Origin of the sequence: Mesorhizobium sp. M7A.F.Ca.MR.176.00.0.0 (assembly GCF_004023165.1) — a bacterium.
In the GTDB taxonomy this organism is placed as follows: domain Bacteria; phylum Pseudomonadota; class Alphaproteobacteria; order Rhizobiales; family Rhizobiaceae; genus Mesorhizobium.
On record NZ_RZTC01000015.1, the window covers coordinates 4321 to 52659 of the forward strand.

42 protein-coding genes and 3 pseudogenes (1 of these 45 only partly in view) are annotated in these 48339 nt (G+C 62.2%); 27 read left to right on the top strand and 18 right to left on the bottom strand.

Features of this window, described 5'->3' with window-relative positions; all coding sequences use genetic code 11:
- Positions 1 to 605, top strand: a pseudogene (locus EOB59_RS07605) (DnaJ domain-containing protein) (it extends 113 nt beyond the left edge of the window).
- A 46-nt stretch (positions 606 to 651) separates the two neighbouring features.
- Here the strand turns inward: EOB59_RS07605 and EOB59_RS07610 are convergent.
- Positions 652 to 2061, bottom strand: coding sequence for a D-alanyl-D-alanine carboxypeptidase (locus tag EOB59_RS07610; protein WP_127810470.1), 1410 nt, complete (start codon positions 2059 to 2061; stop codon positions 652 to 654).
- A gap of 285 nt (positions 2062 to 2346) precedes the next feature.
- Between EOB59_RS07610 and EOB59_RS07615 the strand changes: the two genes are divergently transcribed.
- The 4 genes from EOB59_RS07615 (at position 2347) to EOB59_RS07630 (ending at position 6478) form a co-directional block, all read left to right on the top strand.
- The gene (locus tag EOB59_RS07615; protein WP_013531776.1) at positions 2347 to 2676 is read left to right on the top strand and encodes a phasin family protein; all 330 of its coding nucleotides are present in this window, start codon (positions 2347 to 2349) and stop codon (positions 2674 to 2676) included.
- Positions 2677 to 2973: 297 nt separating this feature from the next.
- Positions 2974 to 3303 carry an ATP-dependent Clp protease adapter ClpS gene (clpS, locus tag EOB59_RS07620; RefSeq protein ID WP_023812950.1) on the top strand — a complete coding sequence of 110 codons (330 nt, stop codon included), beginning with the start codon at positions 2974 to 2976 and terminating at the stop codon, positions 3301 to 3303.
- Between the two features lie 6 nt (positions 3304 to 3309).
- Complete coding sequence (gene clpA / locus EOB59_RS07625) at positions 3310 to 5778, top strand: ATP-dependent Clp protease ATP-binding subunit ClpA (protein ID WP_127258970.1); 2469 nt, start codon at positions 3310 to 3312, stop codon at positions 5776 to 5778.
- 61 nt (positions 5779 to 5839) lie between these two features.
- The gene (locus EOB59_RS07630; protein WP_127396923.1) at positions 5840 to 6478 is read left to right on the top strand and encodes a chloramphenicol phosphotransferase; all 639 of its coding nucleotides are present in this window, start codon (positions 5840 to 5842) and stop codon (positions 6476 to 6478) included.
- A gap of 42 nt (positions 6479 to 6520) precedes the next feature.
- Here the strand turns inward: EOB59_RS07630 and EOB59_RS07635 are convergent, their stop codons facing one another.
- From EOB59_RS07635 to EOB59_RS07655, 5 genes are all read right to left on the bottom strand, one after another.
- Entirely contained in the window at positions 6521 to 7501 is a 981-nt protein-coding gene (locus EOB59_RS07635; protein WP_127811399.1) for a phosphatase PAP2 family protein, read from the bottom strand.
- Between the two features lie 362 nt (positions 7502 to 7863).
- On the bottom strand, positions 7864 to 8292 hold the full coding sequence (locus EOB59_RS07640) for an HIT family protein (protein ID WP_206622035.1): 429 nt from the start codon (positions 8290 to 8292) through the stop codon (positions 7864 to 7866).
- Between the two features lie 93 nt (positions 8293 to 8385).
- The gene (locus tag EOB59_RS07645; RefSeq protein ID WP_128288090.1) at positions 8386 to 9600 is read right to left on the bottom strand and encodes a GNAT family N-acetyltransferase; all 1215 of its coding nucleotides are present in this window, start codon (positions 9598 to 9600) and stop codon (positions 8386 to 8388) included.
- A 50-nt stretch (positions 9601 to 9650) separates the two neighbouring features.
- Positions 9651 to 10379 (bottom strand): glycerophosphodiester phosphodiesterase, encoded by a 729-nt coding sequence (locus EOB59_RS07650; protein WP_127269017.1) that lies wholly within the window; start codon positions 10377 to 10379, stop codon positions 9651 to 9653.
- A 14-nt stretch (positions 10380 to 10393) separates the two neighbouring features.
- Complete coding sequence (locus EOB59_RS07655; protein ID WP_027036670.1) at positions 10394 to 10858, bottom strand: RidA family protein; 465 nt, start codon at positions 10856 to 10858, stop codon at positions 10394 to 10396.
- Positions 10859 to 10996: 138 nt separating this feature from the next.
- Here EOB59_RS07655 and EOB59_RS07660 point away from each other — a divergent pair, with 138 nt between their 5' ends.
- The 5 genes from EOB59_RS07660 to tsf all read left to right on the top strand — a co-directional run bounded on the left by EOB59_RS07660 (position 10997) and on the right by tsf (position 15597).
- Positions 10997 to 11824 carry a cell envelope integrity EipB family protein gene (locus EOB59_RS07660; protein ID WP_127269019.1) on the top strand — a complete coding sequence of 276 codons (828 nt, stop codon included), beginning with the start codon at positions 10997 to 10999 and terminating at the stop codon, positions 11822 to 11824.
- Between the two features lie 114 nt (positions 11825 to 11938).
- A complete protein-coding gene (locus tag EOB59_RS07665) occupies positions 11939 to 13237 on the top strand; it encodes a hypothetical protein (protein WP_128288091.1) in 1299 nt (432 codons plus the stop codon).
- Between the two features lie 59 nt (positions 13238 to 13296).
- On the top strand, positions 13297 to 13575 hold the full coding sequence (locus EOB59_RS07670) for a DUF4031 domain-containing protein (RefSeq protein WP_027036667.1): 279 nt from the start codon (positions 13297 to 13299) through the stop codon (positions 13573 to 13575).
- Between the two features lie 203 nt (positions 13576 to 13778).
- Complete coding sequence (gene rpsB / locus EOB59_RS07675) at positions 13779 to 14567, top strand: 30S ribosomal protein S2 (protein ID WP_023812937.1); 789 nt, start codon at positions 13779 to 13781, stop codon at positions 14565 to 14567.
- Between the two features lie 109 nt (positions 14568 to 14676).
- Entirely contained in the window at positions 14677 to 15597 is a 921-nt protein-coding gene (tsf, locus tag EOB59_RS07680) for a translation elongation factor Ts (RefSeq protein ID WP_127321483.1), read from the top strand.
- Between the two features lie 34 nt (positions 15598 to 15631).
- On the opposite strand, the gene EOB59_RS07685 is transcribed toward tsf, so the two are convergent.
- A complete protein-coding gene (locus EOB59_RS07685) occupies positions 15632 to 16558 on the bottom strand; it encodes a LysR family transcriptional regulator (protein WP_127810467.1) in 927 nt (308 codons plus the stop codon).
- A gap of 116 nt (positions 16559 to 16674) precedes the next feature.
- Between EOB59_RS07685 and EOB59_RS07690 the strand changes: the two genes are divergently transcribed.
- The 13 genes and pseudogenes from EOB59_RS07690 (at position 16675) to lpxB (ending at position 29793) form a co-directional block, all read left to right on the top strand.
- Positions 16675 to 17202, top strand: a complete 528-nt coding sequence (locus EOB59_RS07690; RefSeq protein ID WP_127810466.1) for a nuclear transport factor 2 family protein — start codon at positions 16675 to 16677, stop codon at positions 17200 to 17202.
- Between the two features lie 38 nt (positions 17203 to 17240).
- Positions 17241 to 18350 (top strand): aldo/keto reductase, encoded by a 1110-nt coding sequence (locus EOB59_RS07695; RefSeq protein WP_127810465.1) that lies wholly within the window; start codon positions 17241 to 17243, stop codon positions 18348 to 18350.
- 149 nt (positions 18351 to 18499) lie between these two features.
- Positions 18500 to 19222, top strand: coding sequence for a UMP kinase (gene pyrH / locus EOB59_RS07700; RefSeq protein ID WP_013531760.1), 723 nt, complete (start codon positions 18500 to 18502; stop codon positions 19220 to 19222).
- Between the two features lie 99 nt (positions 19223 to 19321).
- The gene (gene frr / locus EOB59_RS07705; RefSeq protein WP_013531759.1) at positions 19322 to 19876 is read left to right on the top strand and encodes a ribosome recycling factor; all 555 of its coding nucleotides are present in this window, start codon (positions 19322 to 19324) and stop codon (positions 19874 to 19876) included.
- A gap of 34 nt (positions 19877 to 19910) precedes the next feature.
- Positions 19911 to 20645: an isoprenyl transferase gene (locus EOB59_RS07710; RefSeq protein WP_127327351.1), complete on the top strand. Its 735-nt coding sequence runs from the start codon at positions 19911 to 19913 to the stop codon at positions 20643 to 20645.
- Entirely contained in the window at positions 20642 to 21457 is an 816-nt protein-coding gene (locus EOB59_RS07715) for a phosphatidate cytidylyltransferase (protein WP_127327352.1), read from the top strand. The genes EOB59_RS07710 and EOB59_RS07715 overlap by 4 nt, the downstream gene beginning before the upstream one ends.
- Positions 21458 to 21561: 104 nt before the next feature.
- The gene (rseP, locus tag EOB59_RS07720; RefSeq protein ID WP_127273216.1) at positions 21562 to 22704 is read left to right on the top strand and encodes an RIP metalloprotease RseP; all 1143 of its coding nucleotides are present in this window, start codon (positions 21562 to 21564) and stop codon (positions 22702 to 22704) included.
- A gap of 217 nt (positions 22705 to 22921) precedes the next feature.
- Positions 22922 to 25291 (top strand): outer membrane protein assembly factor BamA, encoded by a 2370-nt coding sequence (gene bamA / locus EOB59_RS07725; protein WP_128288092.1) that lies wholly within the window; start codon positions 22922 to 22924, stop codon positions 25289 to 25291.
- A gap of 75 nt (positions 25292 to 25366) precedes the next feature.
- Entirely contained in the window at positions 25367 to 26425 is a 1059-nt protein-coding gene (gene lpxD, locus EOB59_RS07730; RefSeq protein ID WP_027036658.1) for a UDP-3-O-(3-hydroxymyristoyl)glucosamine N-acyltransferase, read from the top strand.
- Positions 26418 to 26885: a 3-hydroxyacyl-ACP dehydratase FabZ gene (gene fabZ / locus EOB59_RS07735; RefSeq protein ID WP_127327354.1), complete on the top strand. Its 468-nt coding sequence runs from the start codon at positions 26418 to 26420 to the stop codon at positions 26883 to 26885. Before lpxD ends, fabZ begins: the two co-directional genes overlap by 8 nt.
- Before the next feature lie 13 nt (positions 26886 to 26898).
- Positions 26899 to 27732 (top strand): acyl-ACP--UDP-N-acetylglucosamine O-acyltransferase, encoded by an 834-nt coding sequence (lpxA, locus tag EOB59_RS07740; RefSeq protein ID WP_127810460.1) that lies wholly within the window; start codon positions 26899 to 26901, stop codon positions 27730 to 27732.
- On the top strand, positions 27719 to 28621 hold the full coding sequence (locus EOB59_RS07745) for an LpxI family protein (protein ID WP_245486561.1): 903 nt from the start codon (positions 27719 to 27721) through the stop codon (positions 28619 to 28621). Before lpxA ends, EOB59_RS07745 begins: the two co-directional genes overlap by 14 nt.
- A pseudogene (gene lpxB, locus EOB59_RS07750) lies at positions 28614 to 29793 on the top strand (lipid-A-disaccharide synthase). The gene EOB59_RS07745 and the pseudogene lpxB overlap by 8 nt, the downstream one beginning before the upstream one ends.
- Before the next feature lie 68 nt (positions 29794 to 29861).
- On the opposite strand, the gene gltA reads toward lpxB, so the two are convergent.
- A complete protein-coding gene (gene gltA / locus EOB59_RS07755) occupies positions 29862 to 31190 on the bottom strand; it encodes a citrate synthase (RefSeq protein WP_127270290.1) in 1329 nt (442 codons plus the stop codon).
- A 185-nt stretch (positions 31191 to 31375) separates the two neighbouring features.
- Positions 31376 to 32800, bottom strand: coding sequence for a glutamate--tRNA ligase (gene gltX, locus EOB59_RS07760; RefSeq protein WP_128288094.1), 1425 nt, complete (start codon positions 32798 to 32800; stop codon positions 31376 to 31378).
- A 102-nt stretch (positions 32801 to 32902) separates the two neighbouring features.
- Here gltX and EOB59_RS07765 point away from each other — a divergent pair, with 102 nt between their 5' ends.
- A complete protein-coding gene (locus EOB59_RS07765; RefSeq protein WP_127810455.1) occupies positions 32903 to 35365 on the top strand; it encodes a ComEC/Rec2 family competence protein in 2463 nt (820 codons plus the stop codon).
- Here the strand turns inward: EOB59_RS07765 and lexA are convergent.
- From lexA to EOB59_RS07785, 4 genes and pseudogenes are all read right to left on the bottom strand, one after another.
- Positions 35359 to 36099 (bottom strand): transcriptional repressor LexA, encoded by a 741-nt coding sequence (gene lexA / locus EOB59_RS07770; RefSeq protein ID WP_127272195.1) that lies wholly within the window; start codon positions 36097 to 36099, stop codon positions 35359 to 35361. The genes EOB59_RS07765 and lexA overlap by 7 nt on opposite strands.
- 409 nt (positions 36100 to 36508) lie before the next feature.
- A complete protein-coding gene (gene kynU, locus EOB59_RS07775) occupies positions 36509 to 37756 on the bottom strand; it encodes a kynureninase (RefSeq protein WP_127810454.1) in 1248 nt (415 codons plus the stop codon).
- 71 nt (positions 37757 to 37827) lie between these two features.
- The gene (gene kynA, locus EOB59_RS07780) at positions 37828 to 38664 is read right to left on the bottom strand and encodes a tryptophan 2,3-dioxygenase (RefSeq protein WP_127397045.1); all 837 of its coding nucleotides are present in this window, start codon (positions 38662 to 38664) and stop codon (positions 37828 to 37830) included.
- A pseudogene (locus tag EOB59_RS07785) lies at positions 38661 to 40287 on the bottom strand (AMP-binding protein). The gene kynA and the pseudogene EOB59_RS07785 overlap by 4 nt, the downstream one beginning before the upstream one ends.
- Before the next feature lie 310 nt (positions 40288 to 40597).
- Between EOB59_RS07785 and EOB59_RS07790 the strand changes: the two are divergent.
- Positions 40598 to 41428, top strand: a complete 831-nt coding sequence (locus tag EOB59_RS07790; protein ID WP_128288095.1) for an alpha/beta hydrolase — start codon at positions 40598 to 40600, stop codon at positions 41426 to 41428.
- A 49-nt stretch (positions 41429 to 41477) separates the two neighbouring features.
- Here EOB59_RS07790 and glp read toward each other — a convergent pair whose 3' ends face one another.
- The 5 genes from glp to EOB59_RS07815 are packed head-to-tail and all read right to left on the bottom strand — an operon-like array spanning position 41478 to position 46890.
- A complete protein-coding gene (glp, locus tag EOB59_RS07795) occupies positions 41478 to 42683 on the bottom strand; it encodes a gephyrin-like molybdotransferase Glp (protein ID WP_127810451.1) in 1206 nt (401 codons plus the stop codon).
- Entirely contained in the window at positions 42683 to 43165 is a 483-nt protein-coding gene (gene moaC, locus EOB59_RS07800) for a cyclic pyranopterin monophosphate synthase MoaC (RefSeq protein ID WP_128288096.1), read from the bottom strand. The genes glp and moaC overlap by 1 nt, the downstream gene beginning before the upstream one ends.
- A 2-nt stretch (positions 43166 to 43167) precedes the next feature.
- The gene (gene trpC, locus EOB59_RS07805) at positions 43168 to 43980 is read right to left on the bottom strand and encodes an indole-3-glycerol phosphate synthase TrpC (RefSeq protein ID WP_128288097.1); all 813 of its coding nucleotides are present in this window, start codon (positions 43978 to 43980) and stop codon (positions 43168 to 43170) included.
- Between the two features lie 10 nt (positions 43981 to 43990).
- Complete coding sequence (trpD, locus tag EOB59_RS07810; protein WP_127397779.1) at positions 43991 to 45001, bottom strand: anthranilate phosphoribosyltransferase; 1011 nt, start codon at positions 44999 to 45001, stop codon at positions 43991 to 43993.
- Positions 44998 to 46890 (bottom strand): SurA N-terminal domain-containing protein, encoded by a 1893-nt coding sequence (locus tag EOB59_RS07815; protein ID WP_128288098.1) that lies wholly within the window; start codon positions 46888 to 46890, stop codon positions 44998 to 45000. The genes trpD and EOB59_RS07815 overlap by 4 nt, the downstream gene beginning before the upstream one ends.
- A 145-nt stretch (positions 46891 to 47035) precedes the next feature.
- Between EOB59_RS07815 and tpiA the strand changes: the two genes are divergently transcribed.
- Positions 47036 to 47803, top strand: coding sequence for a triose-phosphate isomerase (gene tpiA, locus EOB59_RS07820; protein ID WP_128288099.1), 768 nt, complete (start codon positions 47036 to 47038; stop codon positions 47801 to 47803).
- Positions 47804 to 47974: 171 nt separating this feature from the next.
- Positions 47975 to 48339: preprotein translocase subunit SecG (gene secG / locus EOB59_RS07825; RefSeq protein WP_128288105.1), on the top strand; the 365-nt coding region annotated here is incomplete at its 3' end.

Sequence of the window (48339 nt, forward strand, 5' to 3'; positions counted from 1 at the left end):
CGCTGCGAACGCTCGGGCCGGCCCTTCTGGCAGTTGTCGGCGTCGCCGTGCTTGTGGTCGGCCGTGAGGGCATCGGCGGCATGATTCTCACCGGGGCAATTGCCTGGTATGGTTCCATGCGAATGAAAGGCCGGCCGGCCGGCCTTGCCCCGGGCAAACGCTCGACGGTGCGCACGGCGGCATTGGAAATGGAGCTCGATCACGATACCGGCGGCCTCGAAGGACTGGTCCTGGCTGGCCGCCACGAAGGCAAGATGCTTGGCGCGATGGGGCTGGCGGAATTGCAACACCTCTACCGCGAACTCTCCAGCGATCCAGAGAGCCGACAGCTGCTAGAGACGTATCTTGACGGCAGATTTCCCGTCTGGCGCAAAAACGCTGAGACGAACGGTGGCGAAGGGCTGGGTGTTCCGCCAAGTCCGGGCGCCATGACTAAGGAGGAGGCCTACAAGGTCCTTGGTCTTGAAGCGGGGGCCGCCGCGGCGGATGTCCGCAAGGCGCACCGCCGCCTGATGCAGCGCCTGCACCCCGATGTCGGCGGCACGTCTTTCCTGGCGGCGCGGATTAACGAAGCCAAGGACGTCTTGCTCTCCAATCACAACTAGTCTCCTTCGACGCAGAATTTTTCCGGGAGATGGCTTGCACGCCGTCCTACTGCTGGACGGCGTAGCACTCGATGTTCTTCTTCTTCAAAGCGGTACAGGCCTTCCAGGCGGCGGTCTTCGAACCGAAGCCACCGAAGCGGGCGCGGTAGTAGGTGACGCCATCCTTGTCGAAGGCGACAGTGAAACCGGAAGCGTCCGCCAGCACCTTGGGCGCCTGCTTGGTGGTCTTGTCGAGAAAGGCCTGGGCCTCGGACTGCTTGGGCGACGAGGCGACCTGAATGGCCCAGCCCGACGGCACCGACGCGGTGTTGACCGGGTCGACAGCCGCGGGCGTCGGCTCGGCATAGGCCGCTACCACCTGGGCCGTCGCGACCTGGGGGGCTGAAACGATGACGGTCTTGACCTTTCTGGTCTTGACGACGGGAGCTGCTTCCTCGGCCTGCGCGGTATCGTCTTCGGCGACCGTGGCGTCCTCGGCAACGATTGCATCGTCCTGCGCTATGACAGGCCTGTCGTCCGGTGTCGGAGCGTCATGCTTGGGCAGAAGAACCTTGGCGAGGGCGGTGATCGGGTTGTTGCCACCGGCCTTGGCGACCAGATCGCCACCGCCGCGAGTCGATGCCCTCGGCAGATAGGTGTTGATCAGGTTGGCCATCTGATTGTCACGGCTGCCGCCCGAGGTGCCGCCCATGACCACGCCGACGATGCGGCGATTGCCATCGGAAACCGACGAGACGAGGTTGAAGCCGGAGGCGCGGGTGTAGCCCGTCTTGATGCCGTCGACACCCTTGATACGTCCGAGCAGGCGGTTGTGGCCGTTGATGCGCTGGCGTCCGTAGAGAAAGGAGCGCTGCGAGAAATAGCCGTAATACTGCGGAAAATGCTCGCGCAACGCGATGCCGAGCGTCGCCATGTCGCGCGCGGTGGTGAACTGGCCGGGGTCGGGCAGGCCATTGGCGTTTCTAAATACGGTGCCGTTCATGCCCAGCGCACGCGCCTTGGCGGTCATCATGCGGGCAAAAGTGGTTTCATTGCCGCCGAGCATTTCCCCGAGCGCGGTCGCCGAGTCATTCGCCGATTTGGTGACGATCGACAGGATCGCGGTCTCGACCGTGACGGAACCGCCCGGCTTCACGCCAAGTTTCGTCGGCGCCTCGGCGGAAGCCTTGGCGGAAAACACCACTGGCGTGTTCCTGCTGATCTTGCCCTTCGCCATAGCTTCGAAGGTCAGGTACAGCGTCATCATCTTGGTCAGCGAAGCCGGGTAGCGCCTGCCGTTGGCATCTGCGGAGTAAAGCACCTTACCGGTCTTGGCATCCACGACGATGGCCGCCTGCCTGGCCGCCAGCGACGAGGCAACGTCGCCAAAAACGAATGTCATCGCCAAGGCGACGATCATCATCGTTTTGAGAGGGGAGGTGGATTTGGAAACGATGCCCAACAACGCCTTACGCACTGGTACTTCCCTTGGATTTCTTCGTTGCGTTGGAGGCGGCAAAGGGTCCTGCCTCGCTTCCGGTCAAGCTACCGGCGCAGCGTTACCAATCCGTTTATGGTAACCGCCGCGTTCACCATTTTCTTCGGGCTTGAGGTTCTCTTTATTCGATTTTTAGCCATTGGCTGCGCAGGCGGGTCCGCAAGCCCGCGAAATCTTGACTTTTGTGCGGCGCACAATATATTATCTTGCATTGCACAAGGGCGCCCCGAAGAAGGACGCCTCAACCGTCAAGGGAATCGTGAAATGACCCAGACCTATGAGGACTTCAGCAAATACGGCAAAGAGTTCGCCGACACCGGATTGAAGAGCTTCGCGTCGCTGTCCAAGGGCGCGCAGGCGATTGCCACCGAGGCTGGTGAATACACCAAGAAGAGTTTTGAAACCGGCAGCGCCACTGTGGAGAAGCTGTTTTCAGCCAAGTCGCTGGAAAAGGCGATCGAGATCCAGTCGGACTACGCCAAGCAGTCCTATGAGGCGTTCGTCGCCGAGGCCACCAAGATCGGCGATCTCTATGCCGAACTCGCCAAGGAAGCTTACAAGCCATTCGAATCGATCGTTGCCAAGGCAAAGTAATTTTGCCCGGGCGAACTGATTTCGCCTGACGTGACCCCAGATTCAGCCTTTGAACCTGAGAAAAAGCCCGGCCACGGAAACGCGGCCGGGCTTTTTTCGTGTCAATTTCCGTTCCAGAGCCCCGCGCCCCTTCACGATTGCGAAAATCGTCCAAGTTGGTGACCTAGCCATATTGTCAGCTAACCAGAAGGGCTTAAAATCGTACATCGAACACCTACATGTCGAACTCGCATGGGGAATCGAAAGAGGCAGGAATACGTGACTTCAGGTTTGACTGCCACGAGACGAGTGGTGCGAATGCAAGACGGCGACGGTAACGGCAATGGGGCCGGCCGTGGGACGGCCGTCATCACGCGCACCAAAACCAAGACCAAGAAGCCCAGCCTTTATCGGGTCCTCATCCTCAACGACGACTACACTCCGATGGAGTTCGTGGTTCACGTGCTGGAGCGTTTTTTCCAGAAGGATCGCGAAGCCGCCACACGCATCATGCTTCATGTTCACAATCATGGAGTGGGCGAGTGCGGGGTCTATACATTCGAGGTGGCCGAGACCAAAGTGTCCCAGGTCATGGATTTCGCCCGACAGAATCAGCATCCGCTGCAATGCGTGATGGAGAAGAAGTGAGGTAACATGCCGGCTTTCTCCCAAGGCCTGGAAAAGGCGCTTCACCAGGCGCTGACGCTCGCCAATGAGCGGCACCATGAATATGCAACCCTAGAACATCTGCTGCTCGCGCTCATCGATGACACCGAGGCGGCCGCCGTCATGCGCGCCTGCAATGTCGATCTCGATGAGCTCAAGCACACGGTTCTCACCTATATCGACACCGAGCTGGACAACCTCGTCACCGGTTACGACGAGGACTCCAAGCCGACCGCCGGTTTCCAGCGCGTCATCCAGCGCGCGGTGATCCATGTGCAGTCGTCCGGCCGCGAGGAAGTGTCGGGCGCCAACGTGCTCGTCGCCATTTTCGCCGAGCGCGAGAGCCATGCCGCCTATTTCCTGCAGGAACAGCAGATGACCCGCTACGACGCGGTCAACTACATCTCGCACGGCATTGCCAAGCGTCCGGGCGCGTCGGAGACACGCTCGCCGCGCGGTGCCGATGACGAGCAGGGCGGCCAGAACGGCGCCGAGCCGCAAGAGGAAGGCGGCAAGAAGAAGCAGCAGCAGGACGCGCTGACGGCTTATTGCGTCAATCTCAACAACAAGGCCAAGGCCGGCAAGATCGATCCGCTGATCGGCCGCGAATCCGAGATCAACCGCACCATCCAGGTGCTGTGCCGCCGCTCCAAGAACAACCCGCTCTATGTCGGCGACCCCGGCGTCGGCAAGACGGCGATCGCCGAGGGTCTGGCCAAGCGCATCGTCGAGGGCGACGTTCCCGAAGTGCTGCACAACGCCACCATCTTCGCGCTCGACATGGGCACGCTGCTCGCCGGCACGCGCTATCGCGGCGATTTCGAGGAACGGCTGAAGCAGGTCGTCAAGGAGCTCGAGGACTATCCTGGCGCCGTGCTGTTCATCGACGAGATCCACACGGTCATCGGGGCAGGGGCTACTTCAGGCGGCGCCATGGATGCGTCCAACCTGTTGAAGCCGGCGCTGTCGTCAGGTGCGATCCGCTGCATCGGCTCGACCACCTACAAGGAATTCCGCCAGTTCTTCGAGAAGGACCGTGCCCTGGTGCGGCGCTTCCAGAAGATCGACGTCAACGAGCCGACCATCGAGGACGCCATCGAGATCATGAAGGGCCTCAAGCCCTATTATGAGGAGTTCCACAAGGTGAAGTTCACCAACGAGGCGATCAAGGCCTCGGTGGAGCTGTCGGCACGCTACATCAACGACCGCAAGCTGCCGGATAAAGCGATCGACGTGATCGACGAGACCGGCGCCTCGCAGATGCTGGTGCCGGAAGCCAAGCGCAAGAAGACCATCGGCATCAAGGAGATCGAGGCGACGATCGCCACCATGGCCCGCATCCCGCCGAAGACGGTTTCGGCCGATGACGAGAAGGTGCTGCAGGGCCTCGATATCGAGCTGAAGCGCGTCGTCTATGGCCAGGACACTGCGATCACCGCGCTGACCTCGGCGATCAAGCTGGCACGTGCCGGCCTGCGCGAACCGGAGAAGCCGATCGGCTCCTACCTGTTCTCCGGCCCGACCGGCGTCGGCAAGACCGAAGTGGCCAAGCAGTTGGCCGCCTCGCTCGGCGTCGAGCTGATCCGCTTCGACATGTCGGAATATATGGAACGCCACACCGTCTCGCGGCTGATCGGCGCGCCTCCGGGCTATGTCGGCTTCGACCAGGGCGGTCTTCTGACGGACGGCGTCGACCAGCATCCGCATTGCGTGCTGTTGCTCGACGAGGTCGAGAAGGCGCATCCGGACCTGTTCAACATCCTGTTGCAGGTGATGGACCACGGCAAGCTGACCGACCATAACGGCAAGCAGATCGACTTCCGCAATGTGATCCTGATCATGACCACCAATGCGGGCGCGTCGGATGCGCAGCGCGCGGCGATCGGCTTCGGCTCGACCAAGCGCGAAGGCGACGATGTGGAGGCGATCAACCGGTTGTTCACGCCGGAGTTCCGCAACCGGCTCGACGCGATCATCCCGTTCGGCTCGCTGCCGGTGCCGGTCATCCATCAGGTGGTGCAGAAGTTCGTCATGCAGCTCGAGGCCCAGCTTTCCGAGCGTGGCGTCACCTTCGACCTGTCGGCGGATGCGATCGCCTGGCTCGCCGACAAGGGTTATGATGAGCGCATGGGAGCGCGGCCGCTCGGCCGTGTGATCCAGGAGCATATCAAGAAGCCGTTGGCCGACGAGGTGCTGTTCGGAAAGCTCAAGAAGGGCGGCACGGTGCGCGTCACCGTCGAGAAGAAGGAAACCGGCGAGACCGGCCTGAAGCTCGAATCGCTGGCCGACGAGGCGCCGGTGAAGCCGAAGAAGGAAGAGCCGGAAGAAACGCCGAAGCCCAGAAAGGCCGTAGCGAAGAAGCCGGCGGCCAAGAAGCTGGTGGCGCAGAAGCCCGAAGCCAAGGGCAAGGACGGCGGCAAGCGCAGTCTCGTCCCGCAACTGCCCAGAAAGAACTGACCTTGAGGAAAGTCGAAAAGCCCCGGAAACGGGGCTTTTTTCGTTTGCAAGGAGGAGGGGCATGAGCGGCCAGATCATCATCCTGAACGGTGCGCCGCGATCGGGAAAAACAAGCATCGCCAGAGCTGTTCAGGAGCGCTTCGATGGCGTCTGGATCAATCTCGGCGTCGACGTTTACGAGCAGGCTACGCCGGCACGCTATCGGCCTGGGATAGGATTGCGGCTCGGCGGCGAGCGTCCCGACCTTGAGGCCCTCGTGCCCGGATTTCACGCCGGGCTCTACGAATCGATCGCCGCCCACAGCCGGCTGGGGCTGAATGTCGTGGCGGATGTCGGCCATCACGATGCCTATTCGAAGCCACTTCACATTGTGGCCGATTGCGCGCGCCGGCTTGTAGGTCTGCCGGTGCTGTTTGTCGGTGTTCGCTGCCCGCTGGAAATCATCATGGAAAGGCGTGCAGCCAGCGCGGCAGACAAGGAATATGTAACCGGCTCATCAGATGTTCCCGTGCCGCTGCCCGTGCGTCTGTGGCAAGAAGAGGTCCACCGGCCCGGCGTGTACGATCTGGAGATCGATACCTCGCTCCTCAGCCCTGGGCAATGCGCGGATACGATCGCAGAGAAGCTTCGGCAAGCACCGTATCCAACAGCGTTTCAGAAACTATCCAACCCATCCAGCGCGGCCCTTGAGCCGTTTTGACCGGCATGGCCGCCGCAGGCGGGTTCGCCCAGATCGGCGAATTTACAGCCCGCAAACCGCCGGCGATTGCATGGTGGAGCTCTCGATTTCAGCGGCCATGCGGTCCGGCGAGAAACGGGCCACCAAATATCCGCACACCTTCCAGATCGCGATCATCAGGAATGCACCCGCATAGCCATCCAAGGCATAGTGCCAGCCAAGCACGACGGAACCGACCATAATGACGCCGGCGAATAACCACATCACAAGACCGGCCAGCCGGGACCGCCGTGTTGCATAGAGGGCAAACAGCACCGCCATCGCAACGTGCAGGGATGGGAAGGCGGATATGCCGACGCTGCCGGTAGTTGCGCCGGTATAGCCACTCCACAGCATATCCTGCGTGCTGAGCGCCCAGATCGGATAGACGCGATCGGCAACGGCAAGTGCTTGCATGAGGGGGTGAAAGTCGTTGCCGAACCCCAATTGCTCGTAAAAGCAAGGGCCAGCCGACGACAGGCCCATCGCGAGGAAAAAGCCGCCCAGTGTCCACACCGTCATGAAGCTCATCAGGAACTGATGACGCAGCTTCGTATCCTTTCGTGTGATGCACACGGTGAAAACCGCGATGATGAGCACGACGAACCAGAAATTGTACGCGATGTTGATGATTTTCAATGCAAGCGGCGACTGGACGACAAACCACAACCATTCGTGCGGGGCTCGACCGAAATGCAGGATGCGATCGGCGTGAGCCAATGCTTTGTCCCATGCAAACGGAGAGAGGATTGCAATGGCTCCCTTCAACACACCGATCGCGGATATGAAGGCAAGACCGGCACCCAAGCCATTCAGGCTGTTGGCAATGCGTTCGGCATCGCCAAAGAATCTACCCAGTGACTTGAGGAAGGTGTGCAGCGGTTCGGTTTCCCGCTGGACCAGCGCAAGGTGGAAAAGCGTCCCAAGTGCAAGGGCTGAGCCGCAAATCCAGAAGGCGATGAAAAGATACTCGGCGTATTCCGCCAGAACGCCGAAATCCGGCATGTTTCCAGTGTGCCACCCGACTGCGCTTGCCAGAAGCAGCGCAGCGGTAGCCATAGCGTGCAGCAGCCGGTGTCGCCAAAAGGCATCCGCCAAGATGCCAGGAAAAGCACGTCCGACAATGGCCCCCGTCAGTGGGGCCGATGCCGCAACCGAATGTTCCATGGTTTTGAAGCCCAGCTCGCCACGCCGTTACCATTTTACCGTCAGACGGTTCAATATTTCCTAATCAGACGATTAGAGTTGCAAACGGTTGAGTCCCGGCGCCGGCACGCCCGGGCACTAGAATCGTCTTCTCGGCTGAACGGCGCTTGTCAGTTCGATATTCTCGACCCGGTCCGCCACATCGGCTGACCTCGCGTTTCTCAATTTTCGAGCGCAGTCCGGATCTTTTCGGCATTTTCGGTCAGCACCTCCGGCTTCTCCATTCCTCCCGTGTGCGGCTTCAGCGGGATGCCGTCGAAGCGCGGAATGACATGTACGTGCAGATGATAGACGGTCTGCCCCGATGCCGGCTCATTGAACTGCATGATGGTGACGCCGTCGGCGCCAAAGGCCTTTTTCACCGCCAGCGCCACTTTCTGAACGACGCTTAAGAGATGGCCGAAAATTGACGGGTCGGCGTCGAGCAGATTGCGCGACGGCGCTTTCGGCACCACCAGCGTATGGCCCGGCCCCTGCGGCATCACATCCATGAAGGCGATGACCGCTTCATCCTCATAGACACGGTGCGAAGGAATTTCGCCGCGCAGGATCTTGGCGAAAATGTTGTCGGTGTCGTAGGTGGCCTCGATCATGGCGAACGCTCCAGATTGTGCCTTTCGTGTAGCGAAGCCGCCGAAAATCGGCAAGACGATTGGAAAATCGATCATCGGGCGACGCGGCCGCTACTCCTCGAGATCCTTGCGGAACGGGGTGTGCTCTTCCAGATATTCGCTCATCCGCTCCACCTCGTGGCGTTCGCGCCTGAGGTAGTCGGCCACGGCGTTGCGCAGGCCGGGGTGCGCAATGTAGTGCGCGGAATGCATGGTCACCGGCCGGTAGCCGCGCGCCAGCTTGTGCTCGCCCTGCGCGCCCGCCTCGACCACCTTCAGCTTGCGCTCTATGGCGAAGTCGATCGCCTGATGGTAGCAGACCTCGAAATGCAGGAAGGGATGGTCCTCGATGCAGCCCCAGTTGCGGCCATAGAGTGCGTCCGAGCCGATGAAATTGATGGCGCCGGCAATATAGCGCCCATTGCGCCTGGCCATCACCAGCAGGATGTCGTCGGCCATGCGTTCGCCGATCAGCGAGAAGAATTGACGGTTGAGATAGGGCCGACCCCATTTGCGGCTGCCGGTGTCCATGTAGAAGGCGAAGAAATCGTCCCAGGCCTTCTCCGTGAGGTCCTTGCCGGTCAGCCGATCGATCCAAATGCCTGGGGCAAGCGCTTCACGCCTTTCCTTCTTCATCGCCTTTCGCTTGCGCGAGGCAAGGGTGGCGAGGAAGTCGTCATAGGTCGAAAAACCTTCGTTGAAGAAATGGAATTGCTGGTCGGTGCGGTGCAGGAAGCCTGCCGCTTCCAGCACCTCCACATCGCTCTCTTGCGCGAAGGTGACATGCGCGGAAGAGACACCGAGCTTTTGCGTCACCGCCTTCAGGCCCGCCGCGAGACCGGCCTTCACTTTGGCGCTGTCCTCGCCTTTGCTGACCAGCAGGCGAGGGCCGGTGACCGGGGAGAACGGCACGGCACTTTGCAGTTTGGGATAGTAACGGCCGCCGGCGCGCTCGAAGGCATCCGACCAGCCATGATCGAACACATATTCGCCCTGGCTGTGCGATTTGAGATAACAGGGCACCGCGCCCAGCAATCTGCCTTGCCCGTCCTCCAGCCTGAGGTGATGGCCCTGCCAGCCGGTGCGCCGCACGGCGCATCCAGAATCTTCGAGCGCACTTAGAAAAGCGAAGGAAACCAAAGGATTGTAACTGGTTCCTGAATCTCCGCGCGCAGTTCCGGCAAAGCCGTTCCATTCATCACAGGTGAAGGCGCCGATGCCGGCGGCGACGCGGATCGAATAGTCCGCATTGGCCGTTTGTCCGTCACCCTCGTCGCCCTGATCCATGAGGCTTATTTAAGCTCCGTCCGGCCTGGTACAAGTCACGTTTCAGACACTCAGGCGACTTTGACCAGATCGGGCTCGAACCCCTCGAACGTCATCTGGTCGGCATATCTGAAGGTCAGGTCGACCGCCGGCTGGTCGTGCACCGTCCAGGTGATAACAGGCATTTTCAGCCTTTCGCGCACGAAGCTGACGAATGGGTTCGGCAGGTCGCCGGCGGCGTAGGAGGTGAAGGCGATGTCGTGCGCCAGCATGGCGAAATGCGCCTCGATCAGCCCGACGTCCTTGCCGTAGGCGGTGAGACCCCCGGGGATACCCGGCGCGTCTTTCGGAAAATCGCGGACCAGCCAGTGGTCGAACGACATGATCGCCGCCTTGCCCTTGTAGCGCTTGAGCATCTTGCCGACGCTTGCCACCAGGCCTTCGTCATAGCCGGGCGTGCCTTTCAACTCGACCACCAATGGCACGCGGCCGTCGACCAGGTGGAGCATTTCCTGCAGCGTCGGCACATGGTCCGCCGTGCCACCGACCCTGAGCGCCGCGAGTTCTGCTGCAGTGCGCTGCCAGACGAAACCATCCTGGCCGGTCAGGCGCTTGAGATCTCCGTCATGGATGATGACAGGAACGCGGTCGGACGACAGGTGGACGTCGCATTCGATGGCATAGCCGCGTTCGGCGGCCGCAGCGAAGGCCGACAGCGTGTTTTCCCAGCGCGTCTTGTTCATGTCGTGGAAGCCGCGATGGGCGACGGGCCGGGCGGTCAGCCAGGATAGGTCGGTCATATCTGTCCCCTGGCTCATTCGATTTCGAAGACGGCTTCGATTTCCACTGCGGCATTAAGCGGCAGGCAGGCGGTGCCGACGGCGGAGCGCGCATGCTTGCCACGCTCGCCAAGGGCCGCCACCAGAAAATCGGAGGCGCCGTTGGCAACCAGATGCTGCTCGACGAACTCAGGTGTCGAGGCGACGAAAACGGTGATCTTCACCAGACGGCTAATCTTCTCGAGGTCGCCGAGTGCTGCCTTGGCCTGCGCCAGGATGTTGATCGCGCAGTATTTTGCCGCATCCTTGCCACCTGCGGTATCGAGATCGCGACCTAACAGCCCGCTCGCCTGCAGCTTGCCGTCCTTGAGCGGCAATTGCCCGGCGGTGAACAGCAGATTGCCGGTCCGGCAATAGGGCACGTAGTTGGCGGCGGGCGCGGCGGCGACGGGAAGCGTCACACCCAGATCGCTTAGCCGCTTTTCGATTGTTTCACTCATGGTATTTCCCTATTGCTTGGTGACGCCGCGCCGGCCGGGCCGAAATTGCTATTTTTGCCTCGCTTCCGCCACGACTTTTTTTAAGCTGGACCATCTTTCCCTGCGGCCTGCCATCAGTCGCGACGATCGGAGTACCTCATGCGCGCAACGCGCCTCGCATTCCATGCCGTCCTGTTGTCGGGGGTCTTCTCGATAGGCCCTGCCTTCGCAGCGCCGGCGTTGCAAGCCCACCGCGCCGTCTACGATCTTACCCTGAAGAAAGCGTCCGATCAGTCCGGCATCACAGGCATATCCGGCCGCATGGTCTATGAGTTCAATGGCTCGGCCTGCGAAGGCTATACGGTGAAATTCCGCTTCGTCACCCAGATCGTCACCGCCGACAACACCAGGCTGACCGACCAGCAGACGACCACTTTCGAGGACGCCGAAGGCAAGACATTTTCGTTCGTGACAAAATCCTTCGTCGACCAGAATCTCGACAAAGAGGTCAAGGGCATCGCCACCAAAGAGACCAAGGGCCTGAAGGTCGACATCGACAAGCCTGAAAAGAACAGCGTCGAGCTGGCGACAACCCAATTCCCTACCCAGCATCTGGTCGAGCTGATCGGCAAGGCCGAAAAGGGCGAGAATTTTTACGAAACCAACCTGTTCGACGGTTCCGAAGACGCCAACAAGGTGATGACCACCACCGTCGTGGTCGGCAAGAAAACCGATGCCGACAAGGCCGACCCGGAAGCTTCGGCACTGGCAAAGCTCGCCACCGACAAATACTGGCCGGTCGATATCGCCTATTTCGACGACACCAACAAGACGGGCGAAGAGGTGCCGGAATACCGTATCAGCTTCAAGCTGCATGAGAACGGCATCACCCGCGATCTCGTCATGGACTATGGCGACTTCTCGATGACCGGCAAGCTGGTCAACCTGTCGCTGTTCGACCAGACGAAACCCTGTCCCGCCAAATAGTGCCGCTCTAGGCAGTTGATTTACCACGACACGGCGTGGTCGTAACGATCGACTTGAACGTGCCGCAATCGTCTCTCAACCTCTCCCCGGCGTCCAGGCGCGAGGGGGATCAGCTTGAGCAGGATCGATACATTCGTGGCGCCGCGGCCCAACCCGGCACTGATCAGGGCCATGACATCCGTCAACCGGATCGTCATGCTCCGCGGCATTCCCGGATTTCGGGATATCTTGCCGTTCAATCGCCTGGCCGGTCTGCGCGGCGTCTCAAATGTCCGCCATATCGACTTTCCCCACGCCGACCTTGAGCGGCTGAAGGCCAGTTGCGGGGCAGGGAAGGCGACCTTCATCACGCCCAATCATCCCGAGTTCTTCACCGACTGGATGATCGACAAGGAAGTCGTTTCGCAGGTCAGCCCGCTCACGGCCTCATGGGCAACCAATGGTGTCGTCAACGGCCTTGGCCGGCTGATGCAGAAGTTCTGGCTGGCCAACAATTTGATCGCTCAGATTCCCGGCAATAGCGGGGCAGCCAAGGAACACTCGATCGCCTGGGCCTTGAAAGGCCATGGCGTGCTGCTGCATCCCGAAGGCGGCGTCGGCTGGCATGCCAATGTCGTTGCGCCTTTGCTGCCGGGTGCCGTCGAGATGGGGCTCGAGGCCCTCAAGCGCGGCCGGGCCACGGATCCCGATTTCAAGGTCTGGATCGCGCCAGTCGTCTGGAAGCTCGCCTTCACCGGGAATGTCGAAGCGGCGCTGGCGAAGGAATGCGCTTATGTCGAGAAAAGCCTGAAAATAGAACGCCTTGCGACCGACACGCTCCCGCAGCGCATCCACCATGTCTATTCGGCGCTGCTGGCCCGCGATGAAGCAGCATCGGGCATGCCATCCGGCGAAGGCGCAACCTATGCCGAGCGCCAGCAGGCGTTGGTTGCTGAACTCGGCCGCCGACTCGGCGAAAGCATCTCATGCGACGCTGCCATAACCGACACCGCAGAGCTTCTGCGGCGTGCGCGTCGCTGGCTGCGCGAAAACACCGACGATGCGGAACGGCAAAGGCAGGTCCGCGCGCTCGCCGATAGGGTTCAGAGGCTGCAACGCGTCGGACCCTGGGCCTGCGCCAATCCGCGCATCACGCAGGAGGATATCGCCGAACATCTGAAGAGGATCCGCAACGACTATTGCCGGGGCGGGCTGCGCGACACGATAAACCGGTTCGTTCCGCAGCCGGCCGGGCCGCGTTGCGCCCACATCCGGGTGCCGGAGGCACTGGGCTTGCATGAGCATACGGACTCTATCGACGATGCGGTTGCCGAGCTGCACCGTCGCATGCAGGATACAGTCACCAACATTGTGGCCGAGCTTGCAGCCAAGGGCGGCTTCATTTTCTATCCGAATCCATTCTATCGTCCCTGACATCCTGACGGGCCACGTGGCCCGCTGTGGTGGAGGATGGAAGGCAAACAGCAAGCTTCATGGCGGTCTATGTCGACGCAGCGATCTGGAACTGGGCCGGCCATCGCTGGTGCCATCTGTTGGCCGACGACACCGACGAGTTGCATCGCTTTGCCGCCCGGCTCGGCGTCAAGCGCTCATCCTACCAGGGACCGCCCAAGACATCGGCGCCGCATTATGACATAACCGGCTTCGAGCGCGACCGTGCGGTGCGGCTCGGCGCCATCGAATGCAGCCGCGAGGAGATCGTCGCGGTCTTCCGGCGAGTGCGAGTGCCGAACGGGAAGATAAAGCGCTGACGGCAGGGCGCGGATCGTCGCACGCCGCATCACAGATCCCGCGGCGCTTGCGTTTATCGCGCATCCCCTCTATATGCGCGCTCATTCCACACACGGACTTTGGTGTCTGCCCGGGAGAAATCCGGCTGAAACCTCCGGTGGCGTTCGAGGACAAAGTCCAAAAATGCCTGTGTCCGTGGAGGCTAACCGGAAAGGAACTTTGAATGGCACTGCCTGATTTCAGCATGCGCCAGCTTTTGGAAGCTGGCATTCACTTCGGCCACCAGACCCACCGCTGGAACCCGAAGATGGCGCCCTACATCTATGGCGCCCGCAACAATATCCATATCATCGACCTGTCGCAGACGGTGCCTTTGCTGCACCAGGCGCTTAAGCAGGTTTCCGACACCGTCGCCAAGGGTGGCCGCGTGCTGTTCGTCGGCACCAAGCGCCAGGCGTCCGACATTGTCGCCGATGCTGCACAGCGTTCGGCTCAGTATTATGTCAACTCGCGTTGGCTCGGTGGCATGCTGACCAACTGGAAGACGATCTCGAATTCGATCCAGCGCCTGCGCAAGCTCGACGAGATGCTGGCCGGCGAGGCGCAAGGGTTGACCAAGAAGGAACGCCTGAACCTCGACCGCGAGCGCGAGAAGCTCGACAAGGCGCTGGGCGGCATCAAGGACATGGGCTCGACGCCCGACCTGATGTTCGTGATCGACACCAACAAGGAAGCGATCGCGATCCTCGAGGCCAAGCGCCTCGGCATCCCGGTCGTCGCCATCATCGATTCGAACTGCGATCCGGACAAGATCGACTTCCCGATCCCCGGCAATGACGACGCGGCCCGCGCCATCCAGCTCTATTGCGATCTGATCGCCAAGGCTGCGATCGACGGCATCGCCCGCCAGCAGGGTGCGCTCGGCGTCGACATCGGCGCTTCGGTCGAAGCTCCGGTCGAACCCGCGCTCGACCCGGCTCCGGCTCCGGCGTCGGAAGCTCCCGAAGCTTGATAATCGAAGGCCGGTTGCGGCCTTCATCTTTCTCATATTCTGGCACGCTAAACAGACGCACCATCGAATACCGATGGTGCGTCGGTGCATTTAAAACAAAGAGGCGACAATGAGCATTTCGGCTGCACAGGTCAAAGAACTCCGCGACTTGACCGGCGCGGGCATGATGGATTGCAAGGCCGCGTTGACCGAGACCAACGGCAACATGGAAGAGGCCGTCGACTGGCTGCGCAAGAAGGGTATCTCCAAGGCCGACAAGAAGGCTGGCCGCACCGCGGCTGAAGGTCTGATCGGCGTCGACAATGGCGTGCGCGAAGCCGCCGTCGTGGAAGTCAATTCCGAGACCGACTTCGTGGCCCGCAACGCCGCGTTTCAGGAAATCGTCGGCAACGTTGCCAAGGTTGCGCTGGCCTATGGCACGACGGAGGCTGTGGCCGCCGCAAAGTATCCAGGTTCCGACAAGTCGGTTGCCGACACCATCAAGGACGCTGTCGGCACCATCGGCGAAAACATGGGCTTCCGCCGCTCGGCCAAGCTCACCGTCCCCCACGGCGCTGTCGCTACCTACGTCCACAACGCGGTTGCCGACGGCCTTGGCAAGCTCGGCGTGCTGGTCGCGATCGAGACCACGGGCAATGAGCATGCAGCCAACGCCTTTGGCCGCCAGGTGGCCATGCATGTTGCCGCCACCAACCCTCTGGCGCTGACCGCAGAGCAGATCGATCCGGCCGCGGTCGAACGCGAGAAGGCGATCTTCTCCGACCAGGCGCGCCAGTCCGGCAAGCCGGAAGCGATCATCGAGAAGATGGTCGAGGGCCGTCTGCGCAAGTTCTACGAGGAAGTCGTGCTCCTGAAGCAGGCCTTCGTGCTCAATCCCGACATCACTGTCGAGAAGGCGCTGAAGGATGCCGAGAAGGACATCGGCGCCCCGGCCAAGATCACCGCCTACCTGCGCTTTGCGCTGGGCGAGGGCATCGAGAAGGAAGAGACCGATTTCGCCGCGGAAGTCGCTGCAGCTGTGAAGAAATAATCCTTACAAATAGCCCCTGAAGGGGCTTCTCAGCTCAGGCAACTCGGCCGGGTGTCCGCAAGGATGCCCGGCCGATTTCTTGTGCGGTGTCGATAAAGGCCCTGAGCTTCGGCGCCATCGACGCCCGGCGCGGGAAATAGAGGAATAGCCCCGGTTCCTCGATCGACGTCTGCGGCAGCACCTGGACGAGGCGGCCCGCGGCAAGATCGGCGCGCGCCAGCGGCTCGAACATATAGGCGAGCCCGACGCCTGCAAGCGCAAGATCGATTGCCGCGAGCGAATCCGTCACGACAACGCTGCCCCGCGTCTCCATGGCGATGTCCTTGCCATCCTCGATCAGATCCCAGCGATAGAGCGCACCGGAGCGGACGAGCCGGTAGCCAATACAATTGTGGTTCGCCAAATCGGCAACGCTGCCGGGACGGCCGTGCCTTCCGATGTAAGCGGGCGAGGCGACGACGACGACGGAGAATGGCGGCGTCAGCCGGACCGCGACCATGTCCTGGGCGATCATCTCGCCAAGCCGGATGCCGGCATCGAAGCCTTCGCCGACGATATCGACCAGGCCTTGGTCAGCGAAGACCTCGACCGTAACCTCCGGATAGCGCTCGGCCATCGCGGCGACCACCGGCGTCACCGCCAATGGCATCGCGATGTTGGAGGCGTTGATCCTGAGCAGGCCAGACGGCCTGCCTTTGACGCTGCGGATGCGGTCCATCCGCTCGGCAATATCCTGGAGGGCCGGAGCCGCCGTTTCTACCAGCGCCTTGCCGGCCTCGGTGAGCGAAACGCTGCGCGTCGTCCGTGCGAACAAAGGCTGGCCAATCCGCTCTTCGACAATGCGCACCGCATGGCTGACTGCCGAAGGGCTCATGCCGAGTTCGGCGGCGGCAAGCGCGAAGCCGCCGCGCCGGGCAACGGCGACCACAACAGGGAGATGGCTGAGCAGATCGCGATCCATTCATGAATGATATCGCATGGTCTTTGCGAACAATGCAATCTTATCGATGCCAAGGTCGCGGTCCACATTGTCGTCAACACATCGGCGATCGGCCGATGGCATCGAGGAGACGAGACATGAATGCGTTAAGACAGGTAACTTTCGCGGCAGGCATGGCGTTGGCGCCGATGGACGCCGGCGGGGCGGAGCCATCAGACTGGCGGGCCCTCGCAGACGAACGCGCGGTCATTCGCATTGCCGATACCATCGACCGGGCCGTCGACGCCCAGGACTGGAAGCTTGCACGCGGCTATTTTGCGGATCGGGTCACCGCCGATTTCAGCAGTCTCTCCGGACAGCCAGCGGCTAACATCGCTTCCGACGACCTGATTGGCGCTTGGGCGGCCAACCTCAAGGGCAGCAAGACAAGCCTGCATCTGCGCACCAATCACCAGGTCGTTCTCAAGGCGGACACGGCGACTGTCCTGTCGAACGGCTATGCCTGGAACCGGATGGAAGGCAATGGCGACCCGCTTTGGGAGGTCTGGGGCACCTATGAGCATCACCTGACGCGTTTCGCAGATGGCTGGAAGGTCGATGGCTTTGCGTTCCGCATGACACACGAGCGCGGCAATCCCTGGGTCAAGACCACTCCGGGCCAGTGACGCGCGGGGTATCTGTCACCAAGCATTGGAAGACGATTATGACCATGACCTACTACACCCTTGGCAACAGTGGCCTCAGGGTCGGCCGGCTGGCGCTGGGCACGATGACTTTCGGCAAGGAATGGGGCTGGGGAGCCGACAGGGATACGGCGCGGGCGATGTTCGACGCCTATGTCGAGGCGGGCGGCAATTTCTTCGACACGGCGGATCTCTACACAGACGGCACGGCCGAAGCCTGGCTTGGCGAATTCATCGCCGAGCGCGGCTTGCGCGACATGGCGGTGATCGCCAGCAAGTTCACCATGAACATGCAGCCCGGCAATCCGAATGCCGGCGGCAATGGCCGCAAGAACATCATGCGGGCCGTCGATGCTTCGCTGAAACGGTTGGGGACCGACTATATCGATCTCTATCTCATGCATGTCTGGGACAGGCTCACCCCGGCCGAGGAGGTCATGCGCACGCTGGACGACCTGGTTCGGATGGGCAAGGTGCGCCATGTCGGCCTTTCCGACGTGCCCGCCTGGTATGCGGGCCGCGCACAGGCGATCGCCGAATTGCGCGGATATGAGCCGGTTTCGGCGTTGCAGCTCGAATATTCATTGGCCGAACGCGCGATCGAGAATGAGTTCGTGCCATTCGGCACGCGCCATGGCGCCGGCATCATGGTGTGGAGCCCGCTGGCTAGCGGACTGCTGAGCGGCAAGTATCGGCCGGCTCAGGCCGGAACCGCGGGCCGCCTCGACGGATTTCGCAACTCGACGCATCCGGGGTTCCAAAAGTTCACGCAACGCAACTGGGCTATCGTGGCCGAACTCGAGAAGGTCGCATCCGAGATCGGCCGCAGCATGCCTCAGGTCGCGCTCAACTGGGTGGCGACGCAGCCGGGGATCGCAACCGTCATCCTCGGTGCGACGACGCTCAGCCAAATGCATGACAATCTTGGCGCGCTGGATTTCGAGATTCCGAAAGCGCATCGCGACCGGCTGGAGAGAGCCAGCAGAACTACAGCGCCGTTTCCCTATTCCTATTTCGGTTCGCAGATACAGGCGCGCGTTACCGGCGGCGCGACAACCGGCGACAAGCCCTCCAACTACGCGTCACCGGTGCTCATCGAAGGAGAGTCGGCCAGCGTGTCCACCAATTGATTGATAGGACAGGAAACCGGCGAATTTGCCGTTTGGGCGCCGCGTGACATCGCGGCGCCCTTCGTGTATCGGAACGCCATTGTTTCGGATGGCGCGCCTGCGCGAGAGCAGCCACCCGGAACGCGCCACATGCAAATGAAGAGGCCCAGATGACGGTGAAGCCCCTCTACCGACGTGTCTTGCTGAAAGCGTCGGGCGAAGCGTTGATGGGCGAGCAGCATTTCGGCATAGACGTGTCAGTGGTGGATCGCATCGCCGGCGACATCGCCGAGGCGCGTGCATTGGGCATCGAGGTCGGCGTCGTCATCGGCGGCGGCAACATCTTTCGCGGCGTGGCCGTTGCCTCCAAGGGCGGCGACCGTGTCACCGGCGACCACATGGGCATGCTTGCCACGGTGATCAACTCGCTGGCGCTGCGCACGTCGTTGAACAAGATCGGCGTCGACGCCGTGGTGCTTTCGGCGATCGCCATGCCCGAACTTTGCGAGAGCTTTTCGCAGCGCCAGGCGACCGCCTACATGAACCAGGGCAAGGTGGTGATCTTTGCCGGCGGCACCGGCAATCCATTCTTCACCACTGATTCGGCCGCGGCCCTTCGCGCCGCTGAAATCGGCGCCGACGCGCTGTTCAAGGGCACTCAGGTCGACGGCGTCTACTCGGCGGACCCGAAGAAGGATCCGAATGCGACGCGTTTCGAGCGCATCAGCCATGGCGAAGTCATAAATCGCGGCCTTTCCATCATGGATACTGCTGCGATTGCACTTGCGCGCGAAAACAACATTCCGATAATCGTCTATTCGATCCACGAAAAAGGTGGTTTCGGCGATATTCTGAGGGGCGGCGGCCGCTGCACCGTCGTCGCGGACGATTGATCGGCGGCCTGACCCGAAAAGGGAAGCCGGTTTTCGAAAGTCCGATTCGAAGACGGCCCGAAGCAGTGAGCCCGCATTAGACGGGTCGAGGAGATAAAGATGAGTGGTGAGTACGACGATCTCAAGCGGCGCATGGATGGGGCTATTGCCGCGTTCAAGCATGATCTGGCCTCGCTGCGGACCGGTCGCGCCTCCAGCAATCTGCTCGATGCGATCCAGGTGCAGGCCTACGGCACCACCATGCCGATCAATCAGGTCGCCAACGTCTCGGTGCCGGAGCCGCGCATGATCTCGGTATCGGTATGGGACAAGTCGATGGTTGGCGCGGTCGACCGCGCGATCCGCGAATCCAATTTGGGGTTCAACCCGATCGTAGACGGCACCAACCTCAGGATTCCACTTCCCGAACTTAACGAACAGCGCCGCAAGGAACTGGTCAAGATCTCGCACACCTACGCCGAGAACGCCCGTGTCGCCGCGCGCCATGTGCGCCGCGACGGCATGGACTTCCTGAAGAAGGCGGAGAAAGACGGCGACATCAGCGAAGACGATCAGCGCAAGCGCTCGGACCAGGTCCAGAAACTTACCGACGAGACGATCAGCACCATCGACCACCTGCTTTCCGATAAGGAAGCTGAAATCATGCAGGTTTAGGGTCATGGCCGCCGGCTGACCCGAAAGCGAGAACATGGCAACGCCCGCGCATGTCGCGATCATCATGGACGGAAACGGACGCTGGGCCAAGGCGCGCGGCATGCCCCGTCTTGCGGGCCACCGTGCCGGTGTCGAGGCGCTGCGCAAGACGGTGCGCGCGGCACCTGGGCTCGGCATTTCCTACCTGACCGTCTATGCTTTCTCGTCGGAGAACTGGTCGCGGCCGAAGTCCGAGGTCAGCGACCTGATGGGCCTCTTGAAAATGTTCATTCGCCGTGACCTTGCTGAACTGCACCAGAGCGGTGTGCGGGTTAGAATCATCGGTGACCGGGCAGGGTTGCAGTCTGATATCAGGGGACTGCTCGACGAGGCCGAAACGCTGACGGCCGCAAACGAATCGCTGACGCTGGTGATCGCCTTCAACTATGGCGGACGAGACGAAATCGTTCGTACGGCACAAAAGCTTGCGGCGGCCGTGGCGCGTGGCGAACTCGACGCCGAGGCGATATCAGCCGAAAGCTTTGCCGGCGCGCTCGATACGCAAGGCATTCCCGACCCGGAACTGGTCATCCGCACCAGCGGCGAGCTCCGGCTGTCGAACTTCCTTCTGTGGCAAGCCGCCTATAGCGAACTCGTCTTCCTGCCTTGCTACTGGCCCGACTTCAGCCGCGAGCACCTTGCGGAAGCTTTGCGTGAGTTTGCTGGCCGCGAACGCCGTTTCGGCGGACTTGGGGGCCATGACGTCGCTTCGCGACCGGCCGCGGGATGAGCAATCTTCAACTGCGTATCGTTTCGGCGATCGTGCTCGCCATCATCACTCTCGGCTTGACCTGGATCGGCGGTTTGCCGTTCCGGCTGCTGTGTGCCGTGATCGTAGCGGCGATCTTCTATGAATGGACCCGCATGTCGCGGCCAACCGGGGCAACGGGCCTTGGTTTCCTGCCGGAAGCACTGCTGGTTGTCTTCATTGGCGCCTTGATTGGCGGTCTGGCCGCCTCCTGGCTGCTGCCGCTTGTGGCGGCCATCGTTGCCGCAACGGCGATAGCCGCCTCGGTTCGCAAGACCGGACAATGGGATGCGAGCGGCCTTGCCTATGCCGCGGTTTCAGGCCTGTCGCTCGCCTTGCTGCGCGATGGCGATCGTTCAGGCCTCATTGCCATCCTGTTCCTGTTCGCTGTCGTCTGGGCCACCGATATCCTTGCCTATTTCGTTGGCCGAGCCGTTGGGGGGCCGAAACTGGCGCCCTCTATCTCGCCCGGCAAGACGCGCAGCGGCGCACTCGGCGGCGCTGTCGGCGGCGTCGTCGCCGGGCTGGTCCTCGCCGCAGCTGCCGGTGTCGGCAATCTGGTATTGCTCGGCCTGATCGCGCTCGTGCTGTCGATTGTCTCGCAGGCAGGCGACCTGTTTGAATCCTGGATCAAGCGCCGCCATGGCCGCAAGGATTCGGGGGCGCTCATCCCGGGCCATGGCGGCGTCATGGATCGTGTCGACGGGCTTGTCGCAGCGGCATTCGCCCTATACGTCATCGGCTGGATTTCGGCGAACGCCGATCATCCGGCACAGGGTCTGTTTCCCGTTTGAGCGATGTCATTTCAGGGTCCTTTGCGCGGTGCGCCTTGGATTCGCCCGGATTGGTGTCACAGTCACGGCGCAGTCTGCGCCGTGGAAGAATTTGAGGGTTTGTCTTGAACGAGATTCTTCACGCGCTTTTCAGCACAGAAGGCTTTGTCCTCGGCACGCTGGTGCCATTCCTCTTCGTGCTGACAGTGGTCGTGTTCGTCCACGAAATGGGCCATTACCTTGTCGGGCGCTGGTGCGGCATCGGCGTCAGGGCCTTCTCGATCGGCTTCGGCCCGGAACTCTTCGGCTTCAACGACAGCCACGGCACGCGCTGGAAACTGTGTGCGATACCGCTTGGCGGCTATGTAAAATTCGTCGGCGACATGAACGCCACATCGAGCCAGCCCACGTCGGAAGAAATTGAAACGCTGACCGAGGACGAGCGCAAGGTCGCCTTTCACACTCAGCCGATCTGGAAGCGCGCGGCAACGGTGGTGGCCGGACCATTGTTCAATTTCCTGCTGACGATCGTCGTCTTTTCCGTGCTGTTCACCGCCTATGGCCGCTATGTCGCCGAGCCCATGGTGGCCGAGGTGACCGCCGACAGCCCGGCGGCGAAGGCCGGCATCCTTCCCGGCGACCGATTCGTCAGTGTCGACGGCAACAAGGTCGAAACCTTTGGCGACGTCCAGCGCCTGGTCTCGGGCCGTGCCGACGACGCAATCACCTTCGTCATGTTGCGCGACGGCCAGGAGGTCACTGTGACCGCGGCGCCGCGGCTGATGGAACAGGAAGACGCGCTCGGCAACAAGGTCAAGGTCGCCGTGATCGGTGTCGTCAACAACAAGGAACTCGGCCAGCCGAGGCTCATCACCTACACGCCGGTCGGAGCGGTCGCGGCGGCGGTTGAGGAAACCGGTCACGTCATCCAGCGCACCGGCCAATTCCTGCAGCGCTTTGTTGTCGGACGCGAAGACAAATGTCAGCTGGGCGGTCCGGTGAAGATCGCCGACATGGCGGGCAGGGCTGCGAAACTGGGATTCGAATGGCTCGTGCAGCTGGTTGCACTGCTATCCGTTGGCATCGGAATTCTGAACCTTTTGCCGATTCCCCCCCTCGACGGCGGTCACCTCTTGTTCTACGGGGTGGAGGCTGTCATTCGCCGTCCGGTGTCGGAACGGATGATGGAAATGGCCTATCGGGCCGGGTTGCTTCTTGTGCTGTGCTTCATGGGGTTCGTTTTTTGGAACGATCTGTTTGGGTGCTGAAATCATGAAGAAATTTGGCTTCTGCATGGACGATGTTGAGACGCCGTTTACCATGCAAGGGGATATGAGTGACGCGAAAGCCACGCCGCAGGGTTAAGTAAATACAAATTAACCAGAAGCCTTGCGTGTAGGGAAAATCCGGTTAATACGGTAGGGGAAATTACCGCACGTCCGGTTTTCTCGCCGTGGGGACTACGAGAAAAGGTTATTAAGCCCGATGAAGGCAGCATCCAAGTTTCTAAGCGCCGCGTCCGCGGTGACCCTGTCCGCGGCCATGGTCGTGCCAGGCGCGCTCGCAGTGCAGTTCGTTGCCACATCGGCGGCTGAAGCCGCTGTCGTCAGCAGAGTGGAAGTGAGCGGCAACCAGCGTATCGACGCTGAGACCATCCGCAATTACATCACCATCAAGCCGGGCAAGGCTTTCTCCAGTTCCGATATCGACGGTGCGGTCAAGGCACTGTTCGGCACTGGCCTGTTTTCGGACGTGCAGATCAACCAGGTCGGCTCGACGCTGGTGGTCAAGGTCGCCGAGTACCAGGTGGTCAACCAGGTGCTGTTCCAGAACAACAAGAAGCTCAAGGACAATGCGCTTGCGGCGGCGGTGCAGCTGAAGCCGCGCGGAACGTTCTCACAGGCGACGCTCGATGCCGACGTGGAATCGGTCAAGGCTGCATACAGGCGCATTGGTCGTGACGATGTGACCGTGACCACGCAGGTCATGCAGCTTGGCGACAATCGCGTAAACGTTGTCTTCAACATCGTTGAAGGCGATCGCACGCAGATCGCGGCGGTCAATTTCGTCGGCAACAGTGCCTATTCCAGCCGCCGCCTGGCGGATATCATCAATACCAAGCGCTCGTCCTGGCTTTCCTTCGTCCTGCGCGACGACGTCTATGACGATGACAAGCTGCGCGCGGACGAGGAGCTGCTGCGCCGCTTCTACTACAATCACGGCTATGCCGACTTCCAGGTCGTGTCTGCTGTCGGCGAGCTCGACAGCGCGACGAACAAGTACACGGTCACCATCACCGTCCAGGAAGGCGACCGCTACACGTTCGGTGACGTCAGCGTCGAGAGCTCAATCCCTGAAGTCGACGGCAAGTCGCTGGAATCGGTGATCGAGACCCATAAGGGTGACGTCTACAACGCCAAGAACGTCGAGGATTCCATCATCGCGCTGACCGAGAAGGTGGCCGGTTCCGGCTATGCCTTCGCGCAGGTAACGCCGCGCGGCGACCGGAATTTCGAGAACCACACCATTTCGGTCGTCTACACGATCGACCAGGGCACCAAGGCCTATATCGAGCGCATCGAGATCCGCGGCAATGATCGCACGCGTGACTATGTCATTCGCCGCGAGTTCGACGTCAGCGAAGGCGACGCCTTCAACCAGGTGCTCATCCAGCGCGCGAAAAAGCGCCTGGAAAACTTGAATTATTTTGAGAAAGTCGACATCTCGACCGTGCCGGGCTCGCAGCCTGACCAGGTCGTTCTGGTGGTCGATGTGGTCGAGAAATCGACCGGCGAGTTCTCGGTGGGCGCTGGTTATTCGACCGGTGGCGACACGGCCGGTCCGTCGGTCGAAGGATCGGTGACCGAGCGCAACTTCCTCGGTCGTGGCCAGTTCATCAAGCTGTCGGCGGGCGGCGGCAAGAATTCACGCGACTACAGCCTGTCCTTCACCGAGCCTTATTTCCTCGGACGGCGCATCGCCGCCGGCTTCGACATCTTCAAGTCGACCAGGGAATACGACAACTACGACAGCGATACCACGGGTGCGACGGTGCGCTTCGGTCTGCCGATCACCGACAGCATCTCGACCCAGTTGGCGTACAACATCTCGCAAGAGAAATATGAGCTGGATGACAGCTGCGATGCAAATGGCGACGGGGTTCCTGATCCCGGTTGCAGTGTTTCCACGGCTATCCTGGACGGCATCGAACAAAGCCCTTGGATCAAGTCGTCGGTCAGCCTCGGGCTGGTCTACAACACCATCGACGATATGAAGAGCCCGCACGAGGGTATCTATGCCACCACGACCGTGGAAGTCGCAGGCCTCGGTGGTGATGCCAAGTTCGTGAAAGTCACGGGCCGCGGCAGCATCTACCAGTCGCTGTCGGAGCAGTACGACCTGGTCGGGCTCATTTCAGGTGGCGCTGGCCATGTTGAAGGATACGGCAGCGATGGTCTGCGGATTTTCGATCAGTTCCAGAGCACCGATCGCATGATCCGTGGCTTCGCCTATGGCGGCATCGGTCCTGTCGATACTGCTACGGGCGACCATCTCGGCGGCACGACCTATTTCAATGCGTCGGCAGAGGCCCAGTTCCCGCTCCCGGTCATTCCGGAGAGCTTTGGCTTGCGTGGCGCGGTCTTCGCGGACGCGGCAACGCTCTATGGAAGCAAGGTCGACACCGCTGGCGTCACTCAGGACTCGGTCGGCATGAAGTTGCGTGCCTCGGTCGGCCTCGGCCTGATGTGGGCATCGCCATTCGGTCCGATCCGTATCGACTATGCGATCCCGGTCAAGAAGGAAGCGCGCGACGACGTGCAGGAATTCAACTTCGGCATATCGACCCGCTTCTGATCGGCGGCCAACGATGCTCCCGGGTCCTCAGGGTCCGGGAGAAATGTTCCGACCTAGCTGGATATAGCTTCTGGAATGACCGATCCGGTGTTCTTCGCGCCATCACGCCGGTATACGGCGGGCGAAGTCGCGAATCTGACCGGCTCGGTGCTCGTCGATTCCGGCCACTCCGATATTTCGATCGAAGCACTCGCGCCTGCCAGCGAGGGCGGCGAGAATGCGCTCGTCTTTGTCGATGGCAAGCGTAATTCCGCGCTGATGCCGTCGTTGCGGGCAGCCGCGGTCCTGTGCCCGGCGGAATTTGCCGGCAAGGCGCCGGCAAGCGTTGCCGTTCTCATTCATCCGCGTCCGCAACAGGCCTTCGCGCTGATCGGGCGTCTGCTGTTTCCGAGGGCGGCGACACCAGGGCCAATGACCAGCGAAACCGGCGTCTCGCCGCACGCTCACGTCGATGCGACCGCGCATGTCGAAGCCGGTGCCGTCATCGAGGCCGGCGCGGTGATCGGGCCAGGTGCTTCGATCGGCAGCGGCACCGTCATCGCCCCAAATGCGGTTATTGGACAATCCTGCCAGATCGGCCGCGACGGCTATGTCGGTCCAGGAGCCAGCATCCAGTATGCCTTGATCGGCAATCGCGTCATCATTCATGGCGGCGCGAGGATAGGCCAGGATGGTTTTGGGTTCGTCGGCGGGGCCAAGGGGCCTGAGCGCGTGCCGCAGATCGGCCGTGTCGTTATCCAGGACGACGTCGAGATCGGCTCCAACACCACCGTCGATCGCGGCGCCATGTCCGATACGATCATCGGCCAGGGCACCAAGATCGACAATCTCGTGCAGATCGCCCATAACGTCCGCATCGGCCGCAATTGCATAATAGCGGGGCTTTCGGGTATTTCGGGATCCGTGGTGGTGGGTGACAATGTCACCATGGGCGGCGGCGTCGGGCTTGCGGATCACCTGACCATTGGGACAGGGGCCAAGCTTGCCGCCAGAAGTGGATTTATGAGCAATGTCCCTGCAGGCGAGATCTGGGGCGGCTATCCGGCACAGCCGATGGCGGAAGCCATGCGGGAGATAGCCATGCTGCGCAAGCTCGCCAGGACCCGCAAACAGGGCGAGGGAGGCAATGGCTGACATGATCGCGTCGACGACGCTGGAGGCGGTCGACATTATGGGGCTGATGAAGCTCCTGCCGCACCGCTATCCGTTCCTGATGATCGATCGTATCGTCGACATCGATGGCGACGAATCCGCCATCGGCATCAAGAACGTGACCATAAACGAGCCGCATTTTCAGGGCCATTTCCCTGAGCAGCCGGTCATGCCGGGTGTGCTCATCGTCGAGGCGATGGCGCAGACGGCCGGCGCCATCTGTATCCGCAGCCTGGGTACCGAAAAGCCGTCGCTGGTCTATTTCCTGACCATCGACAACGCCAAATTCCGCAAACCGGTGGTTCCCGGCGACCAGTTGAAGATCCATGTCAAGAAAATCAAGAAACGCGGCAACCTGCTCAAATTCGCTTGTGAAGCCATGGTCGACGGCGCCAAGGCGGCCGAGGCCGAGATTTCAGCCATGATGGTCACCAGCGACTGACGATCGAGTGCTTATGAAAATCAAGACATCCATTCATGCTTCCTCCATTGTCGAGGAAGGCGCCCAAATCGGCCAAGGTGCACGCATCGGGCCGTTCTGCCATGTCGGTGCCGATGTGGTGATCGGCGACGACGTCGAACTGGTCAGTCATGTCTCGGTGATGGGCGCGACGTCGATCGGCGCCTCGACCAAGGTCTATCCGATGGCGACATTGGGCGCACCGCCGCAGAACACCAAGCACAAGGGCGGTCGCACCACCTTGGTCATCGGCAGGAACTGCACGATCCGCGAAGGCGTGACCATGCATCTCGGCACCGATTCCAGCCGCGGCGAGACGACGGTCGGCGACAATGGCAATTTCCTTGCCTACGCCCATATCGCCCATGATTGCGTCGTCGGCAACAATGCGACGTTCGCCAATGGCGCAACGCTGGGCGGCCACTGCGAGGTCGGCAACAATGTCTATATCGGCGGCCTGACCGCAGTGCATCAGTTTGTCCGCATCGGCGACAACGCCTTTCTCGGCGGCTGCTCCGCGATCGTCGGCGATGTCATCCCCTTTGCCATAGCGGTCGGCAACCGCGCCAGCCTACGCGGCCTCAACATCATCGGCCTCAAGCGCTCCGGCCTGCCAAGGTCCGAAATCCTTGTGCTGCGCAAGGCTTACAGGATGATCTTCGATCGTTCCCGCACCGTTGGCGAGAACATCGAGTTCGCCAAGGCGGAGTTCGCGTCGTCGCCGACCGCCATGAAGATCATCGATTTCATCACCAGTCGCGGCAAGCGGCACTATGCTGTGCCGTCGCTCAAGGGCGGCGATGGCGACGATGTCGATGACGAAGACTGAGACAGCGGCTGCGCGTCTTGATCTTCCGCCGGGCTCCAGGGTCGGCATCATTGCCGGCGGCGGCAGTCTGCCGGTCGAAGTCGCGGCCGGTTCGGCTGAACAAGGTTATCCGCCCTTCGTCATCCTGATGGAAGGCGAGGTGGACCGCATCGCGGAACTCTCCCGATACGATCACGAAAGCCTCGCTCTGGAAGGTATAGGCTCGCTCGTCCCTTTGCTGCGGCGGCACCGGATCACCCATCTGGTGCTTGCAGGCGAGATCAAGCGCCGGCCGCGATTGCTTGCGCTGCGCCCCAGTCTCAGCCTGCTCGCGGTGATTCCTTTGGTCGTCATGGCGCTCGCGCGTGGCGACGATGGTCTTCTGAAGGTCTTGGCACGAGGCCTCGAAGCGCGCGGAGTAAAGGTCGTTGGCGCCCACGAAGTAGTGCCGAATCTTGTCGCCGCCGAAGGCGTGCTGACCAAGGCCGAACCGCGAAAATTGGACTGGCGCGATATTGAGGCAGGCCTTGCGGCAGCAAAGGCCATCGGGGCGCTGGATGTCGGCCAGGCGGCGATCGCGGTTGGCGGCCGGGCAATCGCGCTGGAAGGCATCGAAGGAACAGCCGGCCTGCTTGATCGTGCGAAGCTGCTGCGCGGCCACGGCCGTATTGCGGGCAAGACCCGCGGCGTCCTCGTCAAGTGCGCCAAGCCCGGTCAGGAACTGCGCGCCGATCTTCCATCCATCGGTCCGCAGACGATCGAGGCAGCGCACGCGGCCGGACTCGCCGGCATTGCCGTCGAGGCGGGACGCTCGCTGATCCTCGAAGGTCCTGAAACCATCGCGCGCGCCAATGCACTCGGCCTGTTCGTCCTTGGCCTGCGTGCCGCCACGGAGCCGCGCAATGGCTGACAGGGCATTGAAGATCGCAATCGTTGCCGGAGAGGAGTCCGGCGACCTGCTCGGTGCCGACATAGTGCGCTCGCTCAGCCAGGCTGTGGGGCGCGAGGTGCAACTCGTCGGCCTCGGCGGCCGTCATTTGCAGGCGCTGGGACTGGTCTCGCCATTCGATGCCGGCGAGATCGCCCTCATGGGGTTCAGCGCCGTTCTGCGCGACCTGCCGCGCCTGATGCGGCGGATCAGCCAACTGGCCAAGACCGTTGCCGACGAAAAGCCGGACTGCATGGTCACCATCGACAGTCCGGACTTTTCGTTGCGCGTCGCCAAAAAGGTGCGTGCGGCCAACCCGTCGATTCCGATCATCCACTATGTCTGCCCGAGCGTGTGGGCGTGGCGGCCGGGCAGGGCGGTGGCGATGAAGCCCTATGTCGACCACATCCTCTGCATCCTGCCTTTCGAGGTCAAGGAGCTCGAGCGGCTCGGCGGGCCACCGGGCACCTATGTTGGGCATCGCCTGACCCACGATGCGGGTTTGCTGGCCGCAGCCAAGGCGCAGGAACTACCGCGCGACCTTTCTCCTGATCGCGTCAAGACCCTGCTCGTCCTGCCCGGTTCGCGGCGTGGCGAGGTACGGCGGCTGCTCGAGCCCGTTCGGCGAGACGGTGTCGATTCTGCATGCGCGTGGCCACCGCCTGCGGCTGCTGCTGCCGACCGTTCCGCATGTCGCCGAGCTCGTCAAATCCTCGGTCAACCGCTGGGATGAAAAGCCTGAGATCATCGTCGATTCCCAGCGCAAATGGCAGGCTTTCGGCAAAGCCGATGCGGCGCTGATCGCGTCCGGGACGGTATCGCTGGAACTGGCGCTGGCCGGCGTGCCGATGATTTCCTGCTACAGGCTCGACCCGGTCGCGCGGGTCTTGGCGCCGTACCTCGTTTCCGTCTGGTCGGCGCTGCTGCCCAATCTGATATCGGATCGAGCGCTTATTCCGGAATTCTACGACGGCTACATCAAGCCGAACAATCTGGCCCGGCAATTGGAAGCCCTGTTCGCCGACAGCGGCATGCGCGCCTGGCAGAAGAATGGATTTGCAGAGATCACGCGGCGCATGGCGACGGATAGACCGTCCGGCGAGATCGCCGCGCAGGTGGTGATGCGGTATGTCAAGAGAGGGAATAGTCAGTAGGGAGTAGGGAAGTTGACCGTGCCTACTGCCTACTGCCTACTGCCTACTGCCCGATCCCTACTCCCAATTCACCGCTTGGCGATCGGCACGTAGTCACGCTCGGGTGCGCCGGTATAGAGCTGACGAGGGCGGCCGATCTTCTGGCGCGGATCCTCGATCATCTCTTTCCACTGCGCGATCCAGCCGACGGTGCGGGCGACCGCGAACAGCACGGTGAACATGGTGGTGGGGAAGCCCAGCGCCTTCAGCGTGATGCCGGAATAGAAGTCGACATTCGGGTAGAGCTTCTTCTCGATGAAATAGGGATCGGTCAGCGCGATCTTTTCCAGTTCCATGGCGATGTCGAGCAGCGGATCGTCCTTGATGCCGAGCTCGCCCAGAACCTCATGCGCCGTCTTCTGCATGATCTTGGCGCGCGGATCGTAGTTCTTGTAGACGCGGTGGCCGAAGCCCATCAGCCGGAACGGATCGTTCTTGTCCTTGGCGCGGGCGATGAATTCGGGGATGTGATCGACATGGCCGATCTCACCAAGCATGTTGAGCGCCGCTTCATTGGCGCCGCCATGCGCAGGCCCCCACAGGCAGGCGATGCCGGCGGCGATGCACGCAAACGGATTGGCGCCCGACGAGCCGGCGAGACGCACGGTCGAGGTCGAGGCGTTCTGCTCGTGGTCGGCGTGCAGGATGAAGATGCGCTCCATGGCGCGCGCCAGCACCGGGTTGATCTTGTATTCCTCGCACGGCACGGCAAAGCACATGTGCAGGAAGTTGGCGGCGAAGTTCAGTTCGTTCTTCGGGTAAATGAACGGCTGGCCGATGTGGTATTTGTAGGCCATCGCCGCGATCGTTGGCATCTTGGCGATCAGCCGCATGGAGGCAACCATGCGCTGGTAGGGGTCGGAGATGTCGGTGGAGTCGTGGTAGAAGGCCGACAGCGCGCCGACCACGCCGCACATCACCGCCATCGGGTGCGCGTCGCGGCGGAAGCCGGTGAAAAAGCGCGACATCTGCTCATGCACCATGGTGTGGCGCGTCACGCGATAGTCGAAGTCGTCCTTCTGCGCCTTGGTCGGCAGTTCGCCGTAAAGCAGGAGATAGCAGACTTCGAGGAAGTCGCCATGTTCGGCCAACTGGTCGATCGGATAGCCGCGGTGCAGCAGGATGCCGGCGTCGCCGTCGATGAAGGTGATTTCGGACTCGCAGCTTGCCGTCGAGGTGAAGCCGGGATCGTAAGTGAAGGCGCCGGTGGTTGAGTAGAGCGAGGCGATGTCGATGACATCAGGCCCGACCGAACCACTTCGCACCTTGAATTCATGGGTCTTGCCGGCGAATGCAAGCGTTGCCGTGGCCTCCTGGGTCTTGCCGCCCAAATCCATTTTTTTCGCAGCTTCGGTCATTGCAAACTCCTTCTTGTTTCCTCATGCCGGCAAAGGCAAAATTCTGCAGAGCGACACGTCGAAAATCACCGCAATGCGCGTATTCGCCACCGCATTTCAGGAGGTGCGTGCCAGATTGGGCCAAGGCCTAATGTTGCACTGCGAAACCCGCCTTTCAATGCCAATCTTCTTGGGCCAGTTTGCTCCTAATCGATTTGATCTGAGATGCGCGCCAGGCTTTCCTCGCGGCCGAGCACGGCGAGCACATCGAACACGCCCGGCGAGGTGCTTTTGCCGGTCAACGCAGCGCGCAAAGGCTGGGCCACCGCGCCGAGCTTGTGACTGCCGGCCGCTGCCACCTCGCGTATCGCCGCCTCCGCCGAGGCGGCTGTCCAGTCACTCGCAAGCCCGTTCAAAGCTTCGTGAGCACTGCGCAGGATCTTGCGGGCATCGTCGGTAAGCAGAAGGGCCGCCTTGTCGTCGATCGGCAGGGGGCGCGTGGCGAACAGGAAGGCCGCGCCATCGACGAGCTCGACCAGCGTCTTGGCGCGCTCCTTCAGGCCCGGAAGCGCTGCCAGCAACTGCGCCTTGGTGCTGTCGTTCAGGCGCGCGGCGATCGCCGGGCCGCCTTCGAGATAGGGCAGGGTAGCGATGAAGATGTCGAACAGTTCGGCATCGCTCATGCGGCGCATATGCGCGCCGTTGATCGCCTCCAGCTTGGCGAAGTCGAAGCGCGCCGCACCCTTGTTGACATCGCCGATATCGAACCAGGAAATCATGTCCTTGATCGACATGATCTCGTCGTCGCCATGGCTCCAGCCGAGGCGCGCCAGGTAGTTGAGCAGCGCCTCCGGCAGGTAGCCCATGGCGCGATAGGCCTCGACGCCAAGCGCGCCGTGCCGCTTCGACAGCTTGGCGCCATCGGCGCCGTGGATCAGCGGGATATGCGACATGGACGGCACGTTCCAGCCCATGGCGTTGTAGATCACGGTCTGGCGAGCGGCGTTGGTCAGATGATCGTCGCCGCGAATGATATGGGTGACTCCCATATCATGATCATCGACGACGACGGCATGCATGTAAGTGGGATTGCCGTCAGAACGCAGGATGATGAAGTCATCGAGATCCTTGTTGGGAAAGCGCACCTCGCCCTGGACACGGTCATGGACGATGGTCTCGCCTTCGGTCGGCGCCTTGATACGAATGGCGCCCTTGACGCCTGCGGGCGCCTCAGAGGGGTCGCGGTCGCGCCAGCGGCCGTCATAGCGGGGCGGCAGCCCCTTGGCTCTGGCAGCCTCGCGCATGGCCTCCAGTTCGGCCGGCGTGGCATAGCAATAATACGCCTTGCCCTTGCGCACGAGCTCCTCAGCCACCTCGCGGTGGCGCGGCGCACGCTCGAACTGCGACACCGGCTCGCCGTCCCAGCTCAGGCCAAGCCAGGAAAGCCCGTCGAGGATGGCAGCCGTCGCGGCTTCATTGGAGCGTTCGCGGTCGGTGTCCTCGATGCGCAGCAGCATCGTGCCGCCAGTGTGCTTCGCATACAGCCAGTTGAACAGCGCCGTGCGCGCGCCGCCTATGTGCAGATAGCCGGTGGGCGAAGGGGCAAAACGGGTGACGACCTTGTCGGACATGGAACTCTCGGAAACCATCTGAAGCGGGGTGCGGTTGCGCGGGCTTTCGCGCGCCCGGCGTTCATGTAGCATAGGGTGTCGAGGGCGCAAGGGGCAGACCCGATGGCTGGACGAGGCTGGGGCTCGGATCAGGGCGAGGACGCTGCCATCGGCGTCAGCGAACGGTCCCTGTTTGCGCCTCGGCCAGCCCCATTACCGCCGCCATCGCCCCTTGTGCCGGATCCCGGCAAGGCGCCCTTGCAAGCGGATGTCGCCGCCTCTGTTCCTGTTGCCGAAACCGGCAGGATCGTTCGCGTGCGCCGGCAAATCAGCCTGACATCACTGCCTCGCCTGCGCCACAGCGTGAACACGGCGGCGAGCCTGGAACTCGACCGGGGCGTGGCCTTCCTGCTGGTGCCGGTCTGCCTGGCGATCGGAGCGATCGGCTATTTTTCGCTGACGGCTGAACCCGACTTTGCGAGACCTGTCGCGGTTGTCATCTTGACGGGGATTTGTGCGCTGGTCTCGCGCTCATGGCCAAAGACCCATCTGTGTTTCATGGCGGCGCTTTTGTGCGCCCTAGGACTGCTTGCTGCCAAGGTCGAGACGTGGCGTGCGGGCACACAAATGTTGGGCTCGGAAATCTCGACGCAGGTGACCGGCCGCGTCGTCTCGCTCGACCGGATGGAAACTGGCCGTATCCGGCTGACCATCGACGTGACATCGACCGCAAGACCGAAACTGCGCTATGCGCCGGAACGGGTGCGGCTTTCGGCACGCAAGATCCCGGCTGACGTGACCGCAGGCTCCCTCATCACTGGATATGCCAAGCTTTTGCCGCCGACCGGGCCGGTGCGGCCGGACAGCTATGATTTCTCCTTCGACAGCTATTTTGCCGGCATCGGCGGCAGCGGGTTCTTTCTCGGCAACCCCAAGCTTGTCGTCAGCGATGGTGGCGACATGTCGCTGCCGGCCCGAATTTCCTCTAGCGTGGAAAATGCCCGCGAGGCCATCGCCGACCATATCAGGGCGAGCGTCGGCGGCGCCGAAGGCGAGATCGCCGCGGCGCTGATCGTCGGCGTGCGCGCCGGCATTCCCGATGACATCAATGAGGCGATGCGACGTACCGGCATCTACCACATCATCTCGATTTCGGGACTGCACATGGCGCTGGTCGCAGGCACCATCATGGGCTTGCTGCGCGGCGCCTTCGCGTTGTTTCCCGACTTTTCCGCGCGTCGCCCGGTCAAGAAGTATGCCGCCGTCGCCGCACTGTTCTCGATCGCGGCCTATCTCATCATCTCTGGAGTCGTCGTTGCCGCCGAGCGCAGCTTCATCATGCTGGCGGTGATGCTGATTGCCGTGCTGTTCGATCGAGCAGCACTCACCATGCGCAATCTGGCGATCTCGGCGATCGCCGTCATCGTGGTGTCGCCGCATGAGGTGGTCGGCCCGAGTTTTCAGATGTCGTTCGCCGCGACCGCGGCTCTGGTCGGCGCCTATGCCGGCTGGGCCGTTCACCGCGCGGGAAAAGCAAGACCGCCGCCCCCAAAGCGATCCATGCCCGGTTTCCTGACGCGAAAGTTCGTGCTCGCGGCAACCGGCCTTGCCATGACCTCCATCATCGCCGGCAGCGCCACGACGCTGTTTGCCATCTGGCATTTTCAGCGTGTGTCGCCGCTCAGCCTGTTCGCCAATCTGGCGGTTATGCCGATCGTCACCGTCGTCATGTTCCTGGCTGTCGCAAGCGCGCTGCTGATGCCTTTCGGATTGGATTGGCCGGCCCTCTACCTGATGGGCAAGGGTCTGACGGTGATGATCGCCATATCGGGTTGGATCTCCGAACGTTCGCCTGTCGATGCGGTTGGGCTGATTTCGCAGCAATCTGTCCTGCTGGTGACAATTGCCCTAGTCATCGCGACAATGGCGACAACTTGGCTGCGGCTCGCTGCTCTGCCATTCGCGCTGGCAGGCTTGCTGACCGTCTCGGATACGCGCACGCCGGATGTGCTGATCTCGGAGGACGCCCGACTGGTTGCCTTGCCGATCGGCGGTGGCGAACTCGCCGTCAGCCGCGCTCGGCCGAACGAATTCACCGTCGACAACTGGAAACGCGCACTAATATCCGAAACCATCGTCGTGCCGGAGGTGTTCGACAAGGGCGACGGGCAATTCGACGTCGCGGATGCCGTTGAGCTACCGCCGGGATCGCCGTTCTATTGCACCTCAGGCGTCTGCGTGGCCAGGCACACGTCCGGTGCGATCATTGCCTATGTCGAGGACCGCAAGGACACCTGGAAAGCCTGCGGTTTCGCCGAGCTGATCGTCATCAATGACGCCACCGCGTATGACGCCTGTCACAACCCGCTGGTTCTCGTCATCACCAAGCGGCAACTGGCTCGCAAAGGCAGTGCCGCGATCTTCTTCGATCGCCAATCGGCGACCACGCCGGCGACGATCAGCTTCGCCGTGGACAGCCCATACCGGCCCTGGCATGCGCAACGCAAATTCTCGCGCGAGGCGAGGGGGCTGCCACCCTTCAAGAGACCCGAGAAGCCAGTGGCTGAAACGCAGCCGCCTCAGTAGCGGCGGATCAGGCCAACGAGCTTGCCTTGCACCTTGACCCTGTCCGGCCCGAAAATACGGGTTTCATAGGCTGGATTGGCGGCTTCGAGAGCAATCGAAGCGCCCTTGCGGCGGAACCGCTTCAGCGTCGCTTCCTCTTCATCGACCAGCGCCACGATGATCTCGCCGGGGTTCGCCGTGTCGGCATTGCGGATGATGACGGTGTCGCCGTCGAAGATACCGGCCTCGATCATCGAGTCGCCCTTGACCTCCAGCGCATAGTGGGCACCGCCCATGATCATGTCCGGCGGCACCGAGATCGAATGCGTCTGATGCTGGATGGCATCGATCGGCACACCGGCGGCGATACGGCCCATGACCGGGATCGACACGGCGGAGACCGCATCGTCATCATTGCCGGGCGAGGGCATCCGCGAAGGCGCCGGCTTGATCTGCCGGCCAAGGGCACCACCCTGACCGAGACTGCCCTGGATGACGCTTGGCGAAAACTTCTTTGCCGCGTTGAGGCCGGGCGCGATCGAGTCCGGCAATCGCAGCACTTCCAGCGCGCGTGCCCGGTTGGGCAACCGGCGAATAAAGCCGCGCTCCTCAAGTGCGGTGATCAGCCGATGAATCCCGGATTTGGAGGCAAGGTCGAGCGCCTCCTTCATCTCGTCGAAGGATGGCGGAATGCCGCTCTCCTTCAGGCGTTCATGGATGAACATCAGCAGTTCATGTTGCTTGCGTGTCAGCATGGCGGCCCCCAGATTACCTGAAACCAGAATCGAAAAACAAACCCAGAACAAACACTATCTGTTCCAGTTGTGTTCTGCAACCGTTTAAAGTTTAATGAATTTGTTAAGGCTGCTGAAATTATTTGGGCTTGCCAGCGGGTCGCGATCGACAGGCGCCAACCACGGCAATGCGCCTGCTCACATTGAAATCATTATGGTTAATGACCTGTGGCTCATCCTCGACCCAAGGCTTGGCATCATCTGCCGATCGACCTCCACAAGGGACGCTATCAATCTTCGGGACGTTCGTTTGCCGTGAACGAAACGGAGCCAAAACGCCAACGTCTGTTGGCATTTGTGGCTGGAATTCAGCCCTCCGTCATCCGCCGGGCAGTGAGGGCGGCGACGGCAAATCGCGGAGATCGTTGCGTCAGGTAACGGCTTCCTTGACGGCGAAACGCTGGTCCTTCCATGCGCCCGTGCGCAGAATATCCTCCAGCACCTCAACCGCCAGCCACACATCCTTGTAGCCGACATAGAGCGGCGTGAAGCCGAAACGGATGGTCGATGGCGCGCGAAAATCACCGATGACGCCGCGCTCGATCAGCGCCCGCATGATTTGATAGCCGTGATCGTGAAGGAACGACACCTGGCTGCCGCGCCTGGTCGCGTCGCGGGTGGTCTCCAGCGTGAGGCCATAGGCGCCGCACTTTGCTTCGACGAGCTGGATGAACAGTTCCGTCAGCGCGACGCTCTTTTTTCGCAATGCCGCCATGTCGACGTCGTTCCAGATGACAAGCGCGCCTTTGAGCGCCCGCATCGACAGGACCGGCTGGGTGCCGCACAGAAAGCGGCGGATACCGGTGCCGGCAACATACCCCCGTTCGAAGGCAAAGGGCCGCGCATGGCCCCACCAGCCGCTGAGCGGCTGGCTGATATCGCCGTGATGGCGCTGCGCGGCATAGATGAAGGCCGGTGCGCCCGGACCGCCGTTGAGGTACTTGTAAGTGCAGCCGATGGCGAAATCGGCATTTGCCTGATCGAGCTCGACGGGCAGGGCGCCGGCGGTGTGGCATAGATCCCAGACGATCAGCGCTCCGGCCGCATGAGCCTTGCGCGTCAGCGCCGCCATGTCGCGCAGTTCACCCGATTTGTAGTTGACGTGGTTGACCAGCACCACCGCGACGTTTTCGTCGATCAGCTCTTCGATGGTGGGCGCGTCGACGCCCGCGAGGCGCAGCAGGACGCCGTCCCGTGTCGAGGCCACCCCTTCGGCGATGTACAGGTCGGTGGGGAAACTGTCACCCTCGGCGACGATGACCGACCGGCCCGGCCGCATCTCCAGCGCCGCATGCAGCACCTTGTAGATGTTGGTCGACGTCGTGTCGCAGACGACGGTCTGGCCGGCCGCGGCTCCAATCAGGCGTCCGAGTTGATCGCCGAGTTCGATCGGCATCTCGAACCATCCGGCCGTATTCCAGGCTCGGATGAGGTCCTGGGCCCATTCCTGGGTTGCCGCCTGCTGCAGCTCGCCGAAAACGGCATGAGACGCTGCCCCCAGTGAATTGCCGTCGAGATAGATCACCCCCTCCGGCAGAATGAAACGGTCGCGCATGGCCCGCAGCGGATCTGTGGCATCCATCGCTTCGACTGCGGCGAGATCAGGAAATCCACTCATGGTCAGTCAGTCCCCGGTTGTTCGCGAAGGGTGTTCCGCCGCCGCGCGTCGCTGTTTTCATTTCGACGATGTCAGAGCCGGGTGCGGACCGTCCACAGTTCCGGGAACAGCACCACCTCGAGCATCTTCTTCAGATACGAAGCACCCGACGTGCCGCCGGTGCCGCGTTTCAGACCGATGATGCGCTCAACCGTGGTGACGTGGTTGAAGCGCCAGCGGCGGAAATAATCCTCGAAGTCGACCAGCTTCTCTGCCAGTTCGTAGAACATCCAGTAGCGCTGCGGATCGCGGTAAATGGTTTGCCAGGCGACCAGCACCTCTTCATTCTCGGTTCGCGTCTCACGCCAGCCCGTGCGCTTGGCATCGGCACCGATGTCGAATCCGTTGCGCGCAAGCAGCAGCAGCGCTTCGTCGTAGAGCGATGGTTCGGTCAGGATCGCTTCCAGCTTTCCGCTCAGGTCGGGCCGGTGCTTGTGCGGCCCGAGCATGGCCAGGTTGCGGTTGCCGGCCATGAACTCGATGGCGCGATACTGCCAGGACTGGAAACCCGAGGACTGGCCGAGCGCGTCGCGGAACTCGGTGTATTCGCTCGGCGTCATCGTCCGCAGCACATCCCAGGCATTGTTCAGCTGCTCGAAGATCCGCGCAACGCGCGACAGCATCTTGAAGCTCGGCTCGAGCCGGTCGGCGCGGATGGAACGGATCGCGGCGCCGATCTCGTGCAGAGCGAGCTTCATCCAGAGTTCGGAGGTCTGATGCTGGATGATGAACAGCATCTCGTCATGCGCCGATGACAGCGGCGTTTGGGCCTCCAGCACTTTCTCCAGGTGCAGGTAGTCGCTGTAGGACATGCGCTCCTTGAACGACATCTGGGCGCCTTCGGACGCCGGATCGTATGGCTCGCTCAATCGATTTTCTCCGTGCGCAGCCGGAAGCGCTGGATCTTGCCGGTCTGGGTCTTGGGCAGGGCGGCGATGAATTTTACCGATCGCGGATATTTATAGGGCGCGATCATTGCCTTGACATGGTCCTGCAGGCGCTTGGTGGTGAGGGCGTCGGGCGCGACGCCCTGCACCAGCACTGACATGCGCCTCGACGATCTGGCCGCGCTCGGCGTCCTCGGCGCCAATGACAGCGCATTCGGCGACGTCCGGGTGCGCCAGCAGCGCCGCCTCGACCTCGGGACCGGCGATGTTGTAGCCGGCGCTGACGATCATGTCGTCGGAGCGTGCGGCGAAATGGAAGAAGCCTTCCTCGTCCTGCGTGAAGGTATCGCCGGTGAGGTTCCAGCCGTCGCGCACGTATTCCTTCTGCCTGTCATCGGCCATGTAGCGGCAGCCGGTCGGTCCGCGCACCGCAAGCCTGCCGGTCGCGCCGCGTGGCACCTCGCGCATCTCGTCATCGACGACGCGCGCCTCGTAGCCGCCCACCGGCTTTCCGGTCGACGCGGGCTTCATGTCGTCAAAACGGTTGGAGATGAAAATGTGCAGCATCTCGGTGGCTCCGATGCCGTCGAGGATCGGCTTTCCGGTCTTTTGTGTCCACTCTTCGAAAACGGGAGCAGGCAAGGTTTCGCCGGCCGAAACGGCGACGCGCAGCGATGACAGGTCCGCTCCTTCATCCATGGCCTTCAGCATGGCGCGGTAGGCAGTCGGCGCGGTGAAAGAGATCGTCGCTTTGTAGGTCTCGATGATGTGGATCATGTTGGGTGGCGTCGCCTGCTCCAGCAGCGTCGCCGCCGCACCGAAGCGCAGCGGGAAGATGGCGAGTCCGCCAAGGCCGAAGGTGAAGGCCAGCGGCGGCGAGCCGACGAAGATGTCGTCCGGCGTCACCTCCAGGATTTCGCGGGCGTAGGCGTCGGCGATGATCAGCAGGTCGCGGTGAAAATGCATCGTCGCCTTCGGAACGCCTGTTGTGCCCGAGGTGAAGCCGAGCAGGGCAACATCGTCGCGGCCGGTGTCGACTGCGGTGAACGTCACCGGCTTGTCGAGAGCGGCACGATCGAGTTCAGCATCATGGTTGGCGGTGCCGTCGAAACCGATGACCTGCTTGAGGAATGCGCTGTCCTTGGCGCAGGCGGTCATCTCGTCCATCAGCCTGGTGTCGCAGAGCGCGACGGTGATTTCCGCTTTGTCGACGATCTTGGCGAGTTCGCCGGCGCGCAGCATCGGCATGGTGTTGACGACCACGGCGCCAACCTTGGTGGCGGCCAGCCAGCAGGCGACCATTGCGGGGTTGTTGGCCGAACGGATCAGCACCCGGTTGCCCGGCTCGACCCCATAATTCTCGACCAGCGCGTGGGCCAGCCTGTTCGTCCAGTCGGACAGTTCCTTGTAGGTGCGGCGGCGGCCATTGCCGATCAGCGCGGTGTGGTCGCCCAGGCCTTTCTCGACCAGCCTGTCGGTCAGTTCGACACCGGCGTTGAGGCGTTCGGGATAGTCGAAGCCGTCGAGCAGGATTTCAGGCCATTGCTCCGGCGGCGGCAGGTGATCGCGCGTGAACGTGTCGATATGCGCTGAAGGCCCAAGCATGTCGCCGCTCTCCTGTCTGCTGGACGGCCAGTGCGCGAGGCGCCTGACCAGTGATCTGAAGGTCCTGCTTTTTTTGAGGAGGCTTCGTGCCGCAAGTCGCGCCTTGCTCGACGCCACCCGAACGGGGTGACCATTTGCAGGCTTCGGGCAGCACAGCAGACCTCCCATTGTCGGCTGTTCGTGCGGGCAGGATCGCACCAGTCGAAATTTGTTTCAAGCCTAAAATGTTTTTGCCCTAGAGCATTGACGCATGGCGTGGCGGTGGCCATTGCTAGCGGAACAGCGATGCCGTTTTTGGGGAAGGGCGCAGATGTTCGAACGTCACATCGTCGATTGGGATGATGCCTATGCCAACGGTGCGAATATCGCCGGCAGCGACCGATGGCCGGCCGCGTGGGTGGAGCCTGCGCAAGCGTTTCGTGACGCACTCTCGGCGCAGGGCCGGGCACGGCTCGACATCACCTATGGCGATGGGCGACGCAATCGGCTCGATCTCTTCCTCCCCAGCGCCACGCCCAAAGGGTTGGTGGTGTTCATCCATGGCGGTTACTGGAAGGCGTTCGACAAGAGTTTCTGGTCGCATCTCGCCAATGGTGCGGTCAGCAGCGGCTTTGCCGTGGCGATGCCGTCCTACACGCTGTGCCCGGACTTACGCATCGCCGGCATCGTCCAGGAGATCGGCGTGGCGATCGGCAAGGCGGCGGCAATGGTCGACGGGCCGCTGATGCTGACCGGACATTCGGCCGGCGGCCATCTTGCCAGCCGGATGGTGACGACAACCACGCCTCTGGCGGACGATGTGGCGCGGCGCGTGCGCCATGTCGTTTCGATTTCGGGTGTCCACGATCTGCGTCCGATCATGCGCACCGAGATGAACGCGATTCTGGCCATCGACGAGGCCGAGGCGTTGGCGGAAAGCCCGGCACTGTTGCGGCCCATGGATGGTGTCCGCATCACCTGTTGGGCCGGTGGTGGCGAGCGCGCCGAGTTCCTGCGTCAGAACGCCTTGCTTGCCAACATCTGGACGGGCCTCGGTGCTGCAACCAGCACCGTGGTCGAGCCCGACCGGCATCATTTCAGCATTGTCGACGGCCTTGCCGATCCGGCCCACCCACTGAGCCGCGCCTTGATATCGGGCTAGCACCGAGATCATTTTCCATTTTTTTATTAATGGTTTGTCTTGTTCTGCTTCAGCGCAGCATCAGTACGCTGCAGGCCTCGCCAGCAGCTGCTGCGGGGGCAAACGGCGCCCGCACGATCAGCCCGTTGGCGTCGGCCAGCATTCTCAGCATCGAGGAATCCTGGATACCGAACGGCGTCGCCACCAGCACGCCGTCATCTTCCCTGACCACGGCTCGGACGTAGTCCTGGCGCAGATCATTGGCCGGCATGGCGGCACCCAACCGCGCCGGACGAATGTCCTGGCGATGATTGCGGCCGCCGAGCCGCGCCAGCAGCGGCTTCAGGAACAATTGCGAGCAGACCAGGCTTGCCACCGGATTGCCGGGCAGGCCGATGCACCTGATATCGCCGAGGCGGCCGAACATCAGCGGCTTGCCAGGACGCATGGCGATCTTCCAGAAGCCGAGCGTCATGCCTTCGCCGGTCAGCACGTCGTGGATCAGGTCGTGATCGCCGACCGAGGCGCCACCAAGCGTCACAATGACATCCGCACCGGCCGCGACCGCTTTTTGCACCAGTTCGGCGATAGCATCCTTGCGATCGGCGGCAATGCCGAGATCGAGCGCGCGGGCGCCGACCGAGTGTGCGGTGGCGGCGACGCCATAGGCATTCGATGAAATGATCTGGTCCGGGCCGAGATCGCTGCCCGGCGGCAGCAATTCGTCGCCGGTGGCGATAATGGCGACCAGCGGCCGTTTCACCACGCTGACCCGAGGATGGTTGGCCGATGCTGCCAGCGACAGTGCCGCCGGGTCGAGCAAGCGGCCTTTTTCCAGCAGCATGTCGCCTGTTGAAAAATCGAGCCCGATGCGGCGGATATTGCGCCATTGCGCCGTTGGCTCGGTCACTTCGATTTCGCCGCCGCCGAGATCGCGGACATTCTCCTGGATGACGATGGTGTCGGCGCCTTCGGGCAGCGGCGCGCCGGTGAAGATGCGCACGGCCTGCGTCTGGCCGACCGTGCCGTCGAAGCCACGCCCAGCCGGCGCCATGCCGATCACCGACAGCCTGGATGGGACCGACGTGACGTCGGCGGCGCGCGCTGCATAGCCGTCCATGGCGGAAGCATTGAAAGGCGGCTGGGTGCGAAGTGCCACGACCGGTTCCGCCAGAACACGATCCACAGCCTCGAACAGGGGAACGCTTTCGCCGGCTAGAGGCGCCGCGCCATCAAGCAGGCGTTCAAGCGCCTCCGCGATAGGAACCAGCGCCATCAGGCGCTCGCCTTGTAGTCACCCGACTTGCCACCGGTCTTTTCGACCAGGCGGATGCCGGTGATGACCATGGCGCGGTCTACTGCTTTGGCCATGTCGTAGATGGTCAGGCAGGCGACCGAAGCGGCGGTCAGCGCTTCCATCTCGACACCCGTCTTGCCGGTGACGCGCGCCAGTGCGGTGACCTTCAGGCCGGGCAAAGCATGGTCGGGCTCGATGTCGACGGAAACCTTGGTCAAAAGCAGCGGGTGGCAGAGCGGGATCAGTTCATGCGTCTTCTTCCCCGCCATGATGCCGGCGATGCGCGCGGTGCCGAGCACATCGCCCTTCTTGGCGTTGCCGGCGAGGATCATCTTCAGCGTCTCGGGCTGCATCGCGACAAAGCCTTCGGCGATCGCCGTGCGCGTTGTTTCGTCCTTGTCGCCGACGTCGACCATGTTGGCCTCGCCCTGCGCGCCGAGATGGGTAAGGCCCGATACCATCGTCAGATGGCCTCGGCCAAAGCCTTGCCTGTCAGAAGCAGGCGCGTCGCCGCGGTGACGTCCTGTTGCCGCATCAGGCTCTCGCCGACAAGAAAAGTGCCGATGTCGCTCTTTTGCAGCCTGAGGCAGTCGTCATGCGAGAAAATACCGCTCTCGCTGACCAGCAAGCGGTCGGCCGGAACCATCGTCGCCAGCCGCATGGAAGTGTCGAGGCTGGTCTCGAATGTGCGCAGATTGCGGTTGTTGATGCCGATCAGCCGCGACGACAGTTTTAGCGCGCGCTGCGTCTCGGTCTCGTCGTGCACTTCGACCAGTGCATCCATGCCGAGTTCGAAGGCCGTCGCCTCGAGCTCGCTGGCCAGGACGTCGTCGACACTGGCCATGATGATCAGGATGGCATCCGCGCCCCAGGCGCGGGCTTCGTAGACCTGATACGGATCGAACAGGAAATCCTTGCGCAGCGCCGGCAGCGCGACGGCGGCTCGCGCCCAGGTGAGAAATTCGGGCGCACCCTGGAAGGACGGTGCATCGGTCAGCACCGAAAGACAGGCAGCACCACCCTTGGCATAGGCCTGCGCCAGCGCCGGTGGATCGAAATCGGCACGGATCAGACCCTTGGAAGGGCTCGCCTTCTTGATCTCGGCGATTAGCGCGAAGGCGCCGGATTTGCGCTTCGCTTCCAGTGCGGCAAGAAAGCCGCGCGGTGCGTCGGCGTCTTTTGCCCGGGCCTTGATTTCGGCCAACGGCACGCGTGCCTTTGCTGCCGCGATCTCGTCGCGCTTGTAGGCCTCGATCTTGCGAAGAATGTCAGACACGCTCTATCCGTTATCCGTTCGAAATCTCGACCAGCCTGTCGAGCACTTGCAGGGCACGGCCGCTATCGATGGCTTGCGCCGCCGCCGCGATGCCGTCGCCAAGCGTCGTCGCCTTGCCGGCCACAACCAGTCCGGCACCGGCGTTCATCAGCACGGTGTCGCGATAGGCGCCGGCGGCGCCGCCCAGCATATCGCGCAAGGCCTTGGCGTTGTAGTCCGCATCGCCGCCACGCAATTCGTCCTTGCTGTGGCGCGGCAACCCAACCGCTTCAGGGGTCAGGGTGAAGCTGCGGATCTCGCCGCCGATCAGTTCGGCAACCTGCGTCTCGCCGGTGGTGGTGATCTCGTCATAGCCGTCGCCATGGGCGACCCAGACATGCTCGGCACCCAGCGCCTTCAGCGTCTCGGCAACCGGCAGGATCCATTCCGGCAGGAACACACCGACCAGCTGCCGCTTGACGCCGGCCGGATTGGAGAGCGGCCCGAGCAGGTTGAAGATGGTGCGGGTGCCGAGTTCGACGCGGGTCGGGCCGACATGCTTCATCGCCGGATGGTGCGCAGGCGCGAACATGAAGCCAACGCCTGCCTCGTGGATGCAGCGGCCGATGAATTCGGGCGAGATATCGATCTTGACGCCGAGCGCAACCAGCACGTCGGCTGCCCCCGTCAACGATGACAGGCCGCGATTGCCGTGTTTGGCAACCGGCACGCCGCTGCCGGCAACGACGAAGGCCGATGCCGTCGAAATGTTGACGCTGTGAGAATTGTCGCCGCCGGTGCCGACGATGTCGATGGCGTCGGTGGGCGCGTCGACGTGCAGCATCTTGCCCCGCATGGTTGCGACGGCGCCTGAAATCTCGCTCACCGTCTCGCCGCGCACACGCAGCGCCATCAGGAAACCGCCGATCTGGCCGGGGGTCGCGTCACCCGACATGATGATGTCGAAGGCCTCGCGCGCTTCCTCGAAGGAAAGCGCGCTACCGGTCGCGATCTTGGCGATATGGGTTTTCAGCGCGCTCATCTTGTCGAGGCTTGGGCGACGGCGGCCTGGTCGATGCGAACGTCGTACTGCGTCTGCAACTGCGCCACCAACTGGTCGAGCAGGTCATCCGACATGCCGGAGGTGAAGGATTTCTGCGCGTCGTCCGGCACCGAACTGGCATCGGCTCCGGCGGGCTCGAACACTTCGGCGACCTTGTACAGGATCTGCCCGTCTCCGGTGGGTGAGGGGACCAAGCCGGTGCCGCCTTCGCCGACACCGAACATCGCTGCCGCACCCTCCTTACCGAAATCGACATCGTCAGCCTCACGCTTGACACCGCGCTTGGTCTGCTTTTCGAGCTTCAGTTCGCTGGCGATGACATCGAGCGTTGCGCCGGCCTTGAGCCGCTTTTCCAGTTCGTCAGCCTTGGCGGCCAGCCGCTTGCTTATTTCCGCCGCCGTCCAGTCGGCGACGACTTTTTGACGAACCTCATCCAGCGTGCGGTCGCGAGCCGGCGTGACGGACGCCACCTCATAGAAGACGAAGCCGTTGTCGGCTGTGGTCAAGGCATCGTTTTCCGTGTTGGGTTCGGCGTCGAAGACGGCTTTGATCAGCTCCGGCGATTGCGGCAGGTCCTTGACGATGGTTGCATCTGGCCGCAGTCCACTACGATCGATGGCGTCGATGGTGACGACCTTCAGCTTCAGCTTGGCCGCGGCCTCCGCCAGCGAACTGCCGGCGGCGCGGGTGTCATCGTAATTGTCGCGCACGTCCAGAAGGATGCGGCTTGCCTCGCCCAGCGCCAGATCCTTGCGGATCTGATCGGACACCTCGGCCAGTGGTTTCACCACCTCGGGCTTGATCTCGGTGACGCGCAGCAGCACCGGACCGAAGGCGCCTTGCACGACCTGACTGACTTCATTGGCGTTGAGCGAAAAGGCCGCGTCGGCGACCGCCTTGTCGGCGATCTTGTCCTTGGCAAGCGTGCCGAGCAACGTATCGGCCGGCGTCTTGCCTTCCGCCGTGACAAGCTTGTCGAAAGTGGCGCCGGCCTTGAGCGAATCGAGTGCGGCCTTGGCCGCATCCGGCGTCTTGAACACGAGCTGCTCGACGGTGCGCAGTTCCGGCGTGGTGTAACGCGCCTTGTTCTTGTTGTAGTCGTCGCTGACCTGGCTGTCGGTGACGGCGGTCGTATCCATGATGTCGACGGGTTCGAGGCGGACATAGGAAAATTTGCGGTATTCGGGTGCCGCATATGTCTTCTTGTTGGCTTCGAAATAGGCCGAGAGCACGCTATCGGACGGCGCCGCGATCGGCTCGACCAGTGCCTTGGGCAGCGTCAAATAGTCGATGGTGCGGTCTTCGCCGCGATAGAGCGCAACCGCCTTGAAGAAAGTGTCCGGAGCCTTGAGGCCATCCGAGACCGCCTCGACAATTTGCTGGCGCACGGCCACCTGGGCACGGTTCTTCAAATAGTCCTCGGGCCGCATGCCGATCTGCTGCAGCATATATTCGAACGTTCTGCGGTCGAACTGGCCGCCCGGGCCCTTGAAGGCTGGGTCCTCGCGTGTCAACTCGGCCAGCCGATCCTTGGAAAGTCCGAGGCCCAGCTTGCGGGCCTGTTCGTCGAGAACGGCACCAGAGACGAGCTGAGCCAACACCTGGTTGTCGACGCCGAGCGCCTTTGCCTGTTCGTGGCTGAGACGTTGGCCGAACTGTTGCGACATGACGGCGAGCTGGCGATCGTAGGCGAGACGGTATTCGTTGATCGATACTTTGGTGCCGCCGGCGGTTATCACCGAATCGTGGCCGGCAAGACCGCTCATCAGCTGTCCGGAAACGCCCCAGACCAAAAAGCTGAGCACCAGCAGCACCAACAGTCCCTTCGCGACCCAGGTGCCTGCCGCGTTTCTCAATATACCAAGCATTTTTACTTCCGATTTATGCGCATTTTCGCATGCGCCGAGTCTGAAACAAGCGCAATAGCGCCCTTCCGGCCCACTGTCGATTGCTTTGTGGCCTGATTTTGGTAGTGAGGGCCAGAGCCCCGATATCATCCGGAGAAGCAAACCCATGACGCCAGGAATTCGCCCGCTCGTCGCCGGCAACTGGAAAATGAACGGCACCAGCGCCTCCCTCAACGCGCTCCGGATGATCGGCAACGGTTTCATGAGCGGACTTGACGCAGAGACCGAAGCGCTGGTTTGCGTTCCCGCAACCCTGCTTGCTCACGCCGCGGAGATCCTGTCACGCACGCCGGTGCATGCCGGCGGTGAGGATTGCCATACCAAGGAGAGCGGCGCCTACACCGGCTGCATATCGGCGGAAATGCTCAGGGATGCCGGTGCGAGCCATGTCATCGTCGGCCATTCCGAATGCCGCGAGCAACGCGGCGAGGATGACGCCACTGTCCAGGCCAAGGCATCCGCCGCATGGCGTGCCGGGCTTGTTGCCATCATTTGCGTCGGCGAAACGCATGAACAGCGTGAAGCGGGCGCCACGCTGGACGTGCTGTCGCGGCAGGTCGATGGTTCGGTCCCGTCAAGCGCCACCCCATCCAACACCATCATTGCCTATGAGCCGGTATGGGCGATCGGCACCGGCTTGACGCCGACGGCCGGCGATGTGGCCGCAGCACATGCACATATCCGCGAAAAGCTGTCGGAAAAGCTCGGCGGCGTCGCGGCGAAGATGCGCATTCTCTACGGCGGCTCGGTCAAGCCCTCCAACGCGGTCGAACTGCTCGGCGTCAGGAATGTCGACGGCGCGCTGGTCGGCGGCGCCAGCCTGAAAGCGGCGGATTTTCTCGGCATCGCCGAGGCTTATCGCAATATTGCCTGAAGACATTCGCTCCGCCGGACAAGGGCTTCCGGTGCACGAAATCGTTGCAAAGGACGGGTTGCTTCCCATATTCCGGCCACGGGCTTGGAAATGCCGTCAAAGCATTGTATTGAGCCGCCTCCAATTCACCGGTCGTGTCCGCGGCCGGGCAAGGCCTTGCCAGGATAAACTATGGAAACCGTACTGATCGTCATCCATCTCATGGTCGTGCTCGCCCTTGTCGGCGTGGTGCTGCTGCAGCGTTCCGAAGGCGGCGGCCTCGGCATCGGTGGCGGATCCGGCTTCATGACCGCGCGTGGTGCTGCCAATGCCCTGACGCGTGCGACGGCGATCCTTGCGGCCGCCTTCTTCGCCACGTCACTGACCCTGTCGATCGTCGCCCGCTACGGCGAGAAGCCGATCGACATCCTCGACCGCGTGCCGGCGACGTCGGACGGTGCAGGCAAAGGCGTGCTCAACCAGTTGCCCGGCACGACCACCCCGGCGCCCGCCGGCAGCACCACGCCGACGCCGCCTTCCGGCAACGACGCTTCGGC

Bases quoted from the DNA above. Each gene is read 5' to 3' on its own strand.
- clpA (WP_127258970.1), top strand. From the start codon at position 3,310: ATGCCGGCTTTCTCCCAAGGCCTGGAAAAGGCGCTTCACCAGGCGCTG.
- bamA (WP_128288092.1), top strand. From the start codon at position 22,922: ATGAAGGCAGCATCCAAGTTTCTAAGCGCCGCGTCCGCGGTGACCCTG.
- trpD (WP_127397779.1), bottom strand. From the start codon at position 45,001: ATGAGCGCGCTGAAAACCCATATCGCCAAGATCGCGACCGGTAGCGCG.
- tsf (WP_127321483.1), top strand. From the start codon at position 14,677: ATGAGCATTTCGGCTGCACAGGTCAAAGAACTCCGCGACTTGACCGGC.
- lpxD (WP_027036658.1), top strand. From the start codon at position 25,367: ATGACCGATCCGGTGTTCTTCGCGCCATCACGCCGGTATACGGCGGGC.
- EOB59_RS07615 (WP_013531776.1), top strand. From the start codon at position 2,347: ATGACCCAGACCTATGAGGACTTCAGCAAATACGGCAAAGAGTTCGCC.
- moaC (WP_128288096.1), bottom strand. From the start codon at position 43,165: ATGGTATCGGGCCTTACCCATCTCGGCGCGCAGGGCGAGGCCAACATG.
- EOB59_RS07765 (WP_127810455.1), top strand. From the start codon at position 32,903: ATGGCTGGACGAGGCTGGGGCTCGGATCAGGGCGAGGACGCTGCCATC.
- EOB59_RS07690 (WP_127810466.1), top strand. From the start codon at position 16,675: ATGAATGCGTTAAGACAGGTAACTTTCGCGGCAGGCATGGCGTTGGCG.
- frr (WP_013531759.1), top strand. From the start codon at position 19,322: ATGAGTGGTGAGTACGACGATCTCAAGCGGCGCATGGATGGGGCTATT.
- EOB59_RS07715 (WP_127327352.1), top strand. From the start codon at position 20,642: ATGAGCAATCTTCAACTGCGTATCGTTTCGGCGATCGTGCTCGCCATC.
- lexA (WP_127272195.1), bottom strand. From the start codon at position 36,099: ATGCTGACACGCAAGCAACATGAACTGCTGATGTTCATCCATGAACGC.
- EOB59_RS07745 (WP_245486561.1), top strand. From the start codon at position 27,719: ATGACGAAGACTGAGACAGCGGCTGCGCGTCTTGATCTTCCGCCGGGC.
- EOB59_RS07635 (WP_127811399.1), bottom strand. From the start codon at position 7,501: ATGCCGGATTTCGGCGTTCTGGCGGAATACGCCGAGTATCTTTTCATC.
- tpiA (WP_128288099.1), top strand. From the start codon at position 47,036: ATGACGCCAGGAATTCGCCCGCTCGTCGCCGGCAACTGGAAAATGAAC.
- EOB59_RS07670 (WP_027036667.1), top strand. From the start codon at position 13,297: ATGGCGGTCTATGTCGACGCAGCGATCTGGAACTGGGCCGGCCATCGC.
- fabZ (WP_127327354.1), top strand. From the start codon at position 26,418: ATGGCTGACATGATCGCGTCGACGACGCTGGAGGCGGTCGACATTATG.
- EOB59_RS07710 (WP_127327351.1), top strand. From the start codon at position 19,911: ATGGCAACGCCCGCGCATGTCGCGATCATCATGGACGGAAACGGACGC.
- EOB59_RS07655 (WP_027036670.1), bottom strand. From the start codon at position 10,858: ATGAGTGAAACAATCGAAAAGCGGCTAAGCGATCTGGGTGTGACGCTT.
- EOB59_RS07630 (WP_127396923.1), top strand. From the start codon at position 5,840: ATGAGCGGCCAGATCATCATCCTGAACGGTGCGCCGCGATCGGGAAAA.
- EOB59_RS07695 (WP_127810465.1), top strand. From the start codon at position 17,241: ATGACCATGACCTACTACACCCTTGGCAACAGTGGCCTCAGGGTCGGC.
- gltA (WP_127270290.1), bottom strand. From the start codon at position 31,190: ATGACCGAAGCTGCGAAAAAAATGGATTTGGGCGGCAAGACCCAGGAG.
- lpxA (WP_127810460.1), top strand. From the start codon at position 26,899: ATGAAAATCAAGACATCCATTCATGCTTCCTCCATTGTCGAGGAAGGC.
- EOB59_RS07660 (WP_127269019.1), top strand. From the start codon at position 10,997: ATGCGCGCAACGCGCCTCGCATTCCATGCCGTCCTGTTGTCGGGGGTC.
- EOB59_RS07790 (WP_128288095.1), top strand. From the start codon at position 40,598: ATGTTCGAACGTCACATCGTCGATTGGGATGATGCCTATGCCAACGGT.
- kynU (WP_127810454.1), bottom strand. From the start codon at position 37,756: ATGAGTGGATTTCCTGATCTCGCCGCAGTCGAAGCGATGGATGCCACA.
- clpS (WP_023812950.1), top strand. From the start codon at position 2,974: ATGCAAGACGGCGACGGTAACGGCAATGGGGCCGGCCGTGGGACGGCC.
- pyrH (WP_013531760.1), top strand. From the start codon at position 18,500: ATGACGGTGAAGCCCCTCTACCGACGTGTCTTGCTGAAAGCGTCGGGC.
- EOB59_RS07650 (WP_127269017.1), bottom strand. From the start codon at position 10,379: ATGACCGACCTATCCTGGCTGACCGCCCGGCCCGTCGCCCATCGCGGC.
- gltX (WP_128288094.1), bottom strand. From the start codon at position 32,800: ATGTCCGACAAGGTCGTCACCCGTTTTGCCCCTTCGCCCACCGGCTAT.
- EOB59_RS07685 (WP_127810467.1), bottom strand. From the start codon at position 16,558: ATGGATCGCGATCTGCTCAGCCATCTCCCTGTTGTGGTCGCCGTTGCC.
- glp (WP_127810451.1), bottom strand. From the start codon at position 42,683: ATGGCGCTGGTTCCTATCGCGGAGGCGCTTGAACGCCTGCTTGATGGC.
- EOB59_RS07645 (WP_128288090.1), bottom strand. From the start codon at position 9,600: ATGGATCAGGGCGACGAGGGTGACGGACAAACGGCCAATGCGGACTAT.
- rpsB (WP_023812937.1), top strand. From the start codon at position 13,779: ATGGCACTGCCTGATTTCAGCATGCGCCAGCTTTTGGAAGCTGGCATT.
- EOB59_RS07815 (WP_128288098.1), bottom strand. From the start codon at position 46,890: ATGCTTGGTATATTGAGAAACGCGGCAGGCACCTGGGTCGCGAAGGGA.